General features: G+C 40.7%; 62 protein-coding genes, 1 tRNA gene and 1 pseudogene (2 of these 64 only partly in view). 21 read left to right on the top strand and 43 right to left on the bottom strand.

The genetic code is table 11. The features are described 5' to 3' along the window. Positions 1-461: the 3' portion of a hypothetical protein gene (locus tag E3K36_03100; protein MCF6154242.1), read on the top strand. Its footprint begins 226 nt before the window's first position; the window shows 461 of its 687 coding nt (coding positions 227-687); the start codon falls outside the window, past its left edge; it ends in the stop codon at positions 459-461. A 47-nt stretch (positions 462-508) separates the two neighbouring features. Further along, positions 509-871: a PilZ domain-containing protein gene (locus E3K36_03095; GenBank protein ID MCF6154241.1), complete on the top strand. Its 363-nt coding sequence runs from the start codon at positions 509-511 to the stop codon at positions 869-871. Positions 872-885: 14 nt separating this feature from the next. Here E3K36_03095 and pgsA read toward each other — a convergent pair whose 3' ends face one another. The 10 genes from pgsA to pheA form a co-directional block, all read right to left on the bottom strand. After that, positions 886-1,461: a CDP-diacylglycerol--glycerol-3-phosphate 3-phosphatidyltransferase gene (gene pgsA, locus E3K36_03090; GenBank protein MCF6154240.1), complete on the bottom strand. Its 576-nt coding sequence runs from the start codon at positions 1,459-1,461 to the stop codon at positions 886-888. A 25-nt stretch (positions 1,462-1,486) separates the two neighbouring features. Further along, a complete protein-coding gene (gene rimO / locus E3K36_03085; GenBank protein MCF6154239.1) occupies positions 1,487-2,899 on the bottom strand; it encodes a 30S ribosomal protein S12 methylthiotransferase RimO in 1,413 nt (470 codons plus the stop codon). Then, positions 2,854-5,148 carry a DNA translocase FtsK gene (locus E3K36_03080; protein ID MCF6154238.1) on the bottom strand — a complete coding sequence of 765 codons (2,295 nt, stop codon included), beginning with the start codon at positions 5,146-5,148 and terminating at the stop codon, positions 2,854-2,856. Before E3K36_03080 ends, rimO begins: the two co-directional genes overlap by 46 nt. A 112-nt stretch (positions 5,149-5,260) precedes the next feature. After that, the gene (locus tag E3K36_03075; protein ID MCF6154237.1) at positions 5,261-5,710 is read right to left on the bottom strand and encodes a dUTP diphosphatase; all 450 of its coding nucleotides are present in this window, start codon (positions 5,708-5,710) and stop codon (positions 5,261-5,263) included. Beyond that, positions 5,711-6,262: a phosphopantothenoylcysteine decarboxylase gene (locus tag E3K36_03070; protein MCF6154236.1), complete on the bottom strand. Its 552-nt coding sequence runs from the start codon at positions 6,260-6,262 to the stop codon at positions 5,711-5,713. It lies immediately after the preceding gene. Between the two features lie 2 nt (positions 6,263-6,264). Then, positions 6,265-6,810: a guanylate kinase gene (locus E3K36_03065; GenBank protein ID MCF6154235.1), complete on the bottom strand. Its 546-nt coding sequence runs from the start codon at positions 6,808-6,810 to the stop codon at positions 6,265-6,267. Between the two features lie 38 nt (positions 6,811-6,848). Beyond that, positions 6,849-7,730: a YicC family protein gene (locus tag E3K36_03060; protein ID MCF6154234.1), complete on the bottom strand. Its 882-nt coding sequence runs from the start codon at positions 7,728-7,730 to the stop codon at positions 6,849-6,851. 30 nt (positions 7,731-7,760) lie between these two features. Further along, positions 7,761-8,363: a preprotein translocase subunit SecG gene (secG, locus tag E3K36_03055; protein ID MCF6154233.1), complete on the bottom strand. Its 603-nt coding sequence runs from the start codon at positions 8,361-8,363 to the stop codon at positions 7,761-7,763. Between the two features lie 33 nt (positions 8,364-8,396). Beyond that, complete coding sequence (locus E3K36_03050; GenBank protein ID MCF6154232.1) at positions 8,397-9,158, bottom strand: triose-phosphate isomerase; 762 nt, start codon at positions 9,156-9,158, stop codon at positions 8,397-8,399. 24 nt (positions 9,159-9,182) lie between these two features. Next, entirely contained in the window at positions 9,183-10,265 is a 1,083-nt protein-coding gene (pheA, locus tag E3K36_03045) for a prephenate dehydratase (GenBank protein ID MCF6154231.1), read from the bottom strand. A 392-nt stretch (positions 10,266-10,657) separates the two neighbouring features. Between pheA and E3K36_03040 the strand changes: the two genes are divergently transcribed. From E3K36_03040 to E3K36_03025, 4 genes are all read left to right on the top strand, one after another. Next, a complete protein-coding gene (locus tag E3K36_03040; GenBank protein ID MCF6154230.1) occupies positions 10,658-11,194 on the top strand; it encodes an NYN domain-containing protein in 537 nt (178 codons plus the stop codon). Beyond that, complete coding sequence (rnc, locus tag E3K36_03035; protein ID MCF6154229.1) at positions 11,175-11,915, top strand: ribonuclease III; 741 nt, start codon at positions 11,175-11,177, stop codon at positions 11,913-11,915. Before E3K36_03040 ends, rnc begins: the two co-directional genes overlap by 20 nt. 22 nt (positions 11,916-11,937) lie before the next feature. Then, complete coding sequence (locus E3K36_03030) at positions 11,938-12,195, top strand: hypothetical protein (GenBank protein ID MCF6154228.1); 258 nt, start codon at positions 11,938-11,940, stop codon at positions 12,193-12,195. A 501-nt stretch (positions 12,196-12,696) separates the two neighbouring features. Next, positions 12,697-13,392: a hypothetical protein gene (locus E3K36_03025; GenBank protein ID MCF6154227.1), complete on the top strand. Its 696-nt coding sequence runs from the start codon at positions 12,697-12,699 to the stop codon at positions 13,390-13,392. Between the two features lie 23 nt (positions 13,393-13,415). On the opposite strand, the gene E3K36_03020 is transcribed toward E3K36_03025, so the two are convergent. The 17 genes and pseudogenes from E3K36_03020 to E3K36_02940 all read right to left on the bottom strand — a co-directional run bounded on the left by E3K36_03020 (position 13,416) and on the right by E3K36_02940 (position 28,458). Beyond that, the gene (locus tag E3K36_03020; GenBank protein MCF6154226.1) at positions 13,416-13,934 is read right to left on the bottom strand and encodes a hypothetical protein; all 519 of its coding nucleotides are present in this window, start codon (positions 13,932-13,934) and stop codon (positions 13,416-13,418) included. A 23-nt stretch (positions 13,935-13,957) separates the two neighbouring features. After that, the gene (locus E3K36_03015; protein MCF6154225.1) at positions 13,958-14,620 is read right to left on the bottom strand and encodes a hypothetical protein; all 663 of its coding nucleotides are present in this window, start codon (positions 14,618-14,620) and stop codon (positions 13,958-13,960) included. Beyond that, on the bottom strand, positions 14,595-15,578 hold the full coding sequence (locus E3K36_03010; protein MCF6154224.1) for a LysM peptidoglycan-binding domain-containing protein: 984 nt from the start codon (positions 15,576-15,578) through the stop codon (positions 14,595-14,597). The genes E3K36_03015 and E3K36_03010 overlap by 26 nt, the downstream gene beginning before the upstream one ends. 55 nt (positions 15,579-15,633) lie before the next feature. Next, complete coding sequence (locus tag E3K36_03005; GenBank protein ID MCF6154223.1) at positions 15,634-16,320, bottom strand: hypothetical protein; 687 nt, start codon at positions 16,318-16,320, stop codon at positions 15,634-15,636. Between the two features lie 36 nt (positions 16,321-16,356). After that, positions 16,357-17,043, bottom strand: a complete 687-nt coding sequence (locus tag E3K36_03000; protein ID MCF6154222.1) for a hypothetical protein — start codon at positions 17,041-17,043, stop codon at positions 16,357-16,359. Next, positions 17,043-17,843 (bottom strand): motility protein A, encoded by an 801-nt coding sequence (locus tag E3K36_02995; GenBank protein MCF6154221.1) that lies wholly within the window; start codon positions 17,841-17,843, stop codon positions 17,043-17,045. The genes E3K36_03000 and E3K36_02995 overlap by 1 nt, the downstream gene beginning before the upstream one ends. Before the next feature lie 567 nt (positions 17,844-18,410). Continuing rightward, positions 18,411-19,061, bottom strand: coding sequence for a metal-dependent transcriptional regulator (locus E3K36_02990; protein ID MCF6154220.1), 651 nt, complete (start codon positions 19,059-19,061; stop codon positions 18,411-18,413). A gap of 3 nt (positions 19,062-19,064) precedes the next feature. Then, entirely contained in the window at positions 19,065-19,472 is a 408-nt protein-coding gene (locus E3K36_02985; protein MCF6154219.1) for a hypothetical protein, read from the bottom strand. A 3-nt stretch (positions 19,473-19,475) separates the two neighbouring features. Further along, positions 19,476-21,743, bottom strand: coding sequence for a ferrous iron transporter B (locus E3K36_02980; GenBank protein ID MCF6154218.1), 2,268 nt, complete (start codon positions 21,741-21,743; stop codon positions 19,476-19,478). Positions 21,744-21,985: 242 nt separating this feature from the next. Continuing rightward, the gene (locus tag E3K36_02975; protein MCF6154217.1) at positions 21,986-22,432 is read right to left on the bottom strand and encodes a hypothetical protein; all 447 of its coding nucleotides are present in this window, start codon (positions 22,430-22,432) and stop codon (positions 21,986-21,988) included. 172 nt (positions 22,433-22,604) lie between these two features. Further along, positions 22,605-23,060, bottom strand: coding sequence for a YkgJ family cysteine cluster protein (locus E3K36_02970; GenBank protein ID MCF6154216.1), 456 nt, complete (start codon positions 23,058-23,060; stop codon positions 22,605-22,607). 103 nt (positions 23,061-23,163) lie between these two features. Further along, positions 23,164-23,373: a type II toxin-antitoxin system HicB family antitoxin gene (locus E3K36_02965; GenBank protein MCF6154215.1), complete on the bottom strand. Its 210-nt coding sequence runs from the start codon at positions 23,371-23,373 to the stop codon at positions 23,164-23,166. A 19-nt stretch (positions 23,374-23,392) separates the two neighbouring features. Next, positions 23,393-23,544, bottom strand: a pseudogene (locus tag E3K36_02960) (addiction module toxin, HicA family). Between the two features lie 212 nt (positions 23,545-23,756). Further along, entirely contained in the window at positions 23,757-24,881 is a 1,125-nt protein-coding gene (locus E3K36_02955; protein MCF6154214.1) for a hypothetical protein, read from the bottom strand. A gap of 467 nt (positions 24,882-25,348) precedes the next feature. Further along, complete coding sequence (locus E3K36_02950; protein ID MCF6154213.1) at positions 25,349-25,567, bottom strand: type II toxin-antitoxin system HicA family toxin; 219 nt, start codon at positions 25,565-25,567, stop codon at positions 25,349-25,351. Beyond that, entirely contained in the window at positions 25,560-25,838 is a 279-nt protein-coding gene (locus tag E3K36_02945) for a type II toxin-antitoxin system HicB family antitoxin (GenBank protein MCF6154212.1), read from the bottom strand. Before E3K36_02945 ends, E3K36_02950 begins: the two co-directional genes overlap by 8 nt. A gap of 397 nt (positions 25,839-26,235) precedes the next feature. Beyond that, complete coding sequence (locus E3K36_02940) at positions 26,236-28,458, bottom strand: DEAD/DEAH box helicase (GenBank protein MCF6154211.1); 2,223 nt, start codon at positions 28,456-28,458, stop codon at positions 26,236-26,238. Positions 28,459-28,595: 137 nt separating this feature from the next. Between E3K36_02940 and E3K36_02935 the strand changes: the two genes are divergently transcribed. Both E3K36_02935 and E3K36_02930 read left to right on the top strand, forming a co-directional pair. Beyond that, positions 28,596-29,303, top strand: coding sequence for a phosphoribosyltransferase (locus E3K36_02935; GenBank protein MCF6154210.1), 708 nt, complete (start codon positions 28,596-28,598; stop codon positions 29,301-29,303). A 74-nt stretch (positions 29,304-29,377) separates the two neighbouring features. Then, on the top strand, positions 29,378-29,848 hold the full coding sequence (locus E3K36_02930; protein MCF6154209.1) for a 3'-phosphoesterase: 471 nt from the start codon (positions 29,378-29,380) through the stop codon (positions 29,846-29,848). A gap of 13 nt (positions 29,849-29,861) precedes the next feature. On the opposite strand, the gene E3K36_02925 is transcribed toward E3K36_02930, so the two are convergent. Then, positions 29,862-30,485, bottom strand: a complete 624-nt coding sequence (locus E3K36_02925; protein MCF6154208.1) for a 5-formyltetrahydrofolate cyclo-ligase — start codon at positions 30,483-30,485, stop codon at positions 29,862-29,864. A gap of 1,051 nt (positions 30,486-31,536) precedes the next feature. On the opposite strand from E3K36_02925, the gene E3K36_02920 reads away from it, so the two are divergent. Then, a complete protein-coding gene (locus tag E3K36_02920) occupies positions 31,537-32,310 on the top strand; it encodes a hypothetical protein (protein MCF6154207.1) in 774 nt (257 codons plus the stop codon). 288 nt (positions 32,311-32,598) lie between these two features. Here the strand turns inward: E3K36_02920 and E3K36_02915 are convergent, their stop codons facing one another. The 5 genes from E3K36_02915 to E3K36_02895 all read right to left on the bottom strand — a co-directional run bounded on the left by E3K36_02915 (position 32,599) and on the right by E3K36_02895 (position 35,750). Further along, positions 32,599-33,135, bottom strand: a complete 537-nt coding sequence (locus E3K36_02915) for a M28 family peptidase (GenBank protein MCF6154206.1) — start codon at positions 33,133-33,135, stop codon at positions 32,599-32,601. After that, positions 33,107-33,259, bottom strand: a complete 153-nt coding sequence (locus tag E3K36_02910; GenBank protein MCF6154205.1) for a M28 family peptidase — start codon at positions 33,257-33,259, stop codon at positions 33,107-33,109. Before E3K36_02910 ends, E3K36_02915 begins: the two co-directional genes overlap by 29 nt. Then, a complete protein-coding gene (locus E3K36_02905; protein MCF6154204.1) occupies positions 33,247-33,504 on the bottom strand; it encodes a hypothetical protein in 258 nt (85 codons plus the stop codon). The genes E3K36_02910 and E3K36_02905 overlap by 13 nt, the downstream gene beginning before the upstream one ends. 68 nt (positions 33,505-33,572) lie before the next feature. Beyond that, positions 33,573-34,304, bottom strand: coding sequence for a DNA/RNA nuclease SfsA (gene sfsA, locus E3K36_02900; GenBank protein MCF6154203.1), 732 nt, complete (start codon positions 34,302-34,304; stop codon positions 33,573-33,575). A 342-nt stretch (positions 34,305-34,646) separates the two neighbouring features. Beyond that, positions 34,647-35,750, bottom strand: a complete 1,104-nt coding sequence (locus tag E3K36_02895; GenBank protein MCF6154202.1) for an NADH:flavin oxidoreductase — start codon at positions 35,748-35,750, stop codon at positions 34,647-34,649. Positions 35,751-35,819: 69 nt separating this feature from the next. Here E3K36_02895 and E3K36_02890 point away from each other — a divergent pair, with 69 nt between their 5' ends. Then, positions 35,820-36,572, top strand: coding sequence for a radical SAM protein (locus E3K36_02890; protein MCF6154201.1), 753 nt, complete (start codon positions 35,820-35,822; stop codon positions 36,570-36,572). Between the two features lie 464 nt (positions 36,573-37,036). On the opposite strand, the gene E3K36_02885 is transcribed toward E3K36_02890, so the two are convergent. Both E3K36_02885 and E3K36_02880 read right to left on the bottom strand, forming a co-directional pair. Then, positions 37,037-38,281, bottom strand: a complete 1,245-nt coding sequence (locus tag E3K36_02885; protein ID MCF6154200.1) for an NAD(P)/FAD-dependent oxidoreductase — start codon at positions 38,279-38,281, stop codon at positions 37,037-37,039. 158 nt (positions 38,282-38,439) lie between these two features. Further along, entirely contained in the window at positions 38,440-39,345 is a 906-nt protein-coding gene (locus tag E3K36_02880; protein ID MCF6154199.1) for a radical SAM protein, read from the bottom strand. Between the two features lie 264 nt (positions 39,346-39,609). Here E3K36_02880 and E3K36_02875 point away from each other — a divergent pair, with 264 nt between their 5' ends. Continuing rightward, positions 39,610-41,433 carry an ATP-dependent metallopeptidase FtsH/Yme1/Tma family protein gene (locus E3K36_02875; protein MCF6154198.1) on the top strand — a complete coding sequence of 608 codons (1,824 nt, stop codon included), beginning with the start codon at positions 39,610-39,612 and terminating at the stop codon, positions 41,431-41,433. Here the strand turns inward: E3K36_02875 and E3K36_02870 are convergent. Beyond that, positions 41,430-42,155 (bottom strand): carboxypeptidase regulatory-like domain-containing protein, encoded by a 726-nt coding sequence (locus E3K36_02870; protein MCF6154197.1) that lies wholly within the window; start codon positions 42,153-42,155, stop codon positions 41,430-41,432. The genes E3K36_02875 and E3K36_02870 overlap by 4 nt on opposite strands. Positions 42,156-42,435: 280 nt before the next feature. On the opposite strand from E3K36_02870, the gene E3K36_02865 reads away from it, so the two are divergent. Continuing rightward, positions 42,436-43,164 (top strand): hypothetical protein, encoded by a 729-nt coding sequence (locus E3K36_02865; GenBank protein MCF6154196.1) that lies wholly within the window; start codon positions 42,436-42,438, stop codon positions 43,162-43,164. Between the two features lie 114 nt (positions 43,165-43,278). Beyond that, positions 43,279-44,583: a UDP-glucose/GDP-mannose dehydrogenase family protein gene (locus E3K36_02860; protein ID MCF6154195.1), complete on the top strand. Its 1,305-nt coding sequence runs from the start codon at positions 43,279-43,281 to the stop codon at positions 44,581-44,583. A gap of 13 nt (positions 44,584-44,596) precedes the next feature. Here E3K36_02860 and E3K36_02855 read toward each other — a convergent pair whose 3' ends face one another. The 4 genes from E3K36_02855 to smpB are packed head-to-tail and all read right to left on the bottom strand — an operon-like array spanning position 44,597 to position 47,640. After that, positions 44,597-45,211, bottom strand: a complete 615-nt coding sequence (locus E3K36_02855) for a class I SAM-dependent methyltransferase (GenBank protein MCF6154194.1) — start codon at positions 45,209-45,211, stop codon at positions 44,597-44,599. Between the two features lie 7 nt (positions 45,212-45,218). Beyond that, positions 45,219-46,709 (bottom strand): D-alanyl-D-alanine carboxypeptidase/D-alanyl-D-alanine-endopeptidase, encoded by a 1,491-nt coding sequence (dacB, locus tag E3K36_02850; GenBank protein MCF6154193.1) that lies wholly within the window; start codon positions 46,707-46,709, stop codon positions 45,219-45,221. Between the two features lie 24 nt (positions 46,710-46,733). Then, positions 46,734-47,201, bottom strand: coding sequence for a response regulator (locus E3K36_02845; GenBank protein ID MCF6154192.1), 468 nt, complete (start codon positions 47,199-47,201; stop codon positions 46,734-46,736). Position 47,202: 1 nt separating this feature from the next. Continuing rightward, entirely contained in the window at positions 47,203-47,640 is a 438-nt protein-coding gene (gene smpB, locus E3K36_02840; GenBank protein MCF6154191.1) for an SsrA-binding protein SmpB, read from the bottom strand. A gap of 150 nt (positions 47,641-47,790) precedes the next feature. Here smpB and E3K36_02835 point away from each other — a divergent pair. Beyond that, positions 47,791-47,874, top strand: a tRNA-Leu gene (locus E3K36_02835). 2 nt (positions 47,875-47,876) lie between these two features. Here the strand turns inward: E3K36_02835 and E3K36_02830 are convergent. Next, the gene (locus tag E3K36_02830; protein MCF6154190.1) at positions 47,877-49,241 is read right to left on the bottom strand and encodes a hypothetical protein; all 1,365 of its coding nucleotides are present in this window, start codon (positions 49,239-49,241) and stop codon (positions 47,877-47,879) included. 400 nt (positions 49,242-49,641) lie between these two features. Between E3K36_02830 and E3K36_02825 the strand changes: the two genes are divergently transcribed. The 3 genes from E3K36_02825 to E3K36_02815 are packed head-to-tail and all read left to right on the top strand — an operon-like array spanning position 49,642 to position 53,279. Beyond that, on the top strand, positions 49,642-51,162 hold the full coding sequence (locus E3K36_02825) for a 2-isopropylmalate synthase (protein MCF6154189.1): 1,521 nt from the start codon (positions 49,642-49,644) through the stop codon (positions 51,160-51,162). A gap of 56 nt (positions 51,163-51,218) precedes the next feature. Next, positions 51,219-52,715: a shikimate dehydrogenase gene (locus E3K36_02820; GenBank protein ID MCF6154188.1), complete on the top strand. Its 1,497-nt coding sequence runs from the start codon at positions 51,219-51,221 to the stop codon at positions 52,713-52,715. A 21-nt stretch (positions 52,716-52,736) separates the two neighbouring features. After that, positions 52,737-53,279 (top strand): shikimate kinase, encoded by a 543-nt coding sequence (locus E3K36_02815; GenBank protein MCF6154187.1) that lies wholly within the window; start codon positions 52,737-52,739, stop codon positions 53,277-53,279. A gap of 82 nt (positions 53,280-53,361) precedes the next feature. On the opposite strand, the gene E3K36_02810 is transcribed toward E3K36_02815, so the two are convergent. Further along, positions 53,362-53,658: a hypothetical protein gene (locus E3K36_02810; GenBank protein MCF6154186.1), complete on the bottom strand. Its 297-nt coding sequence runs from the start codon at positions 53,656-53,658 to the stop codon at positions 53,362-53,364. A gap of 52 nt (positions 53,659-53,710) precedes the next feature. Next, a complete protein-coding gene (locus tag E3K36_02805) occupies positions 53,711-54,199 on the bottom strand; it encodes a hypothetical protein (GenBank protein ID MCF6154185.1) in 489 nt (162 codons plus the stop codon). Positions 54,200-54,589: 390 nt separating this feature from the next. Here E3K36_02805 and E3K36_02800 point away from each other — a divergent pair, with 390 nt between their 5' ends. The 4 genes from E3K36_02800 to E3K36_02785 form a co-directional block, all read left to right on the top strand. Beyond that, on the top strand, positions 54,590-55,456 hold the full coding sequence (locus E3K36_02800; protein ID MCF6154184.1) for a glycosyltransferase family 2 protein: 867 nt from the start codon (positions 54,590-54,592) through the stop codon (positions 55,454-55,456). Next, entirely contained in the window at positions 55,453-56,871 is a 1,419-nt protein-coding gene (locus tag E3K36_02795) for a radical SAM protein (protein ID MCF6154183.1), read from the top strand. The genes E3K36_02800 and E3K36_02795 overlap by 4 nt, the downstream gene beginning before the upstream one ends. Further along, a complete protein-coding gene (locus E3K36_02790) occupies positions 56,868-57,530 on the top strand; it encodes a class I SAM-dependent methyltransferase (GenBank protein MCF6154182.1) in 663 nt (220 codons plus the stop codon). The genes E3K36_02795 and E3K36_02790 overlap by 4 nt, the downstream gene beginning before the upstream one ends. Positions 57,531-57,659: 129 nt before the next feature. Next, positions 57,660-57,671, top strand: the 5' portion of a protein-coding gene (locus E3K36_02785; protein MCF6154181.1) for a hypothetical protein. The gene runs 2,088 nt beyond the window's last position; the window shows 12 of its 2,100 coding nt (coding positions 1-12); its start codon is at positions 57,660-57,662; its stop codon lies beyond the right edge, outside the window.

Raw genomic sequence — 57,671 nt, 5'->3', positions numbered from 1 at the left:
TCATTTCTATTGAACAGGCTGACGTGTGGGTACGCACGAAAAACCGCTCATTTTTCAAAAACTGTGATGTACAGGAGGCCTTAAAATCTCTTTTTGGGCTTATCATGGCATCTGGCAGCTGCCCTATTCTCTCGAGACTTAAACCACTGGCTTACTTTCATCTGCCATTCGCCAGCCCCGATGAGACCGTCCATCACTTAGTGGGCACATATCTCATCAAGCAGTATCTGATTCATCGTGAAGGCAAATCCGATCCTGACTGGAATTTAAAGGGTATTGAAAAACTGTATGGAGAATTGGAAACGGTCAATGTTCATCTTATGAAACGCATTCAAGTCGCATCGCGTAAGGATGCAAACGCCAATGCCCTTTACATATTCGTGACATTAACAAGCCTTATTGCAATGAATATCAATAATATGCTTGAGGCGCTCGACCCCATCTTAAAAAAAGGCTTATAAAATTATTTATAAAATATCCATAAACACCGTTAAATTGCGAGGGAGCAATGTGTGGTAACCGGTATTTTAGCCGTATCAGATTTACAACTTTGGCTCAAATTCAACTGAATAATACAATTCATAAACTAGAATTGTCAGATATATCTTTACGCGGAGCATTATTACATTCCAGAATTTCTATTCCTTTAACCATTGGGACTTGTTGTGTATTAAGAATCTATCTTCCTGCCACTAATGTTACCTTGACATTTAATGCAGAACTCGTTCATCTTAATGACAAAAATCTGGGATTTAAATTTTTAGATGCAGATATAGACACAATGACCCATCTGAGAAACCTGCTTGGCTATAATATTGGTAATCCTGACCAAATTACCCACGAACTTCATTTCTGGCTGGATTCTGTATGACAGAATCCAAACTGCTACTTCTCTAAGATTGCAGGACCGGCTTTAACCATATACGTAATCCCAGAAACTAATGTAATGATTACCGTAAGCCAGAGCATAATAATAATCCCCTGTTTGATGGCAATAAATTGATTGAGTTGTGCGAAGAACAGCAAGATGAGGCTGATGGTAAACGACTGGACGAACATCTTTGCTTTCCCCCATATGGTCGCCCCGAATTCAATCCCTTTTGATTCAGAATAGCTTCTGAGACTATTAACCAAAAATTCTCTCGCTACAATTACAACAACCATCCATGGTGGTATGATATCATGGGCATGTTGTATGAGTAAGATAAATCCACCACAGACAATGATCTTATCCACAAATGGGTCTGCAATACGCCCAAAATCTGTGAGGAGCCCTTTTTTTCGCGCCAAATATCCATCCATCCAGTCGGTTAACCATGCTAATAAAAATGCCGCAAGGGCACTATTATAATGCCGGTACGACAGGAATATAAAAAACACAATAGCCAGCAAGAGCCTCAATAAGGTTAATCGGTTGGGTAGATTGAATGCCGTGCATTTTGAAAACTCGAACGATCCCATTTAGTCCCCTTTTCTCCTTATCACTTTAGATCTTCTTTTGCCCCCTCTGTACCTGGTTTTCTGGTAAAGGAACAGGTGTTCCTATCAAGTCATATCCCGCGGTACCTGAAATCATCATATTTTTAATATTGCCAACTTTCAAATGATTTTCCTGGATAATTACCTTACTATCCACGTCAGGCGCATCCCCGTATGTTCTGCCAAACCATCTTCCCTTCGTCTCATCCTTTTCATCGATAATAACGGGAATTGTATTTCCCACCAGATTTTTGTGTTTTTTCAAAATAATTTTTTGTTGAGCAAGCATAACTTCCTTGTATCGCTGTTCCCTTACCACCAGGGGTATCTGTTTTTTAAAGGATGCAGCAGGTGTACCTTCTTCTTTTGAGTAAGTAAAAACCCCCAGTCTTTCAAATTTGGTACTTTTTACAAATTCTAAAAGCTCAGTAAAATATTCCTCTGTTTCTCCAGGAAACCCGACAATTACAGAGGTCCTTAAAAACAGTTGCGGGATGTGAGTTCGCAGGTCATCGATCAGACTCTCTATAAAGGCGTGTGTTACACCACGTCCCATCTTCTCTAAAATAAAATCATTAATGTGTTGAATAGGCAGATCGATATATTTGCAGATTTTATCATATCGGCCTATTGTACGGACAAGCTCCGGATAAAAATGCCGTGGATGGGTATAGAGTATCCGTATCCACTCAATGCCCTCTATATTTGAAAGTTTTTCTAATAATGCATGCAACTGCTGTTTGCCATACAAATCTATGCCGTACGAGGTTGTATCCTGAGAAATAATATTAATTTCCTTTACACCCTCACGGGCCATCTGGTGCGCCTCTTCAAGGATATTCTCTATCGTCCTGCTGTAAAACTTTCCACGTATGCCAGGAATGGCACAATAGCTACAACGATTATCGCATCCGTCAGAAATTCTGAGATAGGCATAATGTCGGGGGGTTAATCTGATTCGATTGCGCCAATCATCACTGCACTGTATGGAAGAAGGCTTTTTCTCTTTGCGATCAGAGCCTGACAGATCGGCCAGTTTTTCAAAATCCTTCAGCCCCACCACGTGATCGATTTCAGGAATTTCTTTCTGCAATTCTTTGGGATACCGTTGGGCCAGACAGCCAGTCACAATGAGTTTTTTACAGTGTGCATCCTCTTTCAGTTTTGCCATCTTGAAGATCGTATCGATTGACTCCTTTTTGGAATCATCGATAAAACCGCAGGTATTTACGATCAGTATCTCTGCATCCTCAGGGTATTGACAAATCGTACTTCCGCTGTCTGCCACCCTGCCAAGGATCTCCTCAGCATCTACTAAGTTTTTTGGACACCCCAAATTGATTAAAGCAACTTTCTTTGATTTCATATTACGCATTATCCATTTTCTTCCGGATTCATTCTTGCCATTTGTGCATCCCATTCTTCCAGCGTCAGGAATACTTCTCTCGCCTGACTGCCCTTATATTCTCCCACAATCCCATCTTCAGCCATCAGGTCAATCAATTTAGCAGCGCGCGAATATCCAATCTCCAATCTTCTCTGTAAGAGAGAAACAGACCCCCTTTGCGTTTCAAGCACTATCCTCACCGCCTCAGTATAGAGATTATCCTTGGTACTATTCTCCTTATCCGATGCACCTTTCCAGCACTTTAATTCCGGGCTAAATTTCGGCGCAGCGCATTTTCTCAGATATTCAACCGCATTCTTCACCTCCTCATCGCTTACATAAGCCCCCTGAACACGCACCAGCTTCGAGGTTCCCGGCGGCAAGAACAACATATCTCCGCTTCCCAATAATTTTTCCGCTCCATTCTGATCCAGGATTGTTCGCGAATCCACTTTTGAAGCAACGTAAAATGATATCCGGGAAGGCAAATTTGATTTTATTAATCCCGTAATCACGTCGACCGAGGGCCGCTGTGTTGCCAGTATGAGGTGAATACCCACGGCACGAGACTTTTGTGAAAGACGGATTACCGACGCTTCAACCTCTTTTGATGCCACCATCATCAAATCGGCTAATTCATCCACGACAATAACAATGTGAGGAAGATAAAAAGGTACATCTTCGAGATTAGCGTCTCCGTCAGGATTCAGACGTCTTTTAATCTCGGTCATTCCCAGCCTGTTATAGCCGTTAATATGTTTTACACCCACGCTGGCCAGCAAGGCGTATCGTTCCTCCATCTTGTTTACCGCCCACTCCAGCACAGCTGCCGCCTTTTTCATGTCCGTTACTACAGGGCTTATCAGGTGAGGAATTTCCCGAAATAACGAAAATTCAACCATTTTAGGGTCTACTAACAAGAGCTGAACATCACTGGGATGCCGCAAGAAGAGGATACTCAAAATAACCGAATTCAGGCAAACCGATTTCCCGGAACCCGTTGTTCCCGCAATGAGCAGATGCGGCATAGACGCTAAATCCGATATGACAGGATTTCCCGCCACATCTTTACCGATCAAAAGGGGAATGGCCATCTTTTTCCGCACTTCTTCAGAGGCCTCCAGCAATTCCCTCAACATCACCATTTTTCTCTGGATATTGGGAACTTCAAGACCAATCGAAGACTTACCCATCAATGGGGCAACAACCCTTACACTTGGTGCCTTCAGGGCAATAGCCAGATCGTCCGAAAGACCCACCACCTTGCCAACCTTTGTCCCCGGCGCTAATTCTAATTCGTACATAGTAATGACAGGCCCCCGTTCGATTTCCACAACCTCTGATTTTACATTAAACTGTTCAAGGGTGTTCTTCAAAACCTGGGCACGCTGTGTGATCTGATCCCAATCATCTGCATATTCTTTGAAGACAGGCTTTTCCAGTAAATCCGACGGCGGTAGCTTATAAGCATCATCTTTTTTCTTGCCAGGATCTGTGCCATAACTACCAACCTCTTCCTCTTCAGGATATTGTTCACTATCGTACTCCACCTGGACTTTTTTAAGCTTACCACCGGGTTCGCAATGTTCGCCCTCTATTTCCACGGTGGCACTCGCAGGATACGTATTTGCATGGTTTTCTCCAAGGTCGTCATCCAAAAGGTTTGAATTATCAAGCGTATTTACCCTTGAATGGAGAGGGGTATCGACACCTTTTGCGCCAGAATCACGTACCGGAGTTGACCCGATTCTTTTCCCTTTTGGTATTTTGAGAAAGGGTGAGATGGGGGTGGCATTTAGCAAGAGCATGATTGCTATAACAAATCCTAATCCTAAGATAATAAAGGTACCTGTTAAATTAAAATATTCGTACAGTCTTGAAACAATTACAATTCCAAAAATCCCGCCAACGTTGACGGACAGAAAGCTCTTTTTAAACAGATAGCACCCGAAGGTCAGTAAGGAAGCAACCGAAAATAACAACAAAACGGCTCCAAGCGCTCTTACCCAGAGATATTCGACCCTCTCCTTAGAAAGATATTGTACCCCCAGCCAGCCTATCATGATAACAACCAGATAGGAAGTTCTTCCCATACCCGCCATAGCATATCCGGCAACTTGCGCTCCAGCAATTCCGCAAAAATTTTTTACAGGGTCATTGATGGGATAATCTGCAAAGGGAGGATCGTTGGAGGAATAACTGAGAAAGCTTAAGAAGACAAATAATGCGAAGGCAATAAGGATAATTGCAATAATACAACAAACAAAACGTTTAATCCCCATAGTATTCCTTCTGAGAATTTAAAAGAATTCACTTTCAATTACCCTTTCCATTCTCGTATATCTTGCAGTGGATAGTGTTGGGTACGGTGAATTTTCAAATAACCATGCAACATTAATGCCCCGTATGACCAAAACCACCCGTACCACGCGGAGATTCTTCCAAACGTTCAACCTCGATTAATTCCGCTCTGGTCACCGGTTGTACCACCAGTTGTGCAATCCGCATCCCCCGTTCTACAGTAAATCTGTCTTTCCCAAGATTGCATAAAATAATGCCAATTTCTCCACGATAATCGCTGTCAATTGTGCCTGGGGTATTCACGAGCGTCAACCCGTACTTTAAAGCCAAACCGCTTCTCGGTCTGACTTGTGCCTCGTATCCCGGAGGCAATTCAATGTGGATACCCGTTGGAATCAACCTAATTTCATTGCGCTCAAGCCAAATAGACCCATCCACCGCAGCATACAAATCCATACCGCTGGCGGCTTCACTCATGTATTGGGGCAAAGGAATATCCTCGCATCCCTGCTTTTTCATCACCTTTACTTTTATCTTATTCATTCATTTGTTCCTCTTCCTGTTGAGTTCTTCTTCGATTACTCCAACAATCTTCTCAACGGAGGCCAATCTTCCTACCCCAACGCGACCCGTACACAACCGGCCTTCTTCAGGTTCAATAATTATATATCCGAGCTTCGTTAATCTCTTTATATTTTCCTGCACAATGGGATTCAAATACATACTGTCATTCATTGCCGGTGCAATAATCACAGAGGCACGCGCTGCCATAATGGTACATGTTAACGCATCGTCTGCAATACCGGATACAACCTTTCCAATGAAATTCGCTGTGGCTGGCGCGACCACCAGCAAATCCGCACGATCAGCCAGTGATACGTGGTTGGGGTCGTAATTCTCGTTCTCAACAAAAAGGTCAGTTACAACCCGATTTTGAGAGATCGAACGAAAGGTCACGGGATTCACAAAGCGTTGGGCAGTAGACGTCATGATCACGGTAACACTGTTTCCCTTTTTAATCAGACTGGATACAACCTCAACGGCCTTGTATGCTGCAATACTTCCAGTGACTCCCAAAACAATATGATAAGACATGATCACGCCAGATTTAGTATTTTACGGATAGTATTTACCGTTACTTCCAGATCATCGTTCACGACACAATAGTTATATCTGTCTTTATATTCTAATTCTTTATCAGCAATTTTCAAGCGAAGCGCTATATCCTGTTCTTTATTTGCGTTTCTTTGCACTAACCGCTGACCCAGAGTTTTTTTATCTGGTGGCATCAAAAATATCGATATCGCCTCTGGGAATTTCTCCATAATCTGGAGCGCTCCCTGCACCTCTATTTCGAGTAAATAAACAATATCTTTTGTAAGGGCTTCTTTCAAAGCATTCAGGGGAGTCCCATAGTAGTACCCGCAATATTCTGCATATTCTGCCAGTTCACCCCCCCGAATCATTTCCTCTAATTTTGTTGTCGAGATAAAATGATAGGCCTCGCCATTTTTCTCATTTTGCCGGGGTAGGCGTGTGGTCACTGATACTGATTTCTTCACATGGGGGTCTTTTTCAAGCAGTTTGCATACTGTTGTTTTACCCGACCCCGAAGGCCCTGAAATAATCACAATCTTACCCATCTCGCGCACTGCATTAAAGATTGAGAGAATTACAAACTTTATTCAATGTTAAAGATCTGCTCCCGGATTTTCTCAATTTCTGTCTTTATATCCACCAAATCCTTCAGCATCACACTATCGTTTGCCTTTGAGCACATGGTATTGGTTTCACGGAACATTTCTTGTACAATAAAATCAAGCTTCCTCCCCATTGGTTCATCCGATTGTATCGCTTCTTGCAGTTGATACAAATGGCTTTTAAGGCGACTGATTTCCTCGGTAATATCACATCGTTCTGCGAAGATGGCAATTTCGCGGCAGAGGTTACTATCGGTTAATTCTATAGTTGTCCCCGTCAGCAGTGAGGCAAGCCTGCTCTGTAAACGCTTGCTATATTCCTGGACTACGACAGGTGCCCTTGTTTCAATTTTATCGAGTATCGAAAGGATAAGTTCTTTTCGTCGTTCAATATCTTTTCCAAGATGCCTCCCCTCAACAGCCCTCATTTCCAGCATCTTTTTCAGGGCCTCGTTAATGAGAGAGATGCATATGGATAACAGGGCATCTGCATCCTCGTGGTTTTTCCCCTTTTGCAGTACACCTGGAAGCTGTATCAAAGAATTAACGGATATCCGCTCCCTGGAACCTATTTCTTTTTTCATATCGCTTAACAATTGATAATATCCTTTTAATCTCTCAGTATTCAAGACGTACTCAGATTCTTGTCGAAGCGACTGATAATTCACATTTAAAAGAACTGTACCACGGTTGATTTTTTCCCTGATTGAACGTTCGATCTCGCTTTCAAAGGACTGCAATACATCTGGCAACCGCGAGTCTACCTTCAAGAATCGATTATTGACCGAACGCAATTCCACCCGCACCGTACGTTCATTATCTTTATATTCAGCTATACCAAACCCCGTCATACTTTTGAGCATCAATGTCACCAAAACATTTGTGTTTGCCAGCTATTTATTTGAATTTTCGTCTGTATCTTTTTGCCCTTCGGACGTGGCCCTCTCTGGAACACCTGAAGGTTGTTCTTCCTCCCGAACAGGTTTCATACCCATTGATTGGTTCTCCGGCACGGGTTTGTTTGGTGTTTCCTCTGCCACATTTTGCATGCCAACCGCAGAGGCATCACCGGCTTTTCTTTCCGTATGGGGAATATCACCGTGTCCATGCTGATCTCCATGTGCAGGATGGTTGTGCGTATGTTGTGTCTCAGGGGCTTCCTGCGTAATCATCGTACTTATCCCCCTAGCAGGGATGGATAACTTAAACAAAAAGACTGTAGCGACAATAAATGCAGCACCTATGAGGTAGGTAACTTTGGTTAAAAATGTACTTGTTCTCGTACCAAAGGCAGCCTGGTCTCCCAACCCACCGATAGCTGCCAATCCTCCACCTTTACCCGATTGCAATAAGATAGACCCAATCAGGAACACGCATAATACAGGTAGCACAATCTTTAGCGCAATGACTAAATTTAAAAAGTAGAATGCATTTAATATTCCAAAGATAACAATGATCGCAATTCCCCATTTAAATGCCTTTTCAGCCCTTACCATGTAACTCTCCCAATAAAAAAAATACCAAAAACATTAATGCGTTGATGCAACCTCAACAATTTTCAAAAAGGAATCCAACCGAATACTTGCACCACCCACCAGAAGGCCATCAATCTCATGCTGTGCCATCAATTCTCCCGCATTCTCCGGTTTTACACTTCCCCCATATTGGATATATAAGCTGTTTGCAGCGTCGTTACCGTATTCAACCATTACAAAGCTTCTGATAAACGAATGAACTTCATTGGCCTGCTCAGGTAAAGCCGTTTTTCCCGTACCAATAGCCCATACAGGCTCATAAGCAATCACAATATCTCTTATGTGATCTGCGCTAATTCCTCGCAAACCCTCTATTAATTGATTTTTGATCACATGTCTTGTTTTTCCATCCTCTCTTTCATGTAATGTTTCTCCAACACAAAAAATCGGTTTTAAATTGACGGACAGTGCCATCTTTATCTTGGCGTTGATAAAAGAATCGTTCTCATTAAAAATATGTCTGCGTTCGGAATGACCTATAAGCACGTGAGTACAACCAACTTCTTTTACCATGATAGCAGAAATCTCACCCGTATAAGCACCGTTTTTTTCACTATGAATATTCTGTGCTGCTATGCAGATAGCACTACCCTTTAACACCTTGCAAACATCGTTCAAAAAAACAAAGGGTGGACAAATTCCACACATAGCATCGTTTCTATCGTCCAGACTACCTCGGAGCGATTTTGCAAATTCCACTGCTTCCCTAAGTGTGAGATTCATCTTCCAGTTTCCCACAATAAAAGGCTTTTTTATCATTGGTTGCAGAATTACATCCCCTCAATCACACTTTGGAAATGATCCCAAAATCTTCATATCAGAACATCTTTTAGACACTTCATCGAGGGCTTTTTTTATCGTTTCATTCGATACATGTCCTTCGAAATCCAGGTAAAAACAATATTCCCACGCCTTTTTTCTGGTAGGTAATGCCTCAATATTTGTGAGATTGATATTAAAGGTTTTGAAAGGTTCCAGTATTTCCAATAACGCCCCAGCACGATTTTTTATGTAGCACATCACTGCCGTCCTGTCCTTTTCACTTGGCGCACCGTATTCTTTGCTTAAAACAAAGAACCTTGTTATATTATTTGGGTTGTCTTCAATGTTTTTACAAAGAATATTCAATCCGTACTGCTGCGCTATCTCCGCATTGGCAATTACCGCACAATATCGCCCTTCTTTCCCGGATTTTTCAGCATCAGCAACGATGCGAGCAGCCTCGGCACTGCTGCTGACTTCGATTAATTCAGCACGAGGAAGATTACTTGCCAACCAATTTTTGCATTGCGACAAAATCTGGGGCTTCGAGTATACCTTTTTAATCTCCTCTTTGGCACAGTTTGTTATTAAAGCATGGTGAATTGGCAAAATAATCTCGGCACACACTTTAACATCGAATTCCACGAACATATTTAATGTCTCTCTGATTCCACCCTCTGTGGAATTTTCAGCCGGTACTATTCCATAATCACTTCTCCCGGCTTCTACATCCCTAAAAACATCATCAATACCCCTTACCGGAACGTACTCAACGGATGAGCCAAACTTTTGTTTAGCGGCAAAATAACTAAAAGTCCCTTGAGGACCAAGATATGACACCTTTATAGCCTTTTCCAATATCAATGAACCAGCCATTAACTCGCGATATATCGCCATCAAACAATCGTTCGTCAGAGGTCCTTTATTCTGGGATATAATACGTGAATACACTTCTTGTTCCCTATGAGGGGCATAAACTTGTGCACCATTGTGTTTTTTTATTTCACCAATTTTCAATACTACTTTAGCCCTTTCATTCAGTAGCTCTACAATCTTTGAATCCAACTTATCGATTTCCTTCCTTAAAAGGGTTATATCCATAACAAATTTTTAGGTAATTCCCGCTCTCTATTAATTTTATGTTTAGTTATTGATTACAAAGCATTTAGATTTATATATTTATCGACAAATTTATCAGAATTCACGATAAGAGTCAATAAAATTAAGTTATTTCATTTTTTAATTGACTGTGAATAAAAGGTTGTTAAAATAATTAAACGGAGTTTTTTTAGTTGCTCTAATATTTTGTAAAAAGGTATGTTATGACGAATTTGTCATAGCTATCTACGTTCTTTGAACTTATACGGTATCTTTAATTAACCTACCTAATTTTTTCTCAATTGTATTTTTATATTAAAACTTTTTAAGTTAGGTACTTATATTTATTATGTAATCTTCATCGTATTAAGTCTTTATCAGAAAGGAAGATATACATGGTAGGTGGACGAATCAAAGGATCACAACAAAGGATCGGGATATTCGTTGATGTCCAAAATATGTTCTATTCGGCAAAGGCGCTACACCAATCTAAAATCGATTACAGTAAACTTTTATTAGAAATTGTAGGTGACAGAAATCTCATTCGTGCAATTGCATATGTTGTGCAAAAACCCGACGTAGACCAATCCAGTTTTACTGATGCATTGAGTCGCTTGGGGTATGAAATCAAATCGAAGGAACTTCGGTTGAGACCCGACGGGACGGCAAAGGGGGATTGGGACATGGGTATTGCTATCGATTCCATCGCAATTGCGCCAAAGTTAGATACAGTGGTGCTCGTAAGCGGAGACGGAGATTTTGCGCCACTTGTGGAAATGTTGAAGGCACACGGCTGCCGGGTAGAAGTTGTCTCGTTCAGACGCAGCACGGCCATCGAGCTTATTGATGCAGCCACGAAGTACACAGCCATAGAAGAATCAATGCTATTCAAGGAGAAAAAGTTCCAAAAAAATGATACTCCAAACGAATAGGCACATGGATCCGGAAAAACTCAGTGAGTGTCAATTGGCAATAGGATATTACTTTAACAATACCATTGTGCTTGAAAGGGCATTGACCCATACTTCCTGTAAATTAGAAAATAACTTTTCTAATGAGCGTTTGGAATTTTTGGGAGACGCTATATTGGGTATGATCATTTCTGACTATCTTTACAAGACATTGCCCCAATGTAGCGAGGGCGAGTTAACAAAGATAAAATCCGTGGTGGTAAGCCAAGCGACACTTGCCAAAGTCAGTATGGAAGCACATTTAAAAGATTTTCTTTCTGTGGGAAGGGGTTTAAATGACCGGAATTTTCTTCCGAAATCCTTACTGGCTAATGTATTTGAAGCGGTAGTTGCTGCAATATATCTCGACGGTGGCCTTGATCCCGCCTATAATTTTACAGTAAAGTATTTAAAAAAAGAGGTAGATATAGTCTGCAAGGATCAGCATGAGAAAAATTACAAATCCATCCTTCAACAGCATAGTCAAAAGGAATTCGGCGTTACACCGAGTTATCGGGTCCTGCAGCAAATAGGACCAGATCATGGAAAATCGTTTGAAGTAAGCGTGCTCATAAAAGGTACTGAATATGGTAGAGGATGGGGTAAAAGCAAAAAGGAAGCAGAGCAATCCGCCGCGAAAGAGACATTGAAAATTATTATCCCTGATTTAATTCACGAAAACAATAATAAATCCTGTATTTAATGTTATGAAAGGAGTTTTTATTATGGCAAAGAAGATAAACAAAAAGAAAATAGTAGGTATCTGCCCTGTAGGTATGATAAAAACAAAGTGTCCCAGCATCAGAAGGACAAGGCAGATCCGTGTCAAGTTATTAACGTTACAAAGAGGAAAAAAGATTGACACCGATCGGGTAATAAAGCTTCGGTCTGCATTAAAAGAAAAGAAAAAGAGGGGCATTGCCGGAGATTGCGAGACCTGTAGCTTTAACACAGCGAAAGGCGCAGATACTCCAGTTACCTAATAATTAGGGGGATGACCTTACGAATGAAAAAACATAGTATTTGTTGAACGAGACATTATAAATCGTTTTTCTTTCATGCTTATTGAGTTAACTCAGCATAAGGAACCTGTGAGTAATATTACCATATTCACATGCTGAGGCAATTCAATAAGCATTTTTCATTTTATAAAATAAAATTTATAACAATGCTCTCCCATAATCCATCCGCAACTTCCCACATATAACTTCTGCATTTTTATTTTAAAGTTTTTTCAAAATTTTCCGATATTCAGGATATTCAGAAACTCTTTTTTTTCTGAATATTTTCCCGTGGTACTTCTTTGCATCAAACAATATCGCCATATGCTAAATTCAATAAAAATATGCACATTATTAATATTTATTGGCATTAATCTCAAGTTTGTCACAGAACATATTATTAATGCACTCATCTTTTTTCGTATTCTGCAATCGGGAGATTCATATCTTCGGTATGATATTCATACACCAAGCATACCTGACATGTATGGTGATATGATAACAGTTATAGTATTTGCTATAGCATATCTGTTCTTTATTTCCGCTGATACAAAAAGAACAGCAATCGGTAAGTACTTTAATATCCAGGATGAGTTAGGTGATGGGTATCTACAAGTTATCAGACAAATAAAAAATTATATGAAAAAGACTGGCGTGGTATCTATCCTTCCACTAGTACATCTGGAATCCTCCAAACAGATAATAAATTCTATCCGATGGACAAAAGGGGTATTCTTTTTGGGTATTCTTGTGGGATTCGGTTTATACCTTTTCTCAAAATATGTATTATCCATAGGGTTAGAGATATTATCTATTGAAAACAATTATATATCCTTCGTTTTAAATACCTTCAATGACGTAATAAAATTATGTTCCTGTCTTGTTTTTGCTTACATTTATTGCAGTTATTTATCTGCAAACAAGGGCATCAGCATTTCGCTTTATTTGTTCCTTTTTATAAGAAACTTTTTTGCAACAAACTTCATTGGATTAATGACCGAGTATGATTTGCACATTCTTGTTCCCTTTTTGGATATCTTAGCACCTTTGATTACCTTTTACTCCATCTGTTGTATTACAACCAGATATAGGTCAACACGTCTTTTCAAAATAATTGGGAAACACAAATATTATCCTTACAAAGTAAGGCTTTCTACAGGAAAAACAGTAATTTCATAAACCAACTTTTTCTTATCAAGCGTTTAATCTGTAGTGCTCAGAACTTCACGTTCCAGGTATGGATAGTTGAGGAGTTGGCTCATTTCGGATGTGATGGCTTCAATTTCTTCTTCTTTTAAATTTGGATTAAATACATCGAATTCCCGGTCTTCTTTCGGATAATAGAGTGTAATAATCTCTTCTCCGTTTTCTCTTTTAAAAGATTTTAATTTAAACACCTTTTTTCTGATCAGATAAAGTGCAAGTACATACCGGAGATTTCTTTGGTGAGTTTCGCAGTTTCCTTCCAATCTCATAAACATATCTAACAAGACTTCGATATTTATAAATGCTTGAACGGGTTTATCCTTCTTTGGCACCTTCGTTTTCCAAAATGAAAAAGGTACACTTTCCTTGCCCTTATTCCAGCATGGGGTGCAAAAATCCTTCCGAATGAACGTATTACTTTCATCAAAGAGGGCAGAATAATATTCCTCCTCCTCTAAAAATTCCTTATTACAAAGAAGGCATCCGTTAGAGCCCCTTTTTATTTCCCATTCCATAGTAAATGCTCAATATGTAACGATTATCTCTTTATTTTTTCCTGAACGCGCCCATTTATCTCTTTGAAAAATAGCTCTGCCTTCTTTTCGGCATGGCTTATTTCATTCTGTACCTTTTCGACAAGGCTTTGGTTTTTGATAGTGGCAAGGTTTATTTCTACATTTAATTTTGCACATTGAAATGCCGCATCTGCCAAAAAACCTGCTACCCCGACATCGGAAATGAGATTCGGACTTACAATGTCTACTAATTCCCGTGTCTGTTCCAATATAGAAAGGCAACACATCGTTGTTTTTAATGGAACTTCCATTGCAATGATGGTTGCTTTTTGTATTTCCTCAGTCCGTTTATCCTTTTCCGCTTCGGTCGACTTTGGCAATTTATATGCATCATTGACCCTGCTGTAAGCTTTAATATCCTCTTCCATCAAGGACAACACGGTTTCTCTGCTCTTTTCACATGCTTCAAGTATCTTCTTCAGTTGAGAGTCATATTGCTTAAATTTTTCTCTGTCAATAGTTATATTTGCCGGCATTGAAGCCATCGTTGTTGCTAATGCAGCTACTAATGCCGCTACACTTCCACCGCCAGGAATCGGTGTTCCAGCCGCAGCGTCTTTCAAATATTTTTCGAGTGGTTCGTTTCTATACACAAACCCCTCACGTCTGAATAATAATCTCGGTATTTGCCGTCACAAAATCATAGAGTTCTTCCACATCGCCATTGATCATCCTGATGCAACCATTCGATGAAGCAGTACCTATTGTTTCAGGTTGTGTCGTACCATGAATTCCATACCCTGACAGGTTTGGTTTATCTTTGAAACCTATCCACCGTGTACCAAGAATATTCTCTTTGTGCCCATAAGGGAATACCCCTCCATCCGGTGAATACCATACAGGCTCTTTCATTTTATTTTTTACTTCAAATGTACCCACCGGTGTTTTATCGTTTTTCCCTGTTGCAATGCGATATTGCCTTACGTAATGGTCATTCAACATCAACGTCAGTGTAAAGTCACTCTTGCTAATGAATATTTTTGTCTTTCCAGTTAGTATTTTTAATTGTTCACCAATGTTCAATCGTGCGGATGCTTTACCGTTAATTTTCATAATCAACTCGTAGTTTGTGTTAAATTGCTTTGCAATTCTGGAAAGGATGTCACCGGGTTGAACTGTATAGGTTGTAGCATCCGGAGAAGGTGCAGGCGAAAAGATCAGTTCTTCGTTCAATTTGTCTAACAGTTCCTTTATCTCTTTTTGTTTTCCCGGTATTTTTTTATTGATAAAAAAATCGGATAAAATATTTCTTGCTTCGTATTTTTTCCCCTCTCTTAAATATTTGTCGACAATATCCAAGTCGGGTGTTTCTTGTTTTTTCGATACTGGTTTTTCGATGGGCTTGAACTCTTCGACTTCTTTTTTAGATTCTGCCTTGAGTTCGTCTGAACGAATGATAATATCTTTTTTGTAAATAACTAGGTCTTCCTCTTTTCTTGCTAATACAAGGGGCGCCTTCTGGTTATTTTCTTTAGATACTTCAAAATTACGTGTTTCGGCACATGTGGCAATATCAACCTTGGATAAAGCAGAAAGGACACATACTCCAAAGATCGTTATGAAAGAGTTTTGAATTGTCTTCATGAATGGGAATTAATATCACACCTGCATGGCATTGTCAAGCCAAAAGAGAAACAATCTATTTTAATATATTGATAATTATGGATACCCGGTCATTATGTTCATCCCCCCTAACGTTTCTTGTCAAGGGTTTATTGTTTCCGTATCCGACAGTAATCAATCGCTTAAAAGAAATATTACCTTTGTCGTGAAGATAATCCGCAACTATTTTTGCACGATCCAGAGAAAGTTTCCAGCAGTTATTATACTCTCGTGACGGCATAAAATTTTTTCTCGTATGTCCCTCTATAATAAGGGAACAAGGTCTTTCCCCAATCAAATCGATCAAACTATCCAAAGAATGTCTTCCCTCATTAGAAATAGCAGTATCATGCTCATCAAAAGAAACTATAACGGCCGCCGGTATGTGATCTTCTTCACGATTGATTTCGTCTACACCTTTATCACTGCTTTCCATTGGCTTATTTTTCCTGTCAGGATAAATGTACTTCATTTTACGGATGGCTTCTTTTTCCTCGCCATCACCCCAACCTGACAGTATCCCGCCCATACCGAAAGTTATTTCCCTTTTTTTCATCGATCTTTGAAATCCTTCAATAAACTCCTTTTTCTTTTCCTCGGTAAAGGTGTTTAGAACTATAAAAAAAGCCAGTAATAACGTCGCAAGCGATGCATACGATAGCATGAACATATCGGGAGGCTTTGAATCAAAAAACCTTTTTTTCTTTTGATTTCCTGCTGACATCTTCCTAAGAGTCTCCGACAAGCAGCACTGCCATGGTCATTTTTTTAATATAATAATCCCAATAGTATCGTTTTTATTTGCATAAGAGTTAGAATACCCTGATATTGCAACCCTTTGTGATTCAATATTTTCTTGGGTCACGAGAAAATCACATAAGTTGGCCGCTCTATCAACAGACAAATCTGTTGCCTCTGTATCGGGCTTTATAGCCATTCCCACATTGGTATCAATTATAATCTTACCGCTAATACTTCGTAATGCTATACCTAATTCCTCAAGAATCGTGTGTGTCTCTCTTTTTACCATAGATTCACCTTTTTCAAAACACAAATCTAAGGGAATTTCTATCCTGCATCCTATCTTAATATCTTCAATACTTATGTATTTAGCTAGTTTGCTTTCCTTGATAAAGTTTGATAAATAATGGTACGTCTCTTCGGCATCAATGAAATTTTCAACGGGTTCTTCCATTTCAGGACTTTCCAATGCACCCAGTTCATTTTCAAAAAGATTTTCAATTGGGCTTGTACCATCTTCCAATAAAAATTCTCCCCCATCACCCACAAAAGTTTTCTGAACCTCCGACATGGCCTTCTTATACTTATCCACATTGATGGTAGAAAGACTGATCAACATAACAAAAAAAGTGACAAGCAACGTTACCATATCACCGTAGGTAAGTAACCATCCGGGAGGTTCGTATCCCTTTTCTTCGTCATTCATTATGATGGTTTTCCTTCTTTTGCGGGACTCGTGGATATTTTATTGGCTACCTTTGGTTGCAGGAATGATTTCAGTTTATCCTCAGTTATCATAGGGGCATCCCCTTTTTGGATAGAGACTACCCCCTCCATAATAATTTCTTTCAATAAAAGTTCCTTTTTGCTTAAGGTATCCAGCCTGCCGGCAAGCGGCAAAAGCATGAGATTCGCCATGATAACCCCATAAAACGTGGTAATAAGCGCCACGGCCATACCCGCCCCGATCTTTGAGGGGTCATCGAGCTTTTTCAACATATCAACAAGCCCAATCAACGTTCCTATCATACCAAAGGCGGGGGCCATCAACCCGGCAAACTCAAGAATCCCCTTGCCAGCTGAATGCCTCTGACGGATATTGTCAATTTCTGTACCCAAAATACCTCTTAAGGTATCAGTATCAGAACCATCTACCAACAGTCTCACCGCCTTGATCAGAAACTCATCACTGATCTTTTCGATTTCCTTCTCCAGTCCCAGAAGACCTTCACGACGGCTAATCTTACAATATTCAACCAACCGCTTAATCTCTTCCTCCGCCGATCCAGTCTTTACAAAAACAGTTTTTTTTGTTATACCAATCGCACCCATCACAGTGGGAATAGGAAATCTTACAATTGTTGCTGCTACTGTTCCCCCAACTACGATCATAATTGATGGTATATCGATATACCCCATCACAGCGGTTACTCCGCCGCTCATTACTATACCTACTATGATCAATCCAGCACCAATTATAAGACCGACCAGCGCACCGGGATCCATAATTTCAAGCTCCTTACAAAATTAATGTTATCTAAGGTCAAAACTTTTTTCTTAATTTATTATTTAGCGGTTGAATATTATAAATTTTCTTGAATAAATCCAGAACGACACCGTGTCTGAACTAATTATCAATGTTAATTTTGTAACAAACGAAAGCAAATAATATGCCTCGTAATTTAACGGTGCCTCTAAGGAGAGTCAATCTACACAATATTCATGAGATAAGTATATATGCTCATGAAATATACTATGAAAATACCTCGAGTATCAATTACCTGGTTATGAATTGTTTAATTTTCTTTACTTTTGAATACCATTAAAAGAAAAACAGGTATTGTGTGCTTTTTGTACTATTGTAGAAATTTTAGACAAACCTGATGTGCCTGAAATCAACGTCTAAGTAGGAGCATGATTATGCCATAAGCCTCAGTTAACAAACAGTTATGAAATATCCATATCAATAGTATTACACAGGGGAATGAATGAGGAACAAGGAGGTAATTTACGTATTGGAAGTTCTATGGCGTATTTAAACTGTACGTTACCATAGTGTCACTGTAGCAAGGATTACACAAGGCGTACGTATATATCCCGTGCGATAGCACTGTCAAGGGCAATTTGCGTCTCGCCCATCTGGATTACATACGTCGGTTGTCTTTGATGAAGTCGGATTTGAACGCCGGGCAATAGACCCATGGATGATAGTCTATCAAGCCGCCCATGGTATTTTGTTACAATGTAGGATACTTTCGCCGTATCCCCTGACCTCAGGTCTGATAACGGCATCACGACAGGCCTTATCTCTTTATTTGCCTTTTCACAACACTCTCCGGGCGGTATAGTCTTTCCATGAGGACAAGTTACCGGATGTCCCAATAAAGTGCATATACTGGTTGTGACTTCCTCATCCAGGATATGTTCAAACTTACACGCGCTGGAATCCATGACATCTTCTTTTACATCTAAGACATCGTTCAACAGCCTTTCTGCAAGCCGGTGTCTTCTAATGACTAATCGTGCATCCGCCCTGCCTTTCCTGGTAAGTTCTACCCTATTATTCACTATTTTAATAAAATCCTCATCAACGAGGGCATGCAATTTCTCTTCTGCTGTGGGAAGATGTATCTTTTTTATTAAAGGATCTTTTTCGACTTTTCCACTCTCTTCTTCTATTGTCCATATCAATTCCAAAATTTCTTCTTCACTGGGCTCTGTCATAATTCAGTCTTTTCCCCCTTTTATCAAGTCTATCCTAAAAAGATACTGTGGCCTCTTTACCCATAATACAAGCAGCATAATTATCATTACTAAACTACCGCCTAGCAAATCAATTTCTTTATGGTAAGCGCCAAATGATATAATCTTCGATATGAATTCTGTCAATATGATTCCCGACACAAAGGCAAGCAGTGAAAATACAATTTTATTCTTCCTAAGCCAATTTTTCGTATCGTGGAGTACAACCTCCTGCCCGATCTGAATCCCGCTAATCGCAGCCACTTTTATAATATCACGTACGCCCATCTTCTTCAGACAGGTAGAACAACTCCCGCATGCTGTATTTTCTTTGATAATACACACCTCTGCAACCTTGCCTGAAATAGATATTACCTTCCCACGTATTTGCATCCATTAAAACTGTTGTAAAATGAACCTTAAAATACCACCAATAAGTATAGAATACGGTAAGATAAATGCAAACATGAAAAATGCATTTTTTACCCCCTGCTCTTTAATCATCACAAAAAAATTGGCAAGGCACGGAATAAATAACGTAATCACAACCAAAGAAACCAATAATTGCTTGGGGTCGATACCAGCACTCCCGCCTTTTTCTTCCAACGCCTTAAAGATGCTCACGGCGCCATAATCCCTCCTCAAGAATCCCAGGATAAACCCTTGCGCTGTTTCTACCGGCAGTCCCAAAAAATTCCGGACAATTGGCGCACTTATTCTCTCCATAAAGGAAAGCACTCCTAATTTTGTTGCCACAAATAATGCTAGGGTACCGAGCATAAATAAAGGCACGGCCTCCTTTAAAAACCAGTGGACCCTATAAAACGTCTTGATAAAGATGTTCGATAACTTAGGCATCCGAAATGGAGGTATCTCCATTAAGAAATCAGAAGGGGCCCCTGGCAAGACCTTGGACGATAAATAGCCAACAAAGAGAAGCTGTGTGCAAATGACAAAAACGTATATGGCAAAATATGTCCCTGAAACCCTGCCCAGCACACTTGAAATCACACCCAATTGTGCAGAACATGGTATTGCCAATGCCAGCAGCAAGGTTGCAATAATCCTCTCCTTTTTTGTATTAAGGATGCGGGTTGTCAGGGTCGCCATGGTATCACAACCCAGACCCAGCACCATCGGAAGAACAGCCTTCCCATTCAGCCCTATGCGCTTAAATATCTTATCCACCATAACAGCGAGACGCGGGAGATAACCACTGTCTTCCATAATTCCAAACGCCAGAAAGAAAAACCCCACAATGGGAAAAACAATGGCGATTGCATAGGTAAGCCCCACACGCACTAACCCGGATTGTTCATTCAAAAACAATTCAAAGATAATATTGTCCTTGCTTATCACCTTCTGTGCAAGCAATCCAAAATAATAATTAAACCCCTGGAAGTTTACATGGGTAAACACATAGGTTTTTTTAATAAAGGGAATATATACGTACAGATCAAAACCACCCGAAGGTATTAAAGAGCGGCCAAACACCTTCTCTTCAAAAAAATCTACGCACGTTCCGGCTCCAAACTCCCCCACAAGCTTATAAACAATCCATAAAATGACAATCAACAGAGGAAAGGCTGCTATCGGATGCATGGTAACGCGCCCCAATATCTCTGCAATCGTACTCTTTGCCTTGTATTCTCTCAAGTAGAGGTATAGTGAGAACCATAGAGATGATATAACGCCGACTGCAAGAGGCGTGGCAAGTGTCAAAATACCGCCGAAAGGAAGTCGAGATGAAATGAGATACATCAATAATGCCGTGAGCTTATGTCCCATGAAAAAAGAGACCAATGGCACAAGAAAATAAAAGAATATACCCCTCACAACCGGATGAGTTTCTTTTTCCTTCCTGAGGGTAAGCGTTACTTTGTCAACCAACGAATCTACAAAATTTGCCCGTTTGATGTTAATTACATAACTCAATGGGTTGCTAAAATGGCTTTGGATACCTTCTCGAATGCATTGGATTTCAGCAAGTGAACCGTTTGCGAGTTTATGTCGTAACTTTTCTTCGAGGGCTTCATCACCCGATAAAAGCATTATAGCCAGTGCCCGTTCATTCACTGTCGTCTTACCCTGCAATATTTTCTGTATCCCTGAAATGCCTTCTTCGATTAAGCTCCCGTAATCAATATGAAGTTTGGGTACTTTTGCGATTGGTATAGCACTAAACAGCGCGCTTATCCCTACCCTGTGTGTGGCAATAGTTTTCACGACAGGTACATTCAAAATTTCCTGCAATACATCTACATCAATATTCATACCCCTATCTAAGAGTTCATCCCACATATTTAACACCAACACAACGGGGAGTCCCATTTCTGCAAGCTGGGTGGTAATTAATAAACCACGGCGGAGATTCTTTGCATCCGCTACCTGGACGATATGCTTCTTGTACTCTTCCAAAAGCATATCCCTTGCAACACTCTCATCCTCAGAAAGGGGAATGAGACTATTTGCCCCCGGTGTATCTACAATCTCTATTCCACCGTCCAACCCTTTGCAAATGCCTTTGGAAACCTCCACGGTTGTTCCGGGGTAGTTCGAGACCGTCACGTATTTCCCTGTCAATAAACCAAATATCACACTTTTCCCGACATTTGGGTTTCCCACCAGGGCAACCTTATAGGTATTCATATCAACTACAGACATTTGCTCAATCCTATTCTAAAATTAGGCCTTCGGCAACTTTTATTCTACATGCAGCACAACATAAATGCCGCTTTTGCGGAATTTCTCCCACGCTACATTCCCAGTTTGAAATTCCTTGTATAATAGGTAATGGAAAATTAATTGAAATTGAGTCTCTTTATCGCAAGTATAATATTTTTAAAAAACAAGTCAAACTTTTTCTCCATGGATTTGAAGGCCAAAAATGAGTTGGGTTAGTATTGTCAACTGGCAGTTGTTGTTTTTAATTTGAACTCAGCAAGCTGGTTAAGAAAAGGCAGGTATTTCCATTGAGTATTATATTTCCCACTCAAATCTTTGATCATTTGATAATACTTCTCGTATAAGTCATTTAAAACTTTATTGTAATAAGGATTACAATAAAAAACACGACACCCAAGCGTTCGAAAGTCTCTAATACTGCATTGATTGTCCTTCAGAAAAGGGCAAATGTTGTCTGAAATGTTGAAATCCGGTACTTCCACATTCCGGGTAATAAAATTGATTTCTATACTACTCGCATAAAGAACATGATCAAAGGCGCTAAAATTGCAACACGTTCCACACCCATTACAACCCGGATTCAGCAGCGTTAACTCTTTTTCTAAATGTTGATAGATTATTACTAATTCTGAAGAGAGATTCAACCCTGAGGGGCTTTCCATTATCATATACTAAATTGACAAAGGTTTATTCCATTAATTTCTATGCCATTTATCCTTCAATAATCGCAGAATGAACGTTTTATCATCGTCAAACCGTTCATGGTGAGTCTTCGGCGTGAACTCAGACGAATGCTTGTCGAACCATGATGAAAGGACAAACATTTGTCATAATAGTATATTAGCCAAAACGCCCTTCGTATATTTTTAAATTGCCCTGTATCTCCTCCAGTGTATGTAACTTCCCTTTATCTATGCCGGGACACGTCTTTTTTACTTTTTCCCATTCAGACCTGTTTTCTAAATTCGATGTCCAAAATGGAAAGGACCTGCACTGACATGGCCTTACATCATAAATCTTACAACCATTATCATACATAATGCAGTCGCCATTGCCATATTCCAGCAAACTGAATCGGTCATTTATAGTCCTCAAATAGTTTTTTGCAAATGCGTTCTGGGTAATACTCAGAAATGCCGATATTTTTTCGATCTCTCTTTTATTAACCCATACCACACCAGGTTCACCACGACAGCATCTGCCGCATCGCTGACATTCAAATCTCAACCCTTCTTTGTACCAGGGTAGAATATTTTCTTGAATATCCTTGTTTTTATTCGTTTTAAATCTATTCATATGCTATTTTCGTTACCCCTTATCTTTAAAAATGCCACCCTTAAAGTATTTTGATATTTTATAATACCATTACTTTTGTAAAATACAATACATATCATACTTTTCAGGCTGTTTCAATGTATTCACAAATGGTTGTTGGTTCAGGTATTGGCAGACCATCTTCTCTTAAGCCATCTATATGAAATGAAATGGCTTCTTTAATATTTATTTCGACTTCACCAACTGTCGAACCAGTAGAAACACAACCGGGTAAATCCGGAACATATGCCGAATAATTATTTGGACCTTTTTCAATAACTATCGCGTAACGCATATCTTATCCTTTCTTTAATTTACTTGCCAGGCATGAGGTCGTCCGATAATTTACCCGGAACAGTAACACGCCCTTTTTGGTAGGGTGTTTGTATTGTCGATGGCTGCCTTTCGTTTCAATCCAATACCATCCATCTCCTTCAATAAGTTTTATGATATCACGAACTTTCATTTACTCAGGTAAACGCCAGATGCAATGTAAATGATCTGACAACACCACGATCCCATCAATTATAAAAATGAAATAGATATTTAATATTGATGGGTTCACTTCGTTTAACCCATCCTACTTAACTATGTTTTTTGTGTATGTTGGACACAAATAAAGACGTTTAACAATCACGTTGATCCTATTATTAAACGCTTCTTAATTGCCAATAACTTCTACAGCATTTTTCCGATAATACTCCATAACCATTTTACATCAAAAAATATTCCTGCATTTACAAGTATGATTCCAAGACTAAAAATCAGTTTCTGCCTGCGCGCAATCCCGAAGCGCTGGAGTGCATATAGCGGTCGATCCAAAAAAGGCCAGAACAACCGATGGAACAACATGACCAAAACCAATAAAAGATGCAACATAAACACTAGAACGGGGAATGCACAGACTGGAGCCAACATACTTATAAGCGCGGCAGCGATGCCAAGAAAATTAGGCTCTAATTCCATAGTTGTCATTAGTAGAAGCAACTTACGCAGTGCTATAAACAGCCCAACTGAAATCGGAAGGTTCATGACTATTACAAAGAGTATCTTGACCGCTGAGTCGAGCCCAGCATCCCACCGCAGTATATATCGTAAGATTGCTACAAACGTTGCATTGATTAGCACTAAGCAAAGGATGAACAAGGATGTAATCGTCAGTCGAACCATTACTGGAAATGAAACGAATTTATCCGATATCTTGATACCAACTTCGTATGTTGTTTGAAAATAGCCAAGGGATGTGTATACAAAAATAGCAATCAGAAGGAGTATCAAAGTCCAAGTAAACTGATATATTCTTTTTGGTAATAGAGTTGGCAATATGCCGATCCATAAAAAAAACATTGTAACGACTACAATGCAAAAAAGGTAAGAAGGAGAGGCGGCGGGGCCTGTCATAGTAATACCCAGCGCATCCCAGCGTGAGCCTCCTATCTGAACAGTGAAAAAGCTAAAGCTTGTAGAATTACCAGCCTTGTGACTCAAAGCTAGTAAGAAGTATAAAAAAGAAAAGGTGGCTAAAGAATACCACAGTGAGGAACCCGCAGATTGCAAAGAGCATAATTGTTTACCAAAGATCCTGTCAATCCATAAACACACCAGACCAGAAACATGCCGCATAAAGCGTGTTTGTCGTGACAACGCTGTACTCTTGGCGTCGCTGATTTTTATCCACCATTCTTCAAGTTTGTTCTGGAGTTTACCTTCCTCATCCTCATAGAGGAAAAAGGCTATGTAGAAACACAAGACACTGGCAGAGATTAAAAGAAAACGAAACAAAATCATTATTGCAGTAATCACACGCTTTTACTCATTTTTCAGGCCAATGAATCAAATAAAAAAACAAAAAATAAGGGTCACCTACAGAGAAAAAGGAATAGCGAGCAATAAAATCAGAATCTAACATTTGAAAAATAAATCTGGGTGGATGTCACAACGAGGTATGGCGCTCCTGCGAACAGGATTCAGAGAGGCTCTATAGCCGTTGTCCTGACGCCCCAGGATTTCTCAACCTCATTCCTGGTATTTGGACCGATGATCATCCACCACAAAAACACTCCCACGCCTTACAAAGGTCAAGGGTATTTTTTGTTTAAAAGAGCCCACGAATGACGCTAAAGTACGCGAAAAGGATTCCGTACGTTTCGTGTTTTTCGTGGACAATTGAAATATTCCAATTATTGAGGGTTGAACCTGGGTTTTGAGGGGAGAAGGAGGAACACTTCCCTTATTTTTAGTTCCCCTTCTTTTCCTGTGCACCAAAGCGGTTATATACTATTCCACTCTTCGGGGCTTATATTAGCCTGTTTCAATATCCTTCTGATAAGGCCAACGTCTATATCACCCTTATGTGGATTGGGAATGATAAGCCGGATATGTTCTTTCTCCATCCAACTATGTTTACCACCGGGGTATGGGCCTTCGAATCCAAATTTCTTCAACTTCCTGATTAGCGCTTGCCGTTTACAGGGTCTCAGGCTAGACATGAACACGTTTCTTCGTTAATACCTTTGCGTCTGCTGCAAGACGACAGCCATGAATAACAGGCATTTTTTCGCCTTTCTTCAACCCGATGGTAACCCAAAGTTCAATAGCGTCTATGAGGTTTTCCCTGGCCTCTTCAAAATTTCTGCCCTGGGTAAAACATCCTGGTAAACACGGCGCCTCCGCAATGATTGCATCAGAGCTTTCGCCCTTTTCATAGTTGGCAGTTTTTAATATCTCTGTTATATATTCTCGAAATGTTACGGTCTTCATAGAGGCTAAAACTATAGTAAAAGTTATACTTTGTCAATAAAAAACCCTAATCTCCTTCAACAACAAATAGGGGAAGCCACCATTTATTAATTACAGTCTCCATTTAACGTCATCGCAATCCCTATTTTGCTTTTTTCGGGTGGATGTCACAAGGAGGTATGGCGCTCCTGCGAACAGGATTCTGTGAGGCTCTATGGCCTTTGTCCTGACGTCCCAGGATTTCTCAACCTCTTTCCTGGTATTTGGACCGGTGATCATCCACCCAAAAAAATACTATACCCAGCGCCTACAAAGGTCAAGATATTTTTATTAACGGAGGTGCCCACGAAACACCCGAAAAGACGCGAAAGGGATTTCGTATGTTTCGCGTGTTTCGTGGGTAACTGAAACATTCCAATTACTGGGATAGAACCTGGTTTTTTATATCCTCTGCAATGGCCTTCCCGATGGTGGGTATCTTTACAAGATCCTCAACTGCTGCGCCCTTAATATCCTTCAACGTCTTGTATCCCGCATTATAAAGATTTCTAGCCCTCACCCTCCCAACACCTTTGAGGGACACGAGCTGGAGGAGTTCTTCCTTGATGCCATAAAAAACTCTTACCCTCAAAAAAGATAACGGCTTTTCAACTTCCTTCAACCCAAAGACCTTGCTTATTTCACCCGCCGAGTAAAGGAGCCAATCTGAGAGTTCTATCAGCGTGCGAATGTCACCGGGGCCTACACCAAACTGGCCGACGACCTTGTCTTCAGGTGTCTCCTCCATCCACTGCATTAAGAGTAATGCCGTCTTTATCTCGGAAAGGATTTCATCCGATGGATATTTCTCGTCTTTTGGAATCAAAAGCCCGTCTACGTGGGCATGATACACATCGTACATCTCTTCGTAGTCTTTTTTCCTTAATTGAAGTGTCATCATGTCAGGGGTGTGGGCTATCATATGGAAGAGTGCAAATGTTTCCTTCTCTTTTGGCTGATGCAAGGCGTCTCTCACGATTACGCCTGTCAGAGGGTCTATGTAAAGGTCTGAGACGCGGCGGCCAAATCGCGTGGCCACAAGACCCCTTTTATCAGAGATCATTTCTTCTTTTTTGAGGAAATTAACAACAGTATTCGTTACGGATGCAAGGGATTCAGTGCCTTCCTGATAAGCGAAAAAGGTTTTCTTGAGGAAATCCATTAATTCTGCCCTGCTTCTGGTAAAGACACCCGCTATGGATGCAAGGATATGTGATCTGAGGGCAGATTCACTGGCAAGCTGGGAGTCGATCTTTTCGGGTTCCCCGCCTATGTAGCTTTCCATGAGATATTTTTTGTCTCTCTCATTTCTGGCAATGACGACGGCCTCTCCATACTTATCAAAGCCCGGCCTTCCTGCCCTTCCAGACATCTGCTTAATCTCCATAACCGGTATGGGTTGCATTCCAAGGCCGGACTCGTATCTCCACCAATCCCTGATGATCACCCTTCTTGATGGGAGATTCAGCCCCATTGCCAATGTTGTAGTGGCAGCCACGAGCTTTATCTTGTTGGCCCTGAAGGCATCTTCCACGATCTTCCTCTGCGAAGAGATAATGCCTGCGTGGTGGAAGGCAACACCGTTGCTTACGCATTCGGCAAGCTTTTTACAGAGATGGGTTGGTTCCGATGACGCCTCTAAAACCTGTCCGGATAGCTTTTTCAGGGATTGTATTTCCTGTTCTGAAAGCAATTTGGCGACATCGGATAAAACCATGTGCGCAACGGCCTCAGTTGACCTCCTTGTGTTCACAAAGACGAGGGACTGTCCGCCATCGTTTATGGTCTCAAGGCCGAGGTTCACCACATCCAGGGAACCTTCCTTTTTTACCTTTGACACACCACCATCCTGAAAGGTGATGGCATTATTGAAATACACCCCTTCCCTAAGGGGTACGGGTCTCCAGTTGGATTCGATGAGTTGAGCGTCAAGCCATTGGGCAATTTCTGACGCATTCGGTATGGTGGCACTCAGTGCTATAACCCTGAGTCCCGGATTCATCCACTTCAACCTGGTGAGGACTACCTCGAGGGTCGGCCCTCTGTGAGTATCTCCAAGGAGGTGTATCTCATCGGTTACCACAAGGCTCACATCCCTCAACCATGAGGAGCGATGTCTGATGAGGGAGTCCATCTTCTCATTTGTCGAGATGATTAAATCTGCGTCGTACAGCCACGTATCCGCGCTGTCAAAATCTCCAGTGCTCTGCACAACTCTCATCCCGGCGTCTTTGTATTTCTTCGAAAAGTCATCATACTTTTCCCTTGCGAGGGCCCTTAAGGGCACAAGGTACACAACCTTCCCACCCATCTCAAGGAATACCTTCAGCGCCGCCATCTCGGCTATGAGGGTCTTGCCTGAGGCAGTGGGTGCAGCTACCACAAAGGAATCCTGTTTTTTTAAGAGACCTGCCTTTATTGCCAGAACCTGAGGCGGATAAAGTTCCTTAAGACCCGTAACAGTCAGGGTCTCTATCAGCCGCTTTGATCCACCATAAGCACTTAATTCGTCCACAATCATATAAAGATTATAAACCACAGAGGTCAATGAAAAAAGAAAACTCTTTCTATTTTTGAATAAACGGCATAGAATTACCAGCATTGATCCTGACCCGAACAAATTGGAAAAGACGAAATTCGAAGCACGAAATTCGTGAGGCAACCCTGTCAGGGTTTTAAACCCTGACAGGGTTAATTAAATCATATTTTTATTAAGAGCTGCAAAGAGGGTATCATCTTATGCAAAGGCTTATTGAAGACAGTTCTCTACGGGATAGGCTTTATATCTTCAAAGACAGGAATGAAGCAGGGATGCTTCTTGCCCAAAAACTTTTAGGATATAAAGGCACAGACGGCATAATACTCGGCATCCCTTCCGGTGGAGTCCCTGTAGCTGCTGAGGTAGCAAAGGCCCTCGTACTTCCCCTTGACTTAATCATTGTGAGAAAGGTCCAGATACCCTATAACCCTGAGGCCGGATTTGGCGCTGTCGGCCCTGATGGCAAGGTAATAGTAAACCAGGAACTTCTCAGCAGTCTGGATCTCACCGAGGAAGAAGTTGACCGGCAGATTCAGACAACAATAGATAAAATCAAGAGGCGGGACAAACTCTTTAGAAGAGGACTACCATTTCCCTCGTTAAAAGATAAAGTAGTAATCATTGTGGACGATGGACTGGCATCCGGCTATACGATGCTCTCCGCTATAGATTTCGTAAAAAGGCATGAACCACAAAAGATTGTGGTTGCAGTTCCGACAGCGTCGGATAGAACGATTGATTTTATTCTGCCTCACGTAGATGAGCTTGTTTGTCTTAATGTGAGAAGCGGATTTATTTTTGCTGTAGCTGATGCATATGTGAACTGGTATGATCTCGAAGATAATGAGGTAATTTCGATCTTAAAAAATTTCCATCCAGACTTTCAAAATACCAATATGTTACGATAAAATCAATTTTCCGAGTTTTCTGTTTTTTGTTGGTCTTAGCCATTGAAAAACGTGAACGGTAAATAGATACACTTATGAGCCACCGATTTGTTGTCCACGAACACGATGCTACTCATCTCCATTATGATTTTAGACTGGAAATGGAAGGAGTTCTTCGTTCCTGGGCTATTCCGAAAGGTCCTTCTATGAACCCATCCGAAAAACGCCTGGCAGTGCAGGTAGAAGACCACCCCATAGAGTATATTGATTTTGAAGGTATTATTCCACAAGGACAATACGGAGCCGGTGCAGTAGTTGTCTGGGATAGTGGAACCTACGTCCCCATTGACATGCAAAAGGACAAAATGAGTTTTTCCCTCAAAGGTAAAATTCTCAAGGGAAATTTCACCCTCGTTCATCTTAAGGGAAGAGCAAAGGGAAACGAGTGGCTCCTTATCAAACAGAAGGATAAGCATGCCATGCCTAGTTGGAAATTGGAAACAAAACTTACGCCAGAAAAGAAATCTCAATTAATGGAACGCATTCCTCCTTGCCAAACCTCATAATCCAGATATATTATTACACTCTATAAACCTTTTCCGGTGTAACAATAATCGTTACCTTTTTATCTTTCTTCTCCATGAGATATGAAAAATCCTCAAAGACCTGGACTTCGTGCACCATTGCCATCCTTGGAGTTCTTCCATCTATAAGCCCAGCCCCCGAAAGAATTTCATCCTCTTTGTCACCATAACCAGTGCCCTTACCGATCCTGTTCCCCTTCTTATCAACCGCCACAGCCCCAGTGAGATAGAGGTCTATCTTTGGAAGATTATCGTCTATCTTTACCGGCCTGCCATATCTGGAAAATCCTTTAATGCTTGATGCCTCAAATGCCTTTTCTGGAGGGATATCTTTAATGAGATAGAACCCCGTTAACTTCGGCGCAGCTACCAGGAGGATTTTTCCTTCTTTCAAAGCCTCACATCTTGCTGGATGTAAAGAAGCATCGGGAGCCGAAAATATAGCCCTTGCCTCCTTCCATTCTATGAGGGTTTTCAGTCTTTCCGCAGCAGCCCGAGAGCCGACAAAGTTGGGTATCCTTCCATAACAGGGTCGTGGAAAGGTGACAAGATTGTTTTCTTCCATGTAGGCCCAGACAGCCTGCCTCAGTTCCTGTTTGCTTTTGAAGGTTTTATTCATACAAAAGAAACTTTAAACCACAGAGGTCGCAGAGTAAAATAAATTTAGAAACTATTCTTGCTAATTATAAGATACCGTAAAACATAGTTACCTAAAATCAAGTGGGAGACTTCCCTTTGATCCTGTCCTTGCGAAGGCAACGTCATTGAATTCAGGTAAAGAGATTTTCTCTTCGGGGAAAGCCCGAAGGGCTGATAGAATATAGCCCAGGGCGACAGCCCTGGGATAAAGATTTAATAATATTTTTAGCCCTGAAAGGGCGAAAGTATTAAAAATTATAAGTCCTTGATATTGGGATGGTTTCCTGTTTTGCCTTAAAATTAAGGGATCGTTGGTATTATAACAATTCCATCCATTTCAATTCATTCTATTCTTTTGGATTGATTTTAGCACAAAATTAGCACAAATTATGACACATGAATTTACGAAAACACCAATTCCCGGATAGCCTGGAACGATTACGGGAGCATTCCCGATTTTTTGTAGCAGTTCATAGGGTCAGGGCAAAACAATTCAACAACCCTGACAGGGTTTCAAACCCTGTCAGGGTTAACACTGCTGTACGTTTCATTAAAACCTGGCAGAAGTCACAAAAAATCGGGAATGCTCCCAACGATTACCCTCAGTTCTTTCCCCAGAAGAAACGAAAAAGGCTTGCATTCTTCTTCATTTTTTGTATTATCATCCCTTCTAAGGAAAAAAACAATTTCCTATCATCTCTCCATATAAAGAATCTTGACATTGTAAAACGGTAAATGATAATCTCTGATTGTCTTCGCCAATGACGTTAACACGACGATAATCTACACCTATGTCTTGATCAAAGAAAGTCACGATATCCGAAGCCCGGTCGATGGGTTGTAGGCTGGATTATACAGACTGTATAATCCGGAATGGGCGATTGGCAAAATTGCAGAAAAAACTTGATATGAAACCAGTTACAATGCGTGACAAGAAGACACGGCAACTTCTTATATATATCGAGGCAGTCTCTGTTTGCCGTTTTATACAGACTGTATAATTATTGTTAGGCGGGAGATAGAGAATTCCCATGAGCTACACGCATGAGCAGATTGGCAAATTTGAGGCAGAGTACACGAGAGTACGCCGGAGCCTTCAAGAACTAATGTTACAAACCGTATTGGCTGGACAAGAAACAGGCCATGCAGGCGTGAAAGAGCATCTATTGTATGGCGCGGCGCGAAGATTGAACCTCCTAAAGAGATGTCTAAAAAATATATTTAATGAATTTCCCCTCACTGCCAGCAAACCACTCCACAGAGATGTAGTTCATGATGTCCAGATAAACCTGCACGCCTATGTCATGAATCTCTATGGTATTTTTGATAATTGGGCTTGGTCCTTTGTATATCGGCATGATTTGTTAGCCGATGTTGGTGGAAAACATGGAGTCGGTATGTTTCGCGAGAGCACAAGCAAGCATTTCCCTAAACCGCTTCGTGACTATCTTGCTTCTGAAACAATTACAGACTGGCATGAGAAATACCTAAAGTCTTATCGAGACGCCTTGGCTCACAGAATCCCTCTGTATATTCCTCCAGCAGAATTCACTGAAGAAGAGGGCGTGCGTTACAACGAGCTTGAAAGTAAGAAAATGGAACTGATAAAGGCCATGGAATGGGAAAAACTTGATGATCTCTATGAAGAACAAGAAAAAATAGGGAGACCATCTTTTATGTTTCTGCACTCTTTTGAAGGAGAACCCTCTGAGCCGGTCTTATTCCACCCGCAGTTGTTGTGCGATGGATTGGCTGTCGTTGAATTCGGCTCTCTGTACATGAAGCATTGGAATGAACCCGCCTAACAAGGCGCTCGTTCGGACGCAAACTACGCTGCGCTTCGTTTGCGCCGCACAGCTTTATCGTTCTTGGTGGAACTTGATGCAATCATGAACAAGCAAATTATTTGGATGACGTTGTTAACAAAAAGAAAAAGGGTTACATCTTGACAGGTTGTCCGAGAATGTTCCCACTAAATAAAAGACAATTTAACAGGTTAAACGTGATTCTGGATACCCGATAAAAGCGTTCGGGTATGACAAAAACCGCTCATGCAAATTTCTAACCGGACACTACTGCTAAAAAATAATCTTTTAGACAAATCTATCAAGATTCAGAATAACACTGACGACGGCCTTTGTTACATTTACCATAAAGGTAAAATCAAGTTTTTCGTAGTTATCGTACGGGGTATGATAGTAAGGATTTCTGAACATGGCCGTATCAGTCAACATAAGGGCTGGGTATCCGCGATTCCAGAAGGAGGCATGGTCACTCCACCGTGTTTGTGGGATAATATAACCTGATAACGGCACCTTATATGATACAATATAGAGTTCAGGGACATATTCATTCGTTATACGGTGGAAGGCATTCATAAGAGACTTAGACCTATAATTTGCAACAACACCGAGAAAATCGCCTCTTTCAGGTACAGGAATCTTCACCAATGGTGGGATATCCTGACTTCCCGGTGCTTTATTGGTATATCCAACACACTCAAGGATGAGGACAGCCGCGTATTTCCTTTTCCATCTTTTTGCCTCTTTTACAAAATGATTGCTACCGATCCGAAATCTGAAGGTCTGTAGTTGGGGTTCTTCAAAGGGTAAAGGCGACACATTGGACAGCTCTGTTGAGTCTCTGCCTGCTCAAAATCCCTGCTGCCTCAAGGAGCACGGCCACACCGCTGACGTTGTCATCACCACCCGGGCTTTTCCATGCAGCATCGTAGTGGGCACCTAAAAAATACATTCCTTTTCTCCATCACTTCCTTCTACGGAACCAATGATATTTCGAAATCTCCTTCCATAGAACGGCACATCCTGGTTCTCCACTTTGAGGTTAAAGGAGCGAAAGGTTTCTTCTATAAATTTAGCTCTTTCCTCTAAGGCATCATAATTCTCCCATGCATGACGCAATCCTTCCATGGCATGGACGTACCCTTGAATCCGTTCCTTGCTCACTTCTGAAAGCACTTTGTGAATATCGGATGACAACGCTTTTTGCCTCCCTTTTTGAATACACCTCCAAAACGCAGGTAACCACTAACACAGTTTACACTAATTTACGAATGATTTTTCTGATCAGGCAATATACTGTTATGAAGCGGAAGTCTTTCTAAAAAATATATGCCTTCTGGCCTTATATCAAACTTGAATGCAAAGACTTTTACGCCAGTCATCATAGCTACTTTTAACGTTTTTACATATTCGGGGTCTATCTCTTCCGCCGGTGCAAAACAGTCACAATCAGATCTCTGGACGATATAAAGCATACATGCATTGTATCCCATTTCAATAGCATTCATCAGGGAATTGAGGTGTTTTCTGCCGCGAACGGTAACGGCATCAGGAAACTTCGCAGCATGACCATCTTTTAATGTGACGTTTTTAACCTCCACGAAACATTCCCTTTTCCCATTTGAAAGAAGGAAATCCAGTCTTGAATTACCAAAAGTTGCTTCCCTTTTGATGACCTTATAAGGGCTTAATTCATGGATTAATTTTAATTCGATCAAACGATGGGCAAGGTCATTGGTCAGTAATGTATTTACTCCCACCCACATCCCATCGGCCTTGACCATTTCAAGGGTATAGAGGGTCTTTCTCTTTGAGAATTCATGATATGAAAGCATTACAGAAGTGCCAGTGTCCGAGCATCCCTTCATGCTTCCTGAATTGGGGCAGAATGCTGTTACAATCCGTCTATCAGGTAATTCCACATCGACAAGGAATCGTTTGTATCTCCTTAAGAAGACACCTGATTGTAAGGCATTGTAACGGTATATTTCTATCATAAATTGCAACTGCCACAGATTAATTAGGTTGCCTTTGGCAGCGACTCTTTAGATACACAGCAAATGCGGGTTAAAAACAACCCCCTCGCCCCCTTTATTAAGGGGGATTTCCTCGAGTCCCCCTTAGAAAATGGGGATTCAGGGGGGTGTCTGGTATGCTACGATACAATCTTTGAAATTCTTAATCATTTAATTAGGCCTTCGGCAACTTTTAAATGCAAATTTTTACCACAGCAGGCCACCCCCTTCACCCCCGCCAGCGGGGGACAGATGGTTTCCCTTCAGTTAGAAGGATTAAGGGACGTGTTGCGTGCATTATCACATACCCCCCAACCCCTCTTTTTAGAGGGGAGATTTAAAACTTACACAGTAAAGCCTGCCTTCCCGGGATGCGGTCATGAAGCATTTATTACACGATATACACCTGGCCCTTTCTTTATTACCCGATTGCCACCTCTTTATGAGATGGGGTTCTGATATAAAGGGCCTGGAAAGACTGAAAAATTGTACCAAACCTTCACGATACATCGCTTCCATTACCCCTAAAGAACGAAGTCCGCCCACCAATATCAAGGGGCACTTCAGGTGTGGTCTGAACTGCCTTGCGTATTCTTTGAAATACGCCTCCTTATCCGGACTGTTAATCGCAGACCTTGAAGGGATAAACTCACCGGATGCAAGTATTCCTCCGCTTAATTCGATGGCATCAATCCCCATATCTGATAATTTTCTACAAACCCATAAAGAGTCTTCCGGGGTAAGCCCTACCCCGTCATCAAAATCAGATGCATTTATCTTTATCAGTACCGGATAATCATTGCCCACGTTTCTTCTTATCGCATCATATATCTCAAAGATTATCCTGGCCCTGTTTTCAATATGGCCACCATATTTGTCAGTTCTTCTGTTCGAGTACGGTGAGAGAAATTGAGAAAGCAGGAACCCGTGCGCAGCATGTATCTGTATGCCGTCAAACCCCGCTTCTTTAGCCCTTCTTGCTGCTTGTGCAAATTCCCCAATAACTCTTTGTATGTCTTGAACGGTCATTTCAACCGGCGTATTTCCCGTTGTCCTCTCTCTGATTGCAAAAGGGGCTTCGGATGGAGTGTCTGTATGAATTTGGATCTGTGAGCCTCCATGGGCAATCTGTAACGCAACCTTACCGTTTTCTTTATGAACGGCATCAGCAAGGCGTTTAAGTCCTGAAATTAAGCTATCGTCATAGGCGCCAAGCATACCAGGATTTGCCTTTCCTCTTTTGCTGACATAGGCATACCCTGTCAGGATAAGGCCAACCCCCCCCTTTGCCAGCTCCCGGTAAATTCCCATGAGAGGTTCTGTAACCTCACCGTTTTCTCCTGCCATGCCTTCCCAGGTGGCAGCCCTTACGAATCGATTTCTTAACTCCATCTTCCCAATATTAGCTTTTTGAAAAAGTTCACTCATTGTTTTCCCTTCCATGTTAAAATACTATAAAAGTATCATATCGGAAAATATTTTCCCATAAAACTTATTATGAGTTTAAACGTTCGGGAAATAAAGGTTAAATCTATCCTCACTAAATCAGGAATCCCTGGCGCTGACTATTGCATTAATCCTTATGTAGGTTGTGCCCACGGCTGCCGGTACTGTTATGCAACATTTATGAAGAGATACACGGGTCATACAGAAGCATGGGGAAGCTTTGTGGATGTCAAGATTAATGCCCCGGAAATTCTCCAAAGACAACTCAAGAGGATGGCGCGTGGCCGTATCATAATTAGTTCAGTAACAGACCCTTACCAACCCCTCGAGTCAAAGTATAAAATTACAAGGCAGTGCCTTGAAGTCCTTTTACAATACCAGTTCCCTGTGGATATACTCACGAAATCCCCTCTTGTTCTGAGGGACATGGACCTGATTAAGAAATTTAAGGACATAGAAGTTGGTCTTACCATCACAACTGATGATGAAGAGATAAGAAAAGTCTTTGAGCCACATGCCCCATCGGTCATGGCAAGAATCAATACCTTGAAAACACTCCATAAGAATGGGATAAAGACCTATGCTTTTATAGGTCCCGTGCTGCCTATGAATCCTGAAACACTTTCAAGGGAAATAAGCCCTCATGTTGACAGTGTTATTATTGATAGAATGAACTATGCCTCAAAGACCCTCAGAATATACAAACGCATGCACTTGGATAAATGGCTTGATAAAGATTTTACTGATGATATTATTCGGAGATTAACGAATGGATTTGATAGAAAAATGGTAAATATCTGCTAAGGCTGGATTCGCTTAATCAATCCAGCAAAATTACTTTAAACCCCTTTCGTTTTGTTTATCTTTCAACTTTCATCCGTTCTATTATCATCTTCACCCTTTCAGGTGAGAAATCCCTTTCTTTGCAAAGAAATTTATATAACCCATTCCCATCAACGGCCAAAACCTTTCCACCCAAATCATCGAGATGTATCTCTTTTTTCAAAATGATAGGGGTAAATTTTACACCCATATAAATCACCTGTAATTGGCACGAAAATACCCCTCACCCTTACCCTTACCCTTACCCTTACCCTTACCCTTTCCAACAAAGGGCGAAGGAATTTTCCCTCTTTTGACTTCGTCGTGAGTCTTCGGCGTGAACTCAGACGAACACTCAATCGAACGATGAGAGGAGTTAAGTGAGGATGATATATTTTCATACCCTTTTGTGAGCTATTATGGCTCATGAATGTATACCCTAAATTTTAATCAATGGAATTTCCGGCAAGATATCCGGTGGAAAATGCCGCCTGGAGATTAAACCCCCCTGTGGGACCATCAACATTCAGCACTTCACCAGCAAAATATAGCCCTTCCAGGAGTTTTGATTTCATCGTCTTCGCATCAACTTCATTCAGACTTACACCCCCTGCTGTAACAATGGCCTCTTCGATAGGACGATGACGTATTAGTGTGAGATGAAGTCCCTTGAGTTGTTTCAGTATCTTCTTTCTTTCAGGCGTAGTTATTTGAGACACCTTTTTGTGAGATTCAATGTTACAAAGGTTCAATAGAATAGGGACTAATTTCTCTGGAATAAAAAAGGTCAGGCAGGATTTAATGACCTTGCTGCCGTGTCGTTTGATCTGATTTATGAGGATTTTATCAAGTTCTTCAGACGAGTGATGGGGTTTAAAGTCTATGTGTATTTGTACAATCCCATTGGGTAGACACTCGACAATGCGTTTGCTCATATCCAGGATACTCGGCCCGGAGATACCGTAATGGGTAAAAAGAGATTCCCCAAAGTGTTCCATAATTTTTTTGCCTCGTTGATAAGCTGCAATGTTTATATTTTTAATGGGGGTTCCCTGCAAGAATTTTACCCAGGTTTCTTCCGTCTCGAAGGCAACGATGGCGGGATATGTTGGACAAATTGTGTGGCCAGCAGAAGAGGCCAACTTATAACCATCTCCAGTACTGCCTGTGGCGGGATAACTAAGACCTCCCGTTGCAATGAGAACATTTCGTCCCAAAACATTTCCTTGACTGGTTTCTACCCCGAGTACATGATTATTTTCTGTATTGAGACGTAAAACGTGCGAATTGGTTTGTATTTTTACCTGGTGGTCATACAGGTAGCCCTCAAGCACCTTCAGGATTGAATCTGCCTTCTGGCTTTTCGGAAAGACCCTGCCCTTATTTTCCACAACCGTTTCTACATCGTACGATAGAAGGAATAAACGTAATTTTTCATTATCAAATGTTTCCAATGCCGTACGGAGGAAATGCCCGCCTCTTCCGTATGCATTTATGAGTACATCTAGCGGAGCTGTATTCGTTACATTGCATCTCCCTGAAGCGCATATGAGGAGTTTTTTGCCCAAGTGGTCCTTTTTTTCAAGGAGGATGACCTTTTTCCCCCGTTCTCCGGCACGGCCAGCGGCCATCATCCCTGCAGGGCCACCACCAATAACAATAAAATCGTAACTATCCGTTATATGTAGCAATCAAAACTCAAGGATAAAAAGTCAAAAATTACAGAGTAAAAATCAAAATTGAGGTATAATATCTGCAGCTTGCCTACTGCTTACCGTCAACTGTCAACTGAAACAAGCAAGCTAAATAATTTCAAAAAGATGTTTTTGCAATAATGCTATGAAGCAGCTTAATCGGCTAACCTGGTGATACCTTCTTCTTGTGCTATTTGAAGGGCATCCCCGAATTCATCAAAGCTGATACGCCGATTGATCTCCGGATATTTGTGGGCAATACCATAGGGATGATATTGATCCATTATATTTACATAGGTATTTAGCGAAATTTCTTTGGCCAGGAACTGCATGACCTTGTGCGTCCCGGCCAATCCATTGGGCATAACAAGATGCCGGACAATGAGCCCCCTCTCTGCAATACCGCGGTCGTTTACAACAAGGTCGCCTACCTGCTTATGCATCTCCTTAATTGCTTTCATGGCCACCTGTGGATAGTCTCCGGCCTTGCAAAATTTGGCTGCAACATCGTTGTCGGAAAACTTGAAATCGGGCATATAGATATCGAAGACCCCTTCCAAGAGTTGCAAGGTCTCCACAAGATCATACCCGCCGGTGTTATAAACTAAGGGTATGTTCAAACCGTCCCTGATGGCAATGGGAAGCGCTTCGAGTATCTGAGGTACGACATGGGTGGGCGTGACAAAATTAATATTATGGCAGCCCATATTTTGTAATTCGACCATCATTTGTGCGAATCGCTCAAAAGAAACTTCATATCCTTCTCCGAGATGGCTGATATCGTAATTTTGACAAAATACGCAGCCTAGACTGCACGAGGTAATAAAGATAGTTCCGGAACCATGTGTACCGACCAATGGTGATTCTTCACCAAAGTGCGGGTTATAACTTGAAACCTTCATCAATTTACCTACCTTACACACCCCCAATTTATTTTCAAGTCGGTTGACCTTGCATCGTCTTGGACATATCTGGCACTCTTTTAATAATTTTCGTGCCTTTACAATCCTCTCATCAAGTTTGCCCGTCCTGTACAAATTTATATAACTTGGTATGAACATAAATACTTAATATGTAATGACATAAAAATTTTTTGTTTTCACATTTTAATCTTCAATGTAAGTGTTATTAAATTAATTGTATGGCTTATTATTATATGAGTCAACAACAAATGACATATCACAAAATAACACCGGCAAGAATAAGCCAGATAAAATTATAAGTTGCCAAAAAAGTATATAATTTGATATATTTTATTATTGCCGTTGTTTGTTCGATAGAATAAATTTTACTTTTCAAAAAGTGCAATTGTAGGAACTGGTAAAATGACGAAAAGATTTTTTCCTAGCCTCTTTGTAATTTTCCTCTTTCTGGCTATAGTAACAGTTCCCCGTATTGCGTTCTCAGTAACAGAAAAGATTCCTTACAGCGATTTTAAGAAGCTGATTCAAGCAAATAAGCTGGAAGAGGTAATTATAGATTCCACCACTATTAAAGGGATTTTAAAACCTGAAGAGGGACAGAAGGCGAAAAAAATTGTAACAACGGTAAAGATAGAAGATCCAGACCTGATTAAGGAATTGATAGCGCATAATGTAAAATTCTCTGCTACAACGAATGGCGGATGGGGTCAAAGCCTTTTTTTTATTTGGTTTATACCCATGATAATATTTTTAATACTGATGTCGCGCATGAGGCGTGGGGCAACGGGGGCCGGACTCATGTCCATTGGTAAGAGCAGGGCAAATCTTTACATCGATAAGGATACGGGTGTTACTTTTGACGACGTAGCGGGAGTAGATGAGGCGAAGGAAGAATTGAAAGAGGTCATAGACTATCTTAAAAACCCGCAAAAATACCAAAGATTGGGCGGAAAGATTCCCAAAGGGGTATTACTGGTTGGCCCCACAGGGACAGGAAAGACCTTGCTCGCCAAGGCAGTTGCAGGGGAAGCAAAAGTACCATTTTTTTCCATTGGAGGATCGGGATTTGTTGAGATGTTTGTAGGAGTCGGCGCCGCACGTGTACGTGATTTATTTGCACAGGCACAAGAAAAAGCCCCTTGTATTATATTCATAGATGAAATTGATGCCCTGGGAAAAGTGCGGGCAGCAGCACCTATATCGGGCGGCCACGAGGAACGTGAAAACACCCTGAATCAACTTCTCCTCGAGATGGATGGATTTGACACAAGGAAAGGTGTTATTCTTATGGCAGCGACCAACAGACCTGAGATACTGGATCCTGCTTTATTGAGGCCTGGGAGATTCGACAGACATATTCTGGTGGATAGACCAGATATCAAAGGGCGGGAAGAGATATTAAAGGTACACTGCAAAAATGTAAAGCTTGGCAAGGACGTAGACATAAAAATCATTGCAGCAAGGACGCCAGGATTTGTTGGTGCAGATCTGGCCAACGTAGTCAATGAGGCAGCGCTTCTTGCCGCAAGGGTAGGTAAGGAGGCTGTCGGAATGGACAGTTTTGAAGAAGCCATAAACAGGGTAATTGCCGGACTAGAAAAGAAAAAAAAGGTCATGAGCAAAAAGGAACAGGAGATTATTGCCTACCATGAGTCGGGCCATGCCTTAGTGGCTGAAACAGTTCCTGGCGCCGATAAAGTCCACAGGATTTCCATTATTCCACGGGGAATTTCTGCACTTGGATATACCTTACAATTGCCGACTGAGGACCGTTATTTATTGACGCGGTCAGAATTATTGGACAGACTTGCTGTCCTTTTGGGTGGCAGGGTAGCAGAAGAAATTAAATTTAATGAGGTCTCCACGGGGGCACAGAACGACCTGGAACGAGCAACAGATATAGCAATGAGCATGGTCAGGGAATACGGTATGAGTGATAAATTGGGTCCCATGACATTCCAAAACGGCAGAAGATCGCAATTCCTCGATCTGGGATTTCGCACAAGTCGAGAACTGAGTGAAGAAGTTTCAAAGGATATTGATACTGAGGTTAAGAGGCTCATCTTCGATACTCACGCAAGGGTAAGGGGTATCCTCGAAGAAAATAAAGACCGTTTAGAAATTCTCGCAAAACTCCTTTTGGAAAAAGAAGTTATCGAAGGCGAAGAACTCAGGAAGATTATATCTGAGACTGCACCTGGCCACAAAAAAACACCTTCTGTTTAAGAGGATATCTCGAAAAAGAACCCAAACCCGGTCTTTGACCGTATGGTAATCTCCCCTGTACAATAAAAATACCGGCCCGGAGGTAAATCCGTTTTCCTCATACCAACATTATCGGCAATCTTCGTATAGGAATCCTCTTCTTTATTCAAAACATATTTTTGCGAAGGATAAAAGACTATACTTCCAACTGAACCTTGTGAATCCACACGATAAAGCGTCTTCCCTATCACCAAAGGATTATCTGTTTGGAAATCAATAATCCTCAGATTTTGGCCTTTAATCACCGTTGGTGAACCTTTTACATAAAAGCGTCTTTCCTTACTACTGCTTTCAGAATAGTATTCACCGTTATTAATTCCTATATAGTCACTGTCACCTACAACAAAGAGACCACCTTTAGGTGGTATCTTCCATAGGGTAATGTCATCTATCGAAAGATCTGTTTTTTCCTCAAACGATAATGGTATATATGCCGGGACATATCCTTCCCTGCTGAAGGTAAGCTTAACATTGCCGGGATTATAACTAACAGAAAAAGTGCCTGTTGGATCTGAACTGGTTTTCGATTTTGACCCATCAGACAACGCCTCGATATCTGCAAAAGGAATAGGTTTACCAAAGCCATCAATGACCCTTCCCCGGATAGTACCGGATTCGAAGGCGTGTAAGGTTTTTAAGGTAAGAAGCATGACAATTATCGAAACACAAAATCTTCTGAACATTTTTATATTCCCATTATCTATAAGGTTTAACGAATACTTTGTAAATATACAATAGTTTATATCTGTAACAATTATAGGCAGAATTGTCAAACATTTTAAAAAATTATGAATAACTAAAGATATACTTTAGGAATAATGTTCAGGCAAAACGCCACTTACCAATTTATTGATTGACAAATACACTACTTGTTTATATACTTTTTCTTTATTTTTACTGTTTCGTAATGATTTAGGTGCAACCTTGTGGCTATTAAGCAATAATGGGAAGGAACGAGAATTTATGAAGAGGAAATTGAGTTTTGTTCTGTCTGTTTTGGGTTTGTTTAGTGCGGGTCTTTTTTCTGCGAGTTCTTTACATGCGAAAGAAACGTTAGATGACGGTTATCTTTGGGCAACGAAAACAGAAATCAACGAAAAATTTGGTGAGCCAACTTACTTATATTGTGAAGAAGAACCTTTCAGACGATATATGATGGTAAAACCAGAAGAGGAAAGTATCCTCAGGGCAACCTTTTTGTATGATGTTATAATCCATGATTTCTATTATCTCACAAGAAACGGTAATAATCTCGAGTATCGGTTCTATTATGGAGAAGATTTGTCCGAAGCAAAAAAAACGTACCGCGTAAAGGAATATTCAATAAAGTTTTTGGACGCTCCCATTCCCTTAGGAAGAGTTGCTGAATTTATCCCCGAGTTTAAACCCGCTTACCAAAGTCCCAAGGTTTATCAAGAACGTTTGGTTAATCTTAATAACATCCGGCTTATCTTCGTAACGGAAAAGATCAATGACCTCTCGAAAAAAATTGGATCCTTGTTTGTCGATCCAGATAAGGACATAAAAGATTGGTCTTTATCCTACAAAGTCATACTTAGCGATGGTGAACCTGAAAATGTATCAATCAATAGCATGGTTAAAGAAATTACCGTCGCAGTAGATGGTGAATATCGTATCGGGAAAACAGCACACGCTTTTGGTACAAAGTTAGTGAAAAATCCTTTACAATAAACCAAAAAGAATTTCTTGTAAGTTTAAAAAGCAGTAGTGATTAATGTACAATTCATTTTTCTTACTGCTTTTTTATTTTATAAGAAAAACTTTTCATGATTTAAGGAGGGTTACGTGAAAATCTGTTGCATTGGCTGTGGTTATGTGGGACTTGTTGCAGGTACATGCCTTTCGGACATGGGTAATGATGTAATTTGCATTGATGTGGATAAAAACAAGATAACTAGTTTGAAAAAAGGCATTATACCTATCTACGAACCCGGTTTGAAAGATATGCTAGATAGGAATGCAAGAGAAAAAAGGATTGCCTTTTCAACAAATATCAAAGAAGGGATTCAAAATTCGGAAGTTATTTTTATTGCCGTGGGAACACCGCCAGACGCTAATAATTGTGCAGACACCTCCGCCATTATCTCCGTTGCAGAGAATATTGGAAGGCATATGGGTGGATATAAAGTTATTGTGAACAAGAGTACTGCTCCTGTAGGAACGTTAGAAAAAATCGGAAAGGTGATAAAATCATTCCAAAATAAACGTATAAAATACGATCTTGTTTCTAATCCTGAATTTATGAGAGAAGGGGAAGCAATCAAGGATTTCACGAATCCTGACCGGATTGTGATTGGGTTGCAGAGTGAAAAAGCAAAGCGTATTATGACATCAATCTATAGCGGCATTGCAAGGGCAGACAAGCCCATTATGTTTACTGACATTCGTAGTGCCGAATTAATTAAATATGCCAGTAATGCAATGCTTGCAACACGAATTTCCTTTATGAACGAGATGGCACAACTTTGTGAAAAGGTGGGAGGTGACATAAAGGCCATCGCAAAGGGAATCGGATTGGACTCTAGAATAGGCCCCCGATTTCTGCAAGCAGGTGCTGGATATGGCGGTTCTTGTTTTCCCAAAGATGTCAAAGCCCTTATTGAGATCATGAAATCAAATGGCGTAGAGGCAAAAATATTAACTGCCGTAGATGAAGTAAACGAGCTGCAAAAGAGGTCTCTTATTGAAAAAATCAAGAAACTCGTGCCAGTGTTGAAAGGCAAAAATATAGCCATATGGGGACTCGCTTTTAAGCCGAAGACGGATGATATGAGGGAAGCACCCTCCATCTCAATCATTCAGCAACTGCAAGAGCTGGGTGCGAAGATAAAGGCATTCGATCCCGAGGCACAGGAAACTGCGAAGAAGATTTTACAAGACGTAACATACTGCGACGACCCATATTTCGCAGTGAAAGGATGTGATGCACTGGTTATCGTGACAGAGTGGAATGAGTTTAGAGACCTTGACCTAAAAAGAGTCAAGCAATTAATAAAGCATCCGAATATAATCGACGGCAGAAATATATACGAACCAGACGAGGTGAAGAAACTGGGATTTAATTATATCTGTGTTGGCCGAAAACGTTAGATACTTAGGCCAGCTAATAGCTGTTTTTACATTTTATCAGCCGGCACATCCCCCAGAAATTAACTCTCTGTTCGCAGAGTATAGAGAGGCGCGTATCCAGCAACAGTTCATCCAGATCAATGTGTTTCCCTAAACCTACCTTATCCCGGAATGGAGAAATGAATTTTTCAAAACGTGAGATAAGTTTGTTATTGCACCCTGTATAATTCAATATAAAAATTTCTCCGCCCTTTTTGCATACCCTTTTTATCTCTTTTAAAGTATGCAAAGGGTCAGGCACCACCGTGATTACATGAGAGGCAATGACTTTATCAAAACTATTATCCGCAAATGTCATAGATGATGCATCCATGACATAGAGGTTAACATTGGATAAATGGTAGTATTGTTTTTTCGACTCTGCCTTATCCAACATCTCCTGACTGATATCTATTCCAACCACCCTGGCATCCTTTGGATATAAAGGTAATGACAATCCAGTTCCCACGCCAACTTCAAGTATAGTTTCGTTGGGCTTTACGTTCATCATATGAAAGGCGGAATATCTTCCATGCTCAAAAATTTTTCCAAAAAAGGCATCATAAATCCATGAATAGAAAGAGTATACTTTTTTAATATGTTCACTCATATGATTTTTAATTATAACAATCTACTAAAGTTTTACAAATATCATCCTGGAGTTTCATAATCTTACTGAGATTTTTGAAATTGTTCATAAGAATTGAAAAGACAAGTACATCTCCATGAGGAGTATCGACATATCCAGAAAGTGTTGATGTCTTTGCAATATACCCGGTTTTCGCACGTATTTTATCTTTGTATCGTGGAGAAATCATTCGCCGACGCAGCCCTCCGTCTGTTCCTGAAGTAGGCAAAGAATCCCACAGTACCTTTGCATGTGGATGTTTCCTCATATACGCAAGAAGAGTAGTTATCATTTTGGGTGAAAGTCGGTTACTTTTTGACAAACCGCATCCATCATTAATTTGATATTCCTCAGGTTGAAAACCTAATTTTGCCATAAAATCCTGTATAACCTCTATCCCAGCCTCTAAAGTTCCTCTGCCCTTAATCTGCGCCCCCAGGGTTTTAATTATTTGTTCGGCATAAAAGTTTTGGCTTTGTTTATTTGTTACAAGGATGGTCTGTTCCATTGTAGAGGTAGTTTGTGTAATCACTTCCAAATCAGATTTGATAGAATCACCCTTATCAATTAATCGAGCATTCCCATGCACTGCAATACCATTCTTTTCGAGAATTTCTTTAAAGACAGTTGCAAGATAAAGTGCCGGATTATGTACACTTACCCACTTCTTTTCAGGAGATGCATTGACGTAGAACATTCCCTTAATAAATATCTGATTAGTGCCCGGTTTCCGATGGATAGAATATGCGTGCTTCTTTTTGTCGGTTGTATAAACACAGTTATTAAAGATTGTGAAATATGACGTATCCGGGTCTATTAAAAGTGTTACAGCGCTTCCCGGCCTTTTGTCGGGAATGACTGTGATATCGACACAATTATCATTAAAGGATAACCCACAACTTGGGGCACAATACCATTCAGACAATTGGTTTTGCGGCCAATCAGGATTAACATACATACGATCGAATATAGTGTCATCCGCTATGATATCTCCCGCGATTGCACAAATACCCCGGTTTCTTATAGCTTGTGCCCAGAATTCCGGAATAGCTAAGATATTCTCTTGATAAAATCTCCCCGAAATATTCGGATCACCGCTTCCTTTGATAATAACGTCCCCATTAAGTTCCCCTGAAGCCGCTATTATACCATTGGTTTTAATAATTGTTTTATACTCGAAATCTGGTCCCAGATAGTCCAGGGCAGCTGACGTGGTAAGCAGTTTCATATTGGAAGCAACACTGAATAAATCATTACTTCGGTAACTGAACAGGGAAGAGTTCTTTTTTGCTGATACAATACTAATACCGTACGACACGTTTTTGAGAGATGGATTATTTAATATATGCTGGAGGCGTTTGTTGAGATTATTCGGATTTATTATTTTTGCTTCAAGAAAGGTGACAAAAAACGCACCAAACATTAAGAAAAATGCAAAGGTATGAAAACACACCCTTAAGTTTAACCTGAGACAATGCATAAATCTTGCAATACGGGAAAGAAATTATTTCTTGCTTTTTGAGTACGACTTTGTTTTTTTGGGTGCAGCAATGACAAATCGAGCTTCTAATAAATTCTCGATCGTTTGCAAGACAAACGATGCTTCTAGAGGCTTTACAATAAAAACGTTTGCACCTGCTTTCGTGAAAGAAGATTCAATACGTTTTGATTTTTGGTTACTGATCACAATAATAGGTATATTGGGAATTATTTTTTTCATTTCGTATAGTATTTCCAGGCCAGAAATCTCCTGAACCATTGTGCTTACGATCACAAGATCCATTTTTCTCTCCTGGAGTATGGCTAAAGCCACTTGTTTATTAAGGGCAACTTCTGTTTCGTAGCCATTCTGTTCAAACAAATCCCTTAACGCATCAACTGTTTGACGTTCATCTTCTACGATTAATATCCTTACAGGAGGCATATTCTCCTTTTCACTTTCTTTAGTGGATTTGCCATAAAGAATTTCCAAATTATCTCATGGCTCTCTGTATTTCCCTCTCAATGGTTCGTTTTTTGATATCTTCCCGCTTATCTATAGTCGTCTTTCCTCTCACAAGGGCAAGCTCCACCTTTACAAAACCTTCCTTAAAATATAAAGTTAAGGGAACCATCGTATATCCCTTTTGTTTGACTTTACCAACTATCTTGCTGATTTCTTTTTTGTGCAAAAGAAGCTTTCTTACCCTTTTGGGCTCATGATTTTGTCTATTTCCCTGTTTATATTGTCCAATATGCATTTCGTGAATAAAAACTTCTCCATTATCGATATGAGCAAAACTTTCGTTGATACTTACATCTTTATTCCGAATCGATTTAACTTCTGTTCCAGTGAGCACAATGCCCGCTTCAAACTTTTCCAGGATTTCATATTGGAAATACGCTTTTCTATTCTTCGCTATAATTTCCATCAGCAATTGCAACTCATAAATAATTATCGAATTATTAAAAATGATTAAAATCGTAACAGATTGCCAATAGCAATGCAAGACCAATTTATTAAAATTCCTTTGACTTGGTTATTTTTATTTTTTACAATCAGTTATTCAAATTTCTTATAGGCCGAAGTGGCGGAATTGGCAGACGCGCTAGATTCAGGGTCTAGTCCCGGCAACGGGGTCAGGGTTCAACTCCCTGCTTCGGCATTTTATCGCAGCTTCATTTTCATCTTCCTTCTGAGTTCTGCTTCTTCCCGTAATTTTTTCACTTCTTCTTTCATATCGCTCAAATCTTCCTGGAGTTTTGCCCACCCATATACGTGTGTATAGCCCGGGTTTTCATGATAAGCCCCTTTCCATGTAACAGCAGCACTGTATGTTAATTTGATAAAAAGACGCTCTATTTTGGATTTATTTGTATAGGATTGCAGGTTTCCGTCAATGAAGGCATGACCAGGCAAAGAAATTTGCACTACTCCACCAATTGGTGGAATCAAAATCTTTTCCTTTTCTAAACCAATAACAATATCCTTCGCCTCTTTTATTACAGCCTCAATATTTTTATATATATCATCAGCCCTCGTTAATGCATTCTTTGCAAAGCGTAAGGAATGGCATGTATTACAGACAGACAGCATTTCTTCACGTTTTTTTGCTAATTCAATTTCATCTATGGCAGCGCCATTCCTGTCTATGTAAGACAGTCTACTTCCTGCAACAGGGCCACAGGTAAGTCCGAAACTCATATCATGATTACCCTGGGGCATATGGCAGGTAACACATACAGGCGAACGCAAGGATTGAATAGATTGAGATTCTTTTAATATGGCCGATTGACTTGCCGTATAAACAGTCCCGTGCTTGGAAGAGATGTATGCATCGTGATGGGGATGATCTGAACCCATGTGGCACGTCCTGCATGCCTCGGGCGTTTTAGCCTCAAGGGTATTGAAGGTATGCCGCGTGTGACATGAATCGCATTTAAATTGGATATTATGACACTGCTCACACTTTTCTGAACGGGTGTCTTTAGAAATTTCCATAAGTTTCTCGCACTCCATCACCCTTTGCCAGCCAATGGAGTGGCGACTCTTCATAAATTCCTTGTATTCTTTTCTGTGGCATTTGCCACAATTGCTGGCAGTAACCTTGCGCTGAACCCTAGTGTCATCGCAACTGTTCCCATTCATGCTGAGATATTCCAATTCTGTCATTTCCTTCATTACGAGTTCTGCATTTGAGCTAATGTGGCATGCCTCGCATCCCACACCCTTTCTTGCATGCTTGCTACCCTGCCAATCGGCAACCCAGCCATGTGTCACCCCACGTTCCTCGTGACATGTTATGCATTTCAAGGATTCTTCAGTAATTCCTTTCTCCTCTTTTGCACTTGTTGCCGCTTCTTCTGCTTTGGTAATGGTAATTTCTCCGGGAGGGGTGATTACGGTTTTCGGGGTAATTGTTGTTTTCTTTTGAGTCATACAACTGGCAAGAAAAAGGAATTCCGCAAAAAACACCATCATGGTAAAATATTTCAGAGATCTATTTATAAAACATCTTAACGAGTAAGGCATTTTTCCCCCCTTTTATAAAATCTAAGACTTTATTAGAAAAAAACCCGAATTTTACAATCGATTTTTGTGACACAAATATCGGCCTTTTTATCATATCTCTGAAGCATTAAAATCACAGAGATCGAGAACGGAATAGTAACAAAATAGATAGAGAACATATCAACACCCTCTTCACAATATACTCATGTCTCAACTCCCTTGGAAATTCTACCTTTTTTCACCCAATTCTGCAACAAAGTGAAGTTTATTAGCAATATTTATCAATGAGACGCGATATAACTTATCAATCCCTTAATTTTAAATAGGTATTGAATGTATTCACCACATGTAGTAAAATTTTGCAATTATCCTATCATGACGGTACTTTATTTGATTTTGGGAATAAGAGAAAAAAATATTCGTGACCAATAATAACATCATTATTTTTGATACTACACTACGAGACGGAGAACAGTCTCCGGGCGCCAGTCTGGATATTAATGAGAAGGTCCAGATTGCACGACAATTGGCGCTATTGAATGTGGACGTTATTGAGGCAGGATTTCCCGTCTCGTCACCGGGTGATTTCGAATCAGTAAGTAGAGTTGCCCAGGAAATTCGGGGGGTTTCCGTAGCAGGTCTTGCCCGTGCTGTTGAAAAGGACATTGACAGTGCTGCCAGGGCACTGGAAAAGGCAGAAAAACCACGAATACATGTCTTTCTTGCCACCTCTGAAATACACAGAAAATACAAACTCCTCAAGGCAAAGGAAGAAATCCTTCATTTGGCCGTTAAAGGGGTTACACATGCCTTAAAATATGTAGATGACGTAGAATTTTCTCCGGAAGACGCCTCCAGAACGGAACTAGACTTTCTCATTCAGGTTGTTGAGGCCGTTATTGATGCCGGTGCAAAGACTGTCAATATTCCCGATACCGTAGGTTATGCCACGCCCGATCAATATGCATCCATTATCCGCGGATTAAAAGAAAACGTTAAAAATATTGATAAAGCAATAATTAGCGTACATTGTCACAACGACCTGGGGCTTGCCGTGGCTAATTCCCTTGCCGCAGTAAAGGCTGGTGCACAACAGGTCGAATGTACCATCAATGGTATCGGAGAACGGGCAGGGAACGCAGCACTGGAAGAGATCGTTATGGCCATTAAGACACGTCATGATTTTTACCAACGTTCTACTCGTATTGTCACAAAGGAATTGATTGCCACAAGCAGACTGGTAAGCACTCTGACGGGACTGCGCGTCCAGAGGAATAAGGCCATCGTCGGTGAAAATGCATTTGCACACCAGTCAGGGGTACACCAGGACGGGGTAATCAAGGAACGTACTACCTACGAGATTATGAAACCTGAAGACGTCGGGTATTTAAAGACCAGGCTTGTGCTCGGAAAATTATCCGGGAGGAATGCCTTTAAAACACGCATCAAGGAACTGGGATACGAATTATCTGAAAAAGAATTTGAACGGGCTTTTGAGGAATTTAAGCATATTGCCGATAAAAAGAAAGAGATTTTTGATGAGGATATCGAGGCCATTATCGGCATAGAAAAAATGGATGTCCCCAACATCTTTCAATTAGAAAGCCTCAGTATCAGTTGTGGACCCAATATGGTACCAACAGCCGGGGTGAGACTAAAATTACAGGATGGTCGTCTGGTGGATAATACTACCATTGGTGATGGTCCCATCGATGCCCTTTTTAAGGCGATTGATCTGTCAACAGGCATCCCTGGCAAGTTACAAGATTATAACATCCGCGCTGTTACCAGTGGAAAAGACGCAATGGGTGAGGTCTATGTGAATCTCGATGTGGATGGTAAGACCGTAGGGGGACGTGCGGTAAGTACGGATATCATTGAGGCCAGCGCAAAGGCATACTTAAACGCCATCAACAAGGTGGCTGCAATGAAACGAAAGTAGTTACCTGTAACTAATAAAAGTTAAAAATCCAAACCAAATATCTCTCAAACAAACACATGATCTGCATACCAATCATCGCAAACAACATTGATGATGTTCTCCGGGATATGGCAGAGGCATCACAGACAGCAGACATTATCGAATTACGCCTTGACTACATAAAAAATCCAGATCTGAAGCGGATATTTGAAAGGCGTACAAAGCCTGTGATTGTTACAAACAGGCCCGTCAGAGAAGGTGGCAGATTCGATGGAAGTGAAGAAGAAAGGATTGCACTCCTAAAACTCGCTATCCAGTTACAAGCTGATTTCGTCGATGTCGAACATGACAGTATTCAATATATAAGTAGGGACACGGAGCTCCGTGTCCCTACGAATAAAACGAAACTCATCATTTCCTACCACAATTTTCGTGAAACACCCGGTGATTTAACCGCCATTTATCAGAAACTTAGCCAGTATGGCGCCGATATTGTAAAAATTGTCACTTATGCAAACAATATTACGGATAACATCAAAATATATCGATTACTCCAACAAGCACGGGCGCCATTAATCTCGTTTTGTATGGGTGAGTATGGCATCATCAGCCGTATCTTATATAAAAAATTTGGCAGTTATCTGACATTTGCGTCTCTCCAGAAGGGGAAGGAATCTGCCCCTGGACAAATCAGTATTCAAGAACTTTTACATACCTATCAGGCGCAGAGGCAAGGCAAAAATACGGCAATCTACGGATTGATTGGAAACCCGGTCTCTCACAGCATCAGTCCAATTATCCATAACACGCTCTTCAAGGAAATGAATTTGAATAACGTTTACGTTCCTTTTAAGGTAGATAAAATCGATGACTTTATCAGAGAGTTTAGAGGATTGGATGTAAAAGGTTACAGCGTAACAATTCCTCATAAAGAATCGGTAATAAATCACCTGGATGCAATAGACCCAATAGCAAAAAAGATTGGTGCAGTAAATACCATTGTGAACAAAGGTGGCCAGTTAGTCGGTTTTAATACAGACTGTAAGGCGGCCATTCAAGCATTGGAAGATATGAATCAAGTATCTCTAACAGACACAAAAAACGATCGCTTAAAAGGAAGACGCGTTACCTTGTTAGGCGCCGGTGGCGCCGCCCGGGCAATCGCCTTTGGATTGCAGGAGCGTGGAGCACAGGTAACGATTGTAAACAGGAATTCTGAGCGGGCACAGTCACTCGCCAGCGATGTTGGCTGTCTATCCAAAAAAGTCAATGATCTGCCTTTAATTCAAACAGATATCCTGATTAATGCTACCCCTGTGGGCATGTTTCCCACGATCAATGAAACTCCGATCGATAAGAATCAACTAAAACCCGGCATGATCGTTTTTGATACTATCTATAATCCGATAGAAACAAGACTATTGCGTGAAGCCAAAGCTCAGGGTTGTAAAATTGCCGGCGGTTTGCCGATGTTCGTAAACCAGGCAGCGGCACAATTTGAACTGTGGACAGACCTGAAACCACCACTTACACTAATTGAAAATATTGCTTATAAAAAATTACTTGGAGAGTGACAGAGATCACTTTTATCACAATTGAATATTGTCTTGATTGGTTTTCGCGGAACCGGCAAAACAACCATAGGGAGAAAGATTGCTCAACGGCTTGGCAAAGAATTTATCGATGCCGATGAGTACCTGGAACAAAAAGAAGGAAAGACCATTAAAAACATTTTTGCAGTTGGTGGAGAAAAATTATTCCGGGAAATCGAGGCGCAAATCATTTCGGAGTTATGTATTCTCGACAACAAGGTCATTGCCACGGGCGGAGGTGCAATCCTGAGGGAAGAAAATATAAGGAAGCTTAAGAAAAACGGGATCGTAATCTATCTGGATGCTGACGTGGATACCATCTACAAGAGAATCCACGAAGATACACAAACACAGCAGAGAAGACCAAGCCTTACGAATCGTGGTAAACACGAGGAAATTGAATATCTTTTGGCATACAGAAGGCCGCTTTATGACAGGGTTGCAGATTTTGTGATAAACACAGCCTGTCTATCCCAAAATGATGTTGCAAATAGGATAATAGCCTTTATTAACAGCTATGTAATGGATTTAAGAAAAGGTAAGTAATTCATTACAGCCATCATACCGCCGTGACGATTACAGCACCCTGAGATCATAAATCTTTTAGATCTAAACTATTTCAAGAAAATTACCATCTCGAATTATTAATCTCCCGTACCATTTTAGATATTAATTTTTCATACGATTGGAGAAGCTTTTCCTGCTCCTTTTTTTCAAAAGATTTTATGGGTTTGTTTTCTATCTCCTCCACAATGTCGTCGATTTTCTTTGCAAGCGACACAACAGGCTTCACTTCACCAACAGGTTTTGTCTGGACATCAGATACTACTCTTTCTTTTTGAGGTTTTTTGGTGGAAGGTTTTTGACTAGATACAGATCTCTTTGAAGATCGACCCTCAGCAGTTGTATTTTTTTCTTCGCTCATAATTCCTACTCCTCATAATATAAACGAGACCCCCTAGTGAAATAATTATTTCTTAATGCATTTCATCCTCTTCTAAAGAATCATGTATCTCTTGCGCAATATCCAATACCTCTTCATTGTTGTCTTCCATATCACCAATAGCATCTTCCATCGTCTCAATGCTGGATTTTAACAGTTCAAGGTTCTTTTCAATGCTATTTACTTTTTTTGCCATATCTTCCATTCCCTTATCTTTTGTCACGAGCTCTTTTATCCCGGATTCTATTCTTTTCCCTACTTCAAGAAAATTTTTTAGCACAGACTCCATTTGTTTTTTATTTGACTCCAGGGCTTTTCCGGATGAAGCCGACAATTTTTCCAGAATTTCTATACGTTTTCCAAAGGCGTCTATCTTTTTTGTAACAGCGTCAAAGGACTTCATCATAGAGGAAAAACCCGTTGTCAAGGCCTTGAATTGTTTGTCAAAATCTTTCAATCCTTTATCTATTGCTACCACTGCCTTTGACGGATCAGACATTTGTTTTGCATTCGGTTTTTTCATAGTTATTTATCTCTAATCAGTTAAACACGGACAAATAAGTTTATCGTTCGACTGACCCTTCGACAGTCTCAGTGCGCAGCACTGTGCATGGTGAGCGTGTCGAACCATCACGACGAAGTCCATGCCACCCTTTATTATTAGTTTGCAAGCGGTAACACAAAGGGAGAAATTGTTTGATTACGGCCATATTAACTAAAAATATACGATATGTATACAGATAATTTTAGTCAAAATCAATAACATTTTTTAATATTGATTTCCGTATAACCCTTATATTCAAGCTGAGATTAAAAAAGATTGAGAATATTACACGCATGAATTATAATCATTTTCATTACTATTCAGCCATTTTGTTTCGCAGCCGGCAAAATTACAAAACAAAGGCGATACATGTTAGAAGAAGCAAGCATTATCATTCCCGCTTACAATGAAAGGGAAGGAATATCACAAGTAATTGAGTCATTGCAATCATTAAAAAAAAGATATGGCAATCGATGGGAGATTATCATTGTAGACGATGGCTCTACCGATGGTACACCTGAAACGATGCAAAACACCCGGGATGTTGTATTGATCCGGCATCCCTTCAATCGGGGTTATGGGGCTGCCATTAAAACAGGTATCAGGCACGCAAAATATAACACGCTTATTATATCAGATGCAGACGGGACATACCCCGTGCAGGATATTCCCAAACTGCTTGCTCAATTATCAAAGAGTGAGATGGTTGTTGGGGCCAGAGGAATCAGCAATTCAAACATTCCTTTCATGAGAAAACCTGCAAAATGGGTGCTCAATAAACTGGCCAATTATTTGACGGGAATAAGGATTCCTGATTTAAACTCTGGCTTACGCGCAATGAAAAAAGACGTTGTGATGAAATTTATCCATTTGCTCCCCGATGGTTTTTCCTTCACGACAACGATCACACTCGCTATGCTCACCAACGATTACGCTGTTGATTTTGTTCCTATCGAATATAAAATGCGTTCGGGAAGGTCAAAAATACGCCCTATTCGGGATACCCTGAACTTTCTTCAGCTCATTATCCGGACAGTTTTATATTTCGACCCGCTCAAGATTTTTTTACCTATCAGCGCATTTTTCTTCATCTCCAGTATTGCTGTCCTTGTACTGAGTTATTTATTCACCCCCAAGGTCATGGATATTACCACCGTCATACTTTTTATCTCCGGAGTACAAATTCTTGCCATTGGGATGATTGCAGACCTTATAGATAAAAGAAGCCGATTATGAAAATACTTTTAATCAATCCGCCTTCTGAAAACGAATTGCTGGGAAACAATCCCAGCATTATCGAAGAGGAACGAGGTTATAATCCACCTCTTGGAATATTATATATTGCCGGTTACCTGGAAAAGCATACTGACTTCGATGTGGAAGTCCTGGACACCCAGGCTGAGGAGATTGGCTATGATCGTTTAAACAATATCATTCGCGCAAAATTACCGGATGTCATCGGTATAACAGTCATGACCTTTACCCTTATAGACGTCATAAAGGTTATAAATCTGGTGAAATCCGTGCATCCAAACATAAAGGTTGTTTTGGGAGGTCCGCACGTACACATTTATCCTGCAGAAACTATCAATATTCCCGGGGTCGATTTTCTTGTTCTGGGGGAAGGGGAAATTACCTTTAAAGAACTCGTAGAAAACATAAACGATAAGACCCGATTAAGGAATATCCCCGGATTAGTTTTTAAAGATGATGGCAGAATTGTTAACACAGGTGCTCGACCACTCAATGAAGACCTCGACAACTTGCCTTTCCCTGCCAGACACATGACCCCTGTCCATAAATATAGTTCCCTCATGGCAAAGAGAACGCCTATCACCACGATGTTTACGAGCCGGGGCTGTCCGTATCGATGCACTTTCTGCGATCGACCTCATTTGGGTAAAAGTTTTCGCGCAAGGTCGGCATTGAATGTGGTAAACGAAATGGAAGAATGCGTTAAACTGGGCATACGAGAATTCCTGATCTATGATGATACCTTCACCATAGACAGACAGCGCGTAATAGAGGTATGCAATGAGATTGTAAGAAGAAAACTCAATATCGGATGGGATATAAGGGCACGGGTAAATAATATTGATAAAGACCTGTTAAAAAAACTGAAAGAGGCAAACTGCGAACGCATCCATTACGGGGTGGAATCGGGCAATCCTGAAATACTAAAGATATTAAATAAGGGAATTACTGTGGACAGGGTAAGGACTACCTTTCAGGAGACAAAAGAGGCAGGTATATCCGTCCTGGCGTATTTCATGATCGGATGTCCAAAAGAAACGAGGAAAGAAATCATGGAAACGATTGCATTCGCCAAGGAGTTAAAGCCCGATTTCGTACATATCACGATATTTACACCATTCCCTGCCACGGAAATATATAAGATGGGATTGAGAGACGGCATTATAAAAGAAGATTTCTGGCGAGAATTTGCCAAAAATCCCACCAAAAACTTTCAGCCGCAGTGTTGGGAAGAAAATTTTACCCGTGAGGAACTGCAAGAATTAATTGTTTATGCCTATAAGAGTTTTTATACGAGACCTAGGTATATCTTGAAGCGATTGATACACGTGCGCTCTATCGGAGAATTTAAACGTATGGCAAGGGCTGGACTGAAGGTCTTTGGGATGCAGTCATGAAAGGGGTTTTAAATAAGGAATATGCCATTGCACGCCGGACAAAACGATCACATATTTATAGATTGAAGAGAAGAACCTTTGAAGTATTAAAAGGCATAGAACAATTCCATCCAGAAAAACCGAGGTCAATTCTGGACATTGGAGCTGCCGATGGCCTCATGCTGAACAATTTGAAAGAGGCATTTCCCAATACGACCTGCATAGGTATTGAATATGCGAGCGATTTGATAAGCTGTAGCAAGAGTAAAACTATCTATCTGATAGAGGGAGATGCCCTGGTATTGCCTTTCAAAGACAATGTGTTCGACATTGCGATCGCCACGGCAATTATTGAACACGTCACGGACCCTACCCAATTAGTCCGTGAAGCCTTTCGGGTCTTACGGATAAATGGCATATTTGTCATGACTACTCCTCACCCATTCTGGGAAGGAATTGCTACGCATATTGGCCATTTAAAAGAAGAGGAACATAACGAACTCATTAATTTAGGTAAACTCATATTTTTATTCGAAAAAATAGGGTTTGAAATCGTACAGGCTGAACGATTTATGATCTCCCCTATCGGGATACCCTTTGAATTGATGATCGAAAAGGTAGCGAAGTTATGTAGACTGAACTTTTTATTATTAAATCAAATAATTGTTGGGCGAAAATAAATATGCCAGCTTACTTCTGAGTACTGTGTGGATGGTATGTGGAAGTTTCCTTTGTTTTGTATACCCCGTTGTGAATTAAGGCGTTTGCTATAATACAATTTTATTTAGAGGAAAATATTTTAACAACCGATGGCTTTCTAT

The sequence above is a fragment of the Candidatus Brocadia sp. genome, from assembly GCA_021646415.1.
Lineage (GTDB): Bacteria > Planctomycetota > Brocadiia > Brocadiales > Brocadiaceae > Brocadia.
This window is presented reverse-complemented; position numbering and strand designations above follow the sequence as displayed.

What these genes read in the sequence shown, in the direction of transcription:
- E3K36_03095 (MCF6154241.1), top strand. Translation starts at nt 509, where the DNA reads ATGTGTGGTAACCGGTATTTTAGCCGTATCAGATTTACAACTTTGGCT.
- pgsA (MCF6154240.1), bottom strand. Translation starts at nt 1,461, where the DNA reads ATGGGATCGTTCGAGTTTTCAAAATGCACGGCATTCAATCTACCCAAC.
- rimO (MCF6154239.1), bottom strand. Translation starts at nt 2,899, where the DNA reads ATGGGATGCACAAATGGCAAGAATGAATCCGGAAGAAAATGGATAATG.
- E3K36_03080 (MCF6154238.1), bottom strand. Translation starts at nt 5,148, where the DNA reads ATGGGGATTAAACGTTTTGTTTGTTGTATTATTGCAATTATCCTTATT.
- E3K36_03075 (MCF6154237.1), bottom strand. Translation starts at nt 5,710, where the DNA reads ATGAATAAGATAAAAGTAAAGGTGATGAAAAAGCAGGGATGCGAGGAT.
- E3K36_03070 (MCF6154236.1), bottom strand. Translation starts at nt 6,262, where the DNA reads ATGTCTTATCATATTGTTTTGGGAGTCACTGGAAGTATTGCAGCATAC.
- E3K36_03065 (MCF6154235.1), bottom strand. Translation starts at nt 6,810, where the DNA reads ATGGGTAAGATTGTGATTATTTCAGGGCCTTCGGGGTCGGGTAAAACA.
- E3K36_03060 (MCF6154234.1), bottom strand. Translation starts at nt 7,730, where the DNA reads ATGCTCAAAAGTATGACGGGGTTTGGTATAGCTGAATATAAAGATAAT.
- secG (MCF6154233.1), bottom strand. Translation starts at nt 8,363, where the DNA reads ATGGTAAGGGCTGAAAAGGCATTTAAATGGGGAATTGCGATCATTGTT.
- pheA (MCF6154231.1), bottom strand. Translation starts at nt 10,265, where the DNA reads ATGGATATAACCCTTTTAAGGAAGGAAATCGATAAGTTGGATTCAAAG.
- E3K36_03040 (MCF6154230.1), top strand. Translation starts at nt 10,658, where the DNA reads ATGGTAGGTGGACGAATCAAAGGATCACAACAAAGGATCGGGATATTC.
- rnc (MCF6154229.1), top strand. Translation starts at nt 11,175, where the DNA reads ATGATACTCCAAACGAATAGGCACATGGATCCGGAAAAACTCAGTGAG.
- E3K36_03030 (MCF6154228.1), top strand. Translation starts at nt 11,938, where the DNA reads ATGGCAAAGAAGATAAACAAAAAGAAAATAGTAGGTATCTGCCCTGTA.
- E3K36_03025 (MCF6154227.1), top strand. Translation starts at nt 12,697, where the DNA reads ATGTATGGTGATATGATAACAGTTATAGTATTTGCTATAGCATATCTG.
- E3K36_03020 (MCF6154226.1), bottom strand. Translation starts at nt 13,934, where the DNA reads ATGGAATGGGAAATAAAAAGGGGCTCTAACGGATGCCTTCTTTGTAAT.
- E3K36_03010 (MCF6154224.1), bottom strand. Translation starts at nt 15,578, where the DNA reads ATGAAGACAATTCAAAACTCTTTCATAACGATCTTTGGAGTATGTGTC.
- E3K36_03005 (MCF6154223.1), bottom strand. Translation starts at nt 16,320, where the DNA reads ATGTCAGCAGGAAATCAAAAGAAAAAAAGGTTTTTTGATTCAAAGCCT.
- E3K36_03000 (MCF6154222.1), bottom strand. Translation starts at nt 17,043, where the DNA reads ATGAATGACGAAGAAAAGGGATACGAACCTCCCGGATGGTTACTTACC.
- E3K36_02995 (MCF6154221.1), bottom strand. Translation starts at nt 17,843, where the DNA reads ATGGATCCCGGTGCGCTGGTCGGTCTTATAATTGGTGCTGGATTGATC.
- E3K36_02990 (MCF6154220.1), bottom strand. Translation starts at nt 19,061, where the DNA reads ATGACAGAGCCCAGTGAAGAAGAAATTTTGGAATTGATATGGACAATA.
- E3K36_02985 (MCF6154219.1), bottom strand. Translation starts at nt 19,472, where the DNA reads ATGCAAATACGTGGGAAGGTAATATCTATTTCAGGCAAGGTTGCAGAG.
- E3K36_02980 (MCF6154218.1), bottom strand. Translation starts at nt 21,743, where the DNA reads ATGTCTGTAGTTGATATGAATACCTATAAGGTTGCCCTGGTGGGAAAC.
- E3K36_02975 (MCF6154217.1), bottom strand. Translation starts at nt 22,432, where the DNA reads ATGATAATGGAAAGCCCCTCAGGGTTGAATCTCTCTTCAGAATTAGTA.
- E3K36_02970 (MCF6154216.1), bottom strand. Translation starts at nt 23,060, where the DNA reads ATGAATAGATTTAAAACGAATAAAAACAAGGATATTCAAGAAAATATT.
- E3K36_02965 (MCF6154215.1), bottom strand. Translation starts at nt 23,373, where the DNA reads ATGCGTTACGCGATAGTTATTGAAAAAGGTCCAAATAATTATTCGGCA.
- E3K36_02950 (MCF6154213.1), bottom strand. Translation starts at nt 25,567, where the DNA reads ATGTCTAGCCTGAGACCCTGTAAACGGCAAGCGCTAATCAGGAAGTTG.
- E3K36_02945 (MCF6154212.1), bottom strand. Translation starts at nt 25,838, where the DNA reads ATGAAGACCGTAACATTTCGAGAATATATAACAGAGATATTAAAAACT.
- E3K36_02940 (MCF6154211.1), bottom strand. Translation starts at nt 28,458, where the DNA reads ATGCTGGTAATTCTATGCCGTTTATTCAAAAATAGAAAGAGTTTTCTT.
- E3K36_02935 (MCF6154210.1), top strand. Translation starts at nt 28,596, where the DNA reads ATGCAAAGGCTTATTGAAGACAGTTCTCTACGGGATAGGCTTTATATC.
- E3K36_02930 (MCF6154209.1), top strand. Translation starts at nt 29,378, where the DNA reads ATGAGCCACCGATTTGTTGTCCACGAACACGATGCTACTCATCTCCAT.
- E3K36_02925 (MCF6154208.1), bottom strand. Translation starts at nt 30,485, where the DNA reads ATGAATAAAACCTTCAAAAGCAAACAGGAACTGAGGCAGGCTGTCTGG.
- E3K36_02920 (MCF6154207.1), top strand. Translation starts at nt 31,537, where the DNA reads ATGAGCTACACGCATGAGCAGATTGGCAAATTTGAGGCAGAGTACACG.
- E3K36_02910 (MCF6154205.1), bottom strand. Translation starts at nt 33,259, where the DNA reads ATGTATTTTTTAGGTGCCCACTACGATGCTGCATGGAAAAGCCCGGGT.
- sfsA (MCF6154203.1), bottom strand. Translation starts at nt 34,304, where the DNA reads ATGATAGAAATATACCGTTACAATGCCTTACAATCAGGTGTCTTCTTA.
- E3K36_02895 (MCF6154202.1), bottom strand. Translation starts at nt 35,750, where the DNA reads ATGAGTGAACTTTTTCAAAAAGCTAATATTGGGAAGATGGAGTTAAGA.
- E3K36_02890 (MCF6154201.1), top strand. Translation starts at nt 35,820, where the DNA reads ATGAGTTTAAACGTTCGGGAAATAAAGGTTAAATCTATCCTCACTAAA.
- E3K36_02880 (MCF6154199.1), bottom strand. Translation starts at nt 39,345, where the DNA reads ATGTTCATACCAAGTTATATAAATTTGTACAGGACGGGCAAACTTGAT.
- E3K36_02875 (MCF6154198.1), top strand. Translation starts at nt 39,610, where the DNA reads ATGACGAAAAGATTTTTTCCTAGCCTCTTTGTAATTTTCCTCTTTCTG.
- E3K36_02870 (MCF6154197.1), bottom strand. Translation starts at nt 42,155, where the DNA reads ATGTTCAGAAGATTTTGTGTTTCGATAATTGTCATGCTTCTTACCTTA.
- E3K36_02865 (MCF6154196.1), top strand. Translation starts at nt 42,436, where the DNA reads ATGAAGAGGAAATTGAGTTTTGTTCTGTCTGTTTTGGGTTTGTTTAGT.
- E3K36_02855 (MCF6154194.1), bottom strand. Translation starts at nt 45,211, where the DNA reads ATGAGTGAACATATTAAAAAAGTATACTCTTTCTATTCATGGATTTAT.
- dacB (MCF6154193.1), bottom strand. Translation starts at nt 46,709, where the DNA reads ATGCATTGTCTCAGGTTAAACTTAAGGGTGTGTTTTCATACCTTTGCA.
- smpB (MCF6154191.1), bottom strand. Translation starts at nt 47,640, where the DNA reads ATGGAAATTATAGCGAAGAATAGAAAAGCGTATTTCCAATATGAAATC.
- E3K36_02830 (MCF6154190.1), bottom strand. Translation starts at nt 49,241, where the DNA reads ATGCCTTACTCGTTAAGATGTTTTATAAATAGATCTCTGAAATATTTT.
- E3K36_02820 (MCF6154188.1), top strand. Translation starts at nt 51,219, where the DNA reads ATGATCTGCATACCAATCATCGCAAACAACATTGATGATGTTCTCCGG.
- E3K36_02810 (MCF6154186.1), bottom strand. Translation starts at nt 53,658, where the DNA reads ATGAGCGAAGAAAAAAATACAACTGCTGAGGGTCGATCTTCAAAGAGA.
- E3K36_02805 (MCF6154185.1), bottom strand. Translation starts at nt 54,199, where the DNA reads ATGAAAAAACCGAATGCAAAACAAATGTCTGATCCGTCAAAGGCAGTG.
- E3K36_02800 (MCF6154184.1), top strand. Translation starts at nt 54,590, where the DNA reads ATGTTAGAAGAAGCAAGCATTATCATTCCCGCTTACAATGAAAGGGAA.
- E3K36_02795 (MCF6154183.1), top strand. Translation starts at nt 55,453, where the DNA reads ATGAAAATACTTTTAATCAATCCGCCTTCTGAAAACGAATTGCTGGGA.
- E3K36_02790 (MCF6154182.1), top strand. Translation starts at nt 56,868, where the DNA reads ATGAAAGGGGTTTTAAATAAGGAATATGCCATTGCACGCCGGACAAAA.